This window comes from Paenibacillus sp. FSL M7-0802 (assembly GCF_038004945.1).
Lineage (GTDB): Bacteria > Bacillota > Bacilli > Paenibacillales > Paenibacillaceae > Paenibacillus > Paenibacillus polymyxa_B.
The window spans coordinates 2,367,501-2,425,171 of record NZ_JBBOSD010000001.1 but is presented as its reverse complement, the minus strand read 5'-3'; the positions used below and the strand labels follow the sequence as shown (position 1 = coordinate 2,425,171).

At 47.0% G+C, this 57,671-nt stretch carries 47 protein-coding genes (2 of these 47 cut by a window edge); 34 read left to right on the top strand and 13 right to left on the bottom strand.

From position 1 onward, the window contains the following. The 6 genes from MHB54_RS11360 to MHB54_RS11335 form a co-directional block, all read left to right on the top strand. Positions 1–333 carry the 3' portion of a GntR family transcriptional regulator gene (locus MHB54_RS11360; RefSeq protein WP_258297472.1) on the top strand. The gene continues 81 nt to the left of window position 1, outside the view, so only the last 333 of its 414 coding nucleotides appear in the window; its start codon lies beyond the left edge, outside the window; the stop codon is at positions 331–333. Further along, positions 330–1,043, top strand: a complete 714-nt coding sequence (locus tag MHB54_RS11355) for an ABC transporter ATP-binding protein (RefSeq protein WP_264454281.1) — start codon at positions 330–332, stop codon at positions 1,041–1,043. The genes MHB54_RS11360 and MHB54_RS11355 overlap by 4 nt, the downstream gene beginning before the upstream one ends. Beyond that, on the top strand, positions 1,040–1,807 hold the full coding sequence (locus MHB54_RS11350) for an ABC-2 transporter permease (protein WP_023986612.1): 768 nt from the start codon (positions 1,040–1,042) through the stop codon (positions 1,805–1,807). Before MHB54_RS11355 ends, MHB54_RS11350 begins: the two co-directional genes overlap by 4 nt. A gap of 40 nt (positions 1,808–1,847) precedes the next feature. After that, on the top strand, positions 1,848–2,333 hold the full coding sequence (locus tag MHB54_RS11345) for a cytochrome c biogenesis protein CcdC (RefSeq protein WP_264454280.1): 486 nt from the start codon (positions 1,848–1,850) through the stop codon (positions 2,331–2,333). A 334-nt stretch (positions 2,334–2,667) separates the two neighbouring features. Further along, a complete protein-coding gene (locus tag MHB54_RS11340; RefSeq protein WP_264454279.1) occupies positions 2,668–3,888 on the top strand; it encodes a stalk domain-containing protein in 1,221 nt (406 codons plus the stop codon). Between the two features lie 93 nt (positions 3,889–3,981). Beyond that, the gene (locus tag MHB54_RS11335) at positions 3,982–4,659 is read left to right on the top strand and encodes a hypothetical protein (protein ID WP_209940822.1); all 678 of its coding nucleotides are present in this window, start codon (positions 3,982–3,984) and stop codon (positions 4,657–4,659) included. A 93-nt stretch (positions 4,660–4,752) separates the two neighbouring features. On the opposite strand, the gene MHB54_RS11330 is transcribed toward MHB54_RS11335, so the two are convergent. The 3 genes from MHB54_RS11330 to bglX form a co-directional block, all read right to left on the bottom strand. Next, positions 4,753–5,757 (bottom strand): LacI family DNA-binding transcriptional regulator, encoded by a 1,005-nt coding sequence (locus MHB54_RS11330; RefSeq protein ID WP_264454278.1) that lies wholly within the window; start codon positions 5,755–5,757, stop codon positions 4,753–4,755. A gap of 162 nt (positions 5,758–5,919) precedes the next feature. After that, positions 5,920–9,360, bottom strand: a complete 3,441-nt coding sequence (locus MHB54_RS11325; RefSeq protein ID WP_264454788.1) for a GH36-type glycosyl hydrolase domain-containing protein — start codon at positions 9,358–9,360, stop codon at positions 5,920–5,922. A 25-nt stretch (positions 9,361–9,385) separates the two neighbouring features. Then, positions 9,386–11,548: a beta-glucosidase BglX gene (gene bglX / locus MHB54_RS11320; RefSeq protein ID WP_103744744.1), complete on the bottom strand. Its 2,163-nt coding sequence runs from the start codon at positions 11,546–11,548 to the stop codon at positions 9,386–9,388. Between the two features lie 603 nt (positions 11,549–12,151). Here bglX and MHB54_RS11315 point away from each other — a divergent pair. From MHB54_RS11315 to MHB54_RS11305, 3 genes are read left to right on the top strand one after another with little or no spacing between them, the layout of a single operon-like run. Beyond that, entirely contained in the window at positions 12,152–13,405 is a 1,254-nt protein-coding gene (locus MHB54_RS11315) for a sugar ABC transporter substrate-binding protein (protein WP_034094959.1), read from the top strand. Between the two features lie 36 nt (positions 13,406–13,441). Next, positions 13,442–14,326, top strand: a complete 885-nt coding sequence (locus MHB54_RS11310; protein WP_023986621.1) for a carbohydrate ABC transporter permease — start codon at positions 13,442–13,444, stop codon at positions 14,324–14,326. A gap of 18 nt (positions 14,327–14,344) precedes the next feature. Then, a complete protein-coding gene (locus tag MHB54_RS11305) occupies positions 14,345–15,199 on the top strand; it encodes a carbohydrate ABC transporter permease (RefSeq protein WP_023986622.1) in 855 nt (284 codons plus the stop codon). A 96-nt stretch (positions 15,200–15,295) separates the two neighbouring features. On the opposite strand, the gene MHB54_RS11300 is transcribed toward MHB54_RS11305, so the two are convergent. Further along, on the bottom strand, positions 15,296–15,871 hold the full coding sequence (locus MHB54_RS11300; RefSeq protein WP_264454787.1) for an RNA polymerase sigma factor: 576 nt from the start codon (positions 15,869–15,871) through the stop codon (positions 15,296–15,298). Positions 15,872–16,100: 229 nt separating this feature from the next. On the opposite strand from MHB54_RS11300, the gene MHB54_RS11295 reads away from it, so the two are divergent. The 11 genes from MHB54_RS11295 to MHB54_RS11245 all read left to right on the top strand — a co-directional run bounded on the left by MHB54_RS11295 (position 16,101) and on the right by MHB54_RS11245 (position 29,783). Beyond that, positions 16,101–17,843, top strand: a complete 1,743-nt coding sequence (locus tag MHB54_RS11295; RefSeq protein ID WP_023986624.1) for an ABC transporter ATP-binding protein — start codon at positions 16,101–16,103, stop codon at positions 17,841–17,843. A gap of 104 nt (positions 17,844–17,947) precedes the next feature. Next, on the top strand, positions 17,948–18,133 hold the full coding sequence (locus MHB54_RS11290) for a CLI_3235 family bacteriocin precursor (protein WP_080751585.1): 186 nt from the start codon (positions 17,948–17,950) through the stop codon (positions 18,131–18,133). A gap of 71 nt (positions 18,134–18,204) precedes the next feature. Further along, on the top strand, positions 18,205–19,659 hold the full coding sequence (gene ccpM, locus MHB54_RS11285) for a Cys-rich peptide radical SAM maturase CcpM (RefSeq protein ID WP_023986625.1): 1,455 nt from the start codon (positions 18,205–18,207) through the stop codon (positions 19,657–19,659). 11 nt (positions 19,660–19,670) lie between these two features. Next, positions 19,671–20,795: a TIGR04066 family peptide maturation system protein gene (locus tag MHB54_RS11280; protein WP_023986626.1), complete on the top strand. Its 1,125-nt coding sequence runs from the start codon at positions 19,671–19,673 to the stop codon at positions 20,793–20,795. Positions 20,796–20,808: 13 nt separating this feature from the next. Next, the gene (locus MHB54_RS11275; protein ID WP_023986627.1) at positions 20,809–21,084 is read left to right on the top strand and encodes a peptide maturation system acyl carrier-related protein; all 276 of its coding nucleotides are present in this window, start codon (positions 20,809–20,811) and stop codon (positions 21,082–21,084) included. A gap of 123 nt (positions 21,085–21,207) precedes the next feature. After that, positions 21,208–21,990, top strand: coding sequence for a hypothetical protein (locus tag MHB54_RS11270; RefSeq protein WP_023986628.1), 783 nt, complete (start codon positions 21,208–21,210; stop codon positions 21,988–21,990). Positions 21,991–22,138: 148 nt separating this feature from the next. Beyond that, positions 22,139–23,725, top strand: coding sequence for a S8 family serine peptidase (locus MHB54_RS11265; protein WP_264454277.1), 1,587 nt, complete (start codon positions 22,139–22,141; stop codon positions 23,723–23,725). Positions 23,726–24,031: 306 nt separating this feature from the next. Beyond that, the gene (gene arfA / locus MHB54_RS11260; RefSeq protein WP_023986630.1) at positions 24,032–25,546 is read left to right on the top strand and encodes an arabinosylfuranosidase ArfA; all 1,515 of its coding nucleotides are present in this window, start codon (positions 24,032–24,034) and stop codon (positions 25,544–25,546) included. 420 nt (positions 25,547–25,966) lie between these two features. Continuing rightward, complete coding sequence (locus tag MHB54_RS11255; RefSeq protein WP_023986632.1) at positions 25,967–27,862, top strand: HSP90 family protein; 1,896 nt, start codon at positions 25,967–25,969, stop codon at positions 27,860–27,862. A 24-nt stretch (positions 27,863–27,886) separates the two neighbouring features. Further along, the gene (locus MHB54_RS11250) at positions 27,887–28,948 is read left to right on the top strand and encodes a hypothetical protein (RefSeq protein WP_023986633.1); all 1,062 of its coding nucleotides are present in this window, start codon (positions 27,887–27,889) and stop codon (positions 28,946–28,948) included. A gap of 88 nt (positions 28,949–29,036) precedes the next feature. Then, a complete protein-coding gene (locus MHB54_RS11245) occupies positions 29,037–29,783 on the top strand; it encodes a glycerophosphodiester phosphodiesterase (protein WP_023986634.1) in 747 nt (248 codons plus the stop codon). Positions 29,784–29,950: 167 nt separating this feature from the next. Here the strand turns inward: MHB54_RS11245 and MHB54_RS11240 are convergent, their stop codons facing one another. From MHB54_RS11240 to MHB54_RS11220, 5 genes are all read right to left on the bottom strand, one after another. Further along, a complete protein-coding gene (locus MHB54_RS11240; protein ID WP_023986635.1) occupies positions 29,951–30,778 on the bottom strand; it encodes a class I SAM-dependent methyltransferase in 828 nt (275 codons plus the stop codon). A gap of 144 nt (positions 30,779–30,922) precedes the next feature. Then, a complete protein-coding gene (galU, locus tag MHB54_RS11235; protein WP_023986636.1) occupies positions 30,923–31,804 on the bottom strand; it encodes a UTP--glucose-1-phosphate uridylyltransferase GalU in 882 nt (293 codons plus the stop codon). Beyond that, positions 31,801–32,223, bottom strand: coding sequence for a GtrA family protein (locus MHB54_RS11230; RefSeq protein WP_023986637.1), 423 nt, complete (start codon positions 32,221–32,223; stop codon positions 31,801–31,803). Before MHB54_RS11230 ends, galU begins: the two co-directional genes overlap by 4 nt. Next, a complete protein-coding gene (locus tag MHB54_RS11225; RefSeq protein ID WP_023986638.1) occupies positions 32,220–33,317 on the bottom strand; it encodes a glycosyltransferase family 2 protein in 1,098 nt (365 codons plus the stop codon). Before MHB54_RS11225 ends, MHB54_RS11230 begins: the two co-directional genes overlap by 4 nt. Positions 33,318–33,334: 17 nt before the next feature. Then, on the bottom strand, positions 33,335–35,686 hold the full coding sequence (locus MHB54_RS11220; protein ID WP_264454276.1) for a glycosyltransferase family 39 protein: 2,352 nt from the start codon (positions 35,684–35,686) through the stop codon (positions 33,335–33,337). A gap of 287 nt (positions 35,687–35,973) precedes the next feature. Between MHB54_RS11220 and MHB54_RS11215 the strand changes: the two genes are divergently transcribed. Both MHB54_RS11215 and MHB54_RS11210 read left to right on the top strand, forming a co-directional pair. Continuing rightward, a complete protein-coding gene (locus MHB54_RS11215; protein WP_013308395.1) occupies positions 35,974–36,660 on the top strand; it encodes a response regulator transcription factor in 687 nt (228 codons plus the stop codon). Then, the gene (locus MHB54_RS11210) at positions 36,657–38,147 is read left to right on the top strand and encodes a sensor histidine kinase (RefSeq protein WP_264454275.1); all 1,491 of its coding nucleotides are present in this window, start codon (positions 36,657–36,659) and stop codon (positions 38,145–38,147) included. Before MHB54_RS11215 ends, MHB54_RS11210 begins: the two co-directional genes overlap by 4 nt. A gap of 83 nt (positions 38,148–38,230) precedes the next feature. Here MHB54_RS11210 and MHB54_RS11205 read toward each other — a convergent pair whose 3' ends face one another. Further along, the gene (locus MHB54_RS11205; RefSeq protein WP_340981604.1) at positions 38,231–42,520 is read right to left on the bottom strand and encodes a S8 family serine peptidase; all 4,290 of its coding nucleotides are present in this window, start codon (positions 42,518–42,520) and stop codon (positions 38,231–38,233) included. 362 nt (positions 42,521–42,882) lie between these two features. Here MHB54_RS11205 and MHB54_RS11200 point away from each other — a divergent pair, with 362 nt between their 5' ends. Continuing rightward, complete coding sequence (locus MHB54_RS11200; RefSeq protein WP_269321404.1) at positions 42,883–43,818, top strand: manganese-dependent inorganic pyrophosphatase; 936 nt, start codon at positions 42,883–42,885, stop codon at positions 43,816–43,818. 60 nt (positions 43,819–43,878) lie between these two features. Here MHB54_RS11200 and MHB54_RS11195 read toward each other — a convergent pair whose 3' ends face one another. The 3 genes from MHB54_RS11195 to MHB54_RS11185 form a co-directional block, all read right to left on the bottom strand. Continuing rightward, positions 43,879–44,802, bottom strand: coding sequence for an alpha/beta hydrolase (locus tag MHB54_RS11195; protein WP_023986643.1), 924 nt, complete (start codon positions 44,800–44,802; stop codon positions 43,879–43,881). Then, the gene (locus MHB54_RS11190; RefSeq protein ID WP_023986644.1) at positions 44,787–45,329 is read right to left on the bottom strand and encodes a MarR family winged helix-turn-helix transcriptional regulator; all 543 of its coding nucleotides are present in this window, start codon (positions 45,327–45,329) and stop codon (positions 44,787–44,789) included. Before MHB54_RS11190 ends, MHB54_RS11195 begins: the two co-directional genes overlap by 16 nt. Positions 45,330–45,440: 111 nt before the next feature. Beyond that, positions 45,441–46,403, bottom strand: coding sequence for an ATP-dependent DNA ligase (locus MHB54_RS11185; protein ID WP_068938321.1), 963 nt, complete (start codon positions 46,401–46,403; stop codon positions 45,441–45,443). 315 nt (positions 46,404–46,718) lie between these two features. Between MHB54_RS11185 and MHB54_RS11180 the strand changes: the two genes are divergently transcribed. From MHB54_RS11180 to MHB54_RS11130, 11 genes are all read left to right on the top strand, one after another. Beyond that, positions 46,719–46,994, top strand: a complete 276-nt coding sequence (locus tag MHB54_RS11180) for a GNAT family N-acetyltransferase (protein WP_013308402.1) — start codon at positions 46,719–46,721, stop codon at positions 46,992–46,994. 290 nt (positions 46,995–47,284) lie between these two features. Then, positions 47,285–47,851 (top strand): DUF420 domain-containing protein, encoded by a 567-nt coding sequence (locus MHB54_RS11175; RefSeq protein ID WP_013308403.1) that lies wholly within the window; start codon positions 47,285–47,287, stop codon positions 47,849–47,851. Between the two features lie 183 nt (positions 47,852–48,034). Continuing rightward, the gene (locus MHB54_RS11170; protein WP_023986647.1) at positions 48,035–49,309 is read left to right on the top strand and encodes an ABC transporter substrate-binding protein; all 1,275 of its coding nucleotides are present in this window, start codon (positions 48,035–48,037) and stop codon (positions 49,307–49,309) included. Positions 49,310–49,372: 63 nt separating this feature from the next. Next, complete coding sequence (locus MHB54_RS11165; protein WP_013308405.1) at positions 49,373–50,254, top strand: carbohydrate ABC transporter permease; 882 nt, start codon at positions 49,373–49,375, stop codon at positions 50,252–50,254. After that, positions 50,254–51,144: a carbohydrate ABC transporter permease gene (locus MHB54_RS11160; RefSeq protein ID WP_023986649.1), complete on the top strand. Its 891-nt coding sequence runs from the start codon at positions 50,254–50,256 to the stop codon at positions 51,142–51,144. The genes MHB54_RS11165 and MHB54_RS11160 overlap by 1 nt, the downstream gene beginning before the upstream one ends. A 50-nt stretch (positions 51,145–51,194) precedes the next feature. Beyond that, a complete protein-coding gene (locus tag MHB54_RS11155; protein ID WP_264454273.1) occupies positions 51,195–53,021 on the top strand; it encodes a protein O-GlcNAcase in 1,827 nt (608 codons plus the stop codon). Between the two features lie 100 nt (positions 53,022–53,121). Then, complete coding sequence (locus tag MHB54_RS11150) at positions 53,122–54,660, top strand: DUF4127 family protein (protein WP_264454272.1); 1,539 nt, start codon at positions 53,122–53,124, stop codon at positions 54,658–54,660. Between the two features lie 5 nt (positions 54,661–54,665). Then, positions 54,666–55,385, top strand: coding sequence for an N-acetylmannosamine-6-phosphate 2-epimerase (locus tag MHB54_RS11145; RefSeq protein ID WP_264454271.1), 720 nt, complete (start codon positions 54,666–54,668; stop codon positions 55,383–55,385). Beyond that, positions 55,363–56,202, top strand: coding sequence for a MurR/RpiR family transcriptional regulator (locus MHB54_RS11140; RefSeq protein WP_023986653.1), 840 nt, complete (start codon positions 55,363–55,365; stop codon positions 56,200–56,202). The genes MHB54_RS11145 and MHB54_RS11140 overlap by 23 nt, the downstream gene beginning before the upstream one ends. A 130-nt stretch (positions 56,203–56,332) precedes the next feature. After that, positions 56,333–57,295, top strand: coding sequence for an ROK family protein (locus MHB54_RS11135; RefSeq protein WP_264454270.1), 963 nt, complete (start codon positions 56,333–56,335; stop codon positions 57,293–57,295). Between the two features lie 25 nt (positions 57,296–57,320). Continuing rightward, positions 57,321–57,671 carry the 5' portion of an FAD-dependent oxidoreductase gene (locus MHB54_RS11130; protein ID WP_254349109.1) on the top strand. Its footprint extends 1,260 nt past the window's final position, so the window shows 351 of its 1,611 coding nt (coding positions 1–351); it begins with the start codon at positions 57,321–57,323; its stop codon lies beyond the right edge, outside the window.

The following is a 57,671-nucleotide window of genomic DNA, read 5'->3' as shown; positions in this document are numbered from 1 at the left end:
CGAAGCTCCATTGCTAAAGGGGAGATCGAAATGGGAAGTAAAATGCCATCTGTTCGTGATCTGGCGCAGGAATTACGCATGAATCCAAATACTGTGATGCGGGCGTATCAGGAGCTGGAGCGGGACGGATTGACTGAGAAGCGGCGCGGGTTAGGCACTTATGTTACTTCGTCCAGTGAACGGATTGCCAGCTTTAGGGAACAATTGGCCATAACATATATAGAGCAGTTTCTCGGACAGATGAGCAGCCTGGGGTTATCGTGGGAAGATGTACAGCAGTATATAAGAAGCAAACAGGACGGAAATGACGAGGGAGGAGGCGAAGGGGCATGAGGGAATCTATTGTGGTTGCGAGTCATCTGACGAAGCAATATGAAAGTAAAAAAGCGCTGGACCACTTGGATGTCGTCATTCCGGCGGGACGCATTGTAGGGGTGCTTGGACCCAATGGCTGTGGGAAGTCCAGCTTTTTTCGAGCAATCACCGGATTAATTCGGCCAGATGGGGGCGAGCTTCAGGTGTTGGGGCAAAAGCCGGGTTGGGAAACCAATCGTGGTATATCCTACCTGCCTGACCGGGCTCGCTGGTACCCCAATCATACGGTGCAGCAGACACTGGAGTGGGGGGAATCCTTCTTGCCTGGCTTCAATATAAAAGATGCTTATAAACTTGCTGATCATATGGACGTGGAGTTGGAGTTGAAAATGGCCGGGTTGAGTCGCGGACAGGAGGCACGTGTGCTACTGATTTTATGTCTGGCGCGTGAGGTTCCGCTCATGATCCTGGATGAACCGTTTGCGGGCATTGATGTCCTCTCCAGAGAGGCGATTGTGGCTGGGATTATTGATTATTTGGAGGGTCGCCAGCAGTCTATACTCATTAGCACGCATGATATTCAGGAAGTGGAAGGCTTGTTTGACTACACGGTCATGATGGACCGCGGACGGGTTATATGGTCTGGTGATTCGGACGATCTGCGTGCAGAGCATGGCTCGCTGAATCAGGTGTTCCGCAATTTGTACAAAAAGGAGTGGAAGGCGTGAATTCATCAGGGCTGTTCAAAGATTTGATACGCCATGAATTTCGAAATAAAGGAAGCTGGAGAAAGCAGAGCCGCAATCGACTACCGAGATCGTGGAGACTTGTGTATTTCTCATTATTTCTAATTGCGGCGTTCGTTATTTCCTTGTATTTCGCGCTTCATAACCAACTCGAATTGACAAGGCTGTGGTATGTCACCCTGGGTTTGCCGTACATGATCATTTTCATGGGTGTGGGAAGTCTGAGAAGAGAATGGGAGAATGACACCTACGGATGGTGGCTGACTCTGCCCTATCCGCGTATGTGGCTGATTAGCGCCAAATGGATTGCTGCTATTTTACAAGCCGTGGTCGTGACCTTGTCCCTGTTTGTGGTAGGTTCTCTGTACGCGCTGTTCATCTCATCCACCATCCAGCCTTATACGTTTGCGGATGCAGCGTCCTTTATTATAGCTGGATTGAACTGGTTTGTGATGATTATCGCCTTCACACCGTTGGTTATTGCGCTGGGTCTGCTGACGGCCAGTACCAAATACAGCACCTTGCGGCCGATTAGCCCGATACTCTGGATTCTTTTAATGGGTGGCGGGAGTGTCTTTTATTGGTCAGGCGATCAGGGGCTTTATGAGCAGTTTGACCATGTTCAAACAGGACAATGGTTTTCTTTTACCTGGCATTTCCCGATTGCGGTGTTGATCAGTTGGGTTGCTGCATATGTATTAATCCGCTTGAGCGCTTATCTATTGGAGAAAAAACTGTCGATTTAGGCTAGCATATCTATAGGATCTATGAGGAAGGAGTTTCACCATGACGACGATATTTATATATACATTGTTGGCTGTTTTGGTGGGGCTGATGATCTGGTTGAGAACCAAAAGACGAGGGGGGCCGGTAAAAGGAAACGGAATCCGGATTCTGCTCCCCTTGTTTATCGCGTTCCCGCTTATGATGATGTCTGTGTACCAATTAATGCATATTCCCGGTCAAACGTATGCGCCCCCCGCCTTTTGGGAACTGCTGGTTGCCGGGCTATTAGGGGCTCTGTTTGGCTATGTTATTTTGCTGCATACGGCGTATGAAAGACGGGATGACGGTCTTATTTATCCGAAGCCAAACCAATATTTTAAATATATTATTATCGCTATTATCTTGATTCGCGTTGTTCTGACCCAGTACCTCAGTAGTTTGGGTACGTCTGAAGTTAGTATGCTGGCGATTACGATGGCGCTGGTGTATATTTCAATCTGGCGAATTGGGAGCTTTATCAAGTTTCGGAGAACGTTATCCGTATAACAATAGCAATGGGGTTAACAGCGGCTTACTATTCAAAAAGCGTTTATTCGCTTGGCGATAGGAGCCGCTTTTTTTGAGTTTCGGCATTAGCAATTTATCACACATTGTTATTGCTCCCCATATCCTTTATTCTAAGGCTTGTGGCTTGCATTGTAGCAGTATAAGTATAAATTTTTGAAAGGAGGGTTATTGAGGTTTCAAAACATTTAAATGGGGTTTAAAGTTAGATAGGCGGGGAAAAGTTGCTTTTTGCGATTAGGTGTAACTATATAAGTTACATAAAAGGAAATTGTCTTCCATATTCTATTTTATAGGTTGAGAGGGGTTCACATTCATGAAAAAACATACGGTTACTGCTGCACTCGCTGGTTTGCTTGTTCTGTCTTCTGCTGTACCGGCTTTAGCAGCCGAGGTAAAACCTACTACGGGTATTCAGGTTTGGGTAGATGGCAAGAAGGAGGCTTACAAAATTGCGCCTATCGTGAGAAATAAGCAGGTCTTAATTCCCTTGAGACAATTGGCCTCCAGTTTGGGAATTCCAATGGATGCCAAGCATATTACGTTCAATACGGCGCGACAAAGCACGACTATCCGATATGATCAGGCGACGGTTGTATTGGTGTCAGGCAGTCCGGAAGCGCAAATCAACGGGATTAAGGTACCGCTATCCACCTCGACCCTATTGACCAAGCAAGGGGTAACCTATGTGCCGGTTGATGTCGTCAAAGAAGCATGGGGCAAGCAAGTGATTTGGGACCCGGCCAGCCAAACGGTGCAAATTGGGGTGAGTAATAAGGATAAGGTCGTTGAAATCGTGAAAAGCTTTGAAACCGGAGATACGAAAGCGGCCGAGACCTGGATCAGCAAAGATCAGTACATTCAGCACAATCTGAGCTTTGCCAGCGGAAGAGATGCCTTGCTGCAAGGAATTAGCCAGTCGAAGGGAGCCAATGTACAGGTTGAAATCCAACGTGTAATTCAGGATGGCAATTATGTAGCGGTTCATTATAAAGAGTCCATTGCAGGAAAAACGAGCATTGTTTTTGATATTTTCCGCTTCGATAGCAATGGTAAAATTGTTGAGCATTGGGACAATATTCAGGACTCGGCTCCAGCTAATCCAAGCGGACGTACAATGATTGACGGAACAACACAGATCACAGATCGCAACCAAACCGAGACGAACAAAACGTTAATCCGCAAGTTTGTGGATGATATCCTGGTTGGCAAGAACCGCGCCGCACTGGAAAGCTACTATAACGGTGATCATTACATCCAGCATAATCCTCTTTTTGGTGACGGTGTATCCAATTTGAAGCAAGCATTTTCCGCAGCGGGAAGCCAAGGAGCTTCTTTTGGATATGGTCAGGTTCACATGGTTATTGGAGAAGGCAACTTCGTGCTGGTTGTGAGTGAATTGACATCATCTAAGGGAACTTCAGCCGCTGTCTATGATCTGTTCCGGGTAGAGAACGGTAAGGTAGCAGAACATTGGGACGTAGTTCAGGAGGTTCCAGCTAAAACAGAGTGGAAAAATACAAACGGTAAGTTTTAAAAAAAGTGAGTTTGGGGTATGGCCTGATTGCACGCTTTCCCAACCGTCCTGTTCCTGTTAAAATGATGCAAACATATAACAGGGGGTTGAACGATGGAAGGCTTGAAGCAGCGTGTGGGCTGCCTGCATGCACATCACTCGAACATAGCCTATGTGGAAAGAGCTTTTGCTTCTTATGAGGTGGAGCTGATACATTTTGTGGACCCTGGGCTTATGCGCCGGATCTCGTCAGACCCGCATTTTTCTGCGGACGATGCCAGTCGCAAGGTAGAAGAGCAACTAAGCTGGATTGCCCAAAGCGACATAGACGTTATTTTGATAACGTGCACGAATTATATCGTTTTGGCAGAAAAGGCTCAATTGACCATGTCTACACCAGTAATTGCGCTGGATGAGCCCTTTTTTCATGAGATATGCGATGATTTGCTGCCACGGACCTTGGTATTCACGAATCCGGCTACTGTAGAGGGAACGATGAAGCGTCTTTATCATACGGCTGCTCTGTTAGGCAAACCAGATATCTCTTCTTGGATAGAGGTTAAGGTGGTGGAGGACGCTTTTCAACTGATTATGCAGGGACGTGAAGACGAGTATAAGGAATTGCTGGTCCGTTCGCTGTATGAGCTGAGGAAGGCTGATCCAAGCAGAGGTCTGGCTGTAGCACAGTTGTCTATGGTTGATGCTGCGTTACAGGTGGAGCTGGAGACGGGGGAAATGATTGGCAATCCCTTACGGTCGTTGACGAATTTAATTGAGGATTTGTTAGGTTAAAAAAGTATAACTAAAAGAACTTCCAACCCGTGTTCTGGGACTATGGAAGTTCTTTTTTTGAGGCTGGCGAGCAGGTTACTTCTGCGTTGTTCATCACAGATTCTGTTGATCTGGGGTGATGAATGCTGCGCCTGCCGATTCTCTTTGGACAAGCGTAACGTATAAACGTTCATGCTCCACGTCTTCCCCCGCAATGATTTTGAGAACTTGTTCGGCAGCTACAGCGCCCCATTTACGTTTGGAATAGTCAATCGTTGTCAGACGGGGCTGAATATATTGCGCCAGCTCGATATTATCAAAGCCGACGATATGAATATCCTTGCCAATTGTCAGTTCTGATTGAGCCATTCGATTGTAAAAGCCCACTGCCATTTCATCATTGAGACAAAATACGGCTACAGGTTCCGAACCCGGGCCATCTTGTTGCCGCAAAATGATTTCAGCCGCCTGTTCGCCACCCGATTTCTCAAAATCGCCGTCAATTTCGATCATTTCAGCGACGCCGCTACGCTCAATGGTCTGCTTGACCGCCTGCATCCGTTGCCATGAATCGTAAGAACCTTCTGGTCCGGTAACCACATATAGCTTACGGTGTCCCAATTCCAATAAATGTTCGATTGCGAGAGCGGCGCCCGCTTTGTTATCCAACAGCACCTGGTTAATGTTAGGATGATTCAGTTCACGGTCCAACACGACAATTTTATGTCCTCGCTCGGCGTAGTTCAGTAGCTCCTGACTATCAAACGTCTGATCCAGCACAATGGCGCCGTCGATCATGCGTTCCGGCAGCATTCGGTGAGATTGCTTACCGCTGCATACGATGAGATCATAGCCCTTGCGGTTTAAAATTTCCTTGATGCCATACAGTAAATCTCCATAAACGTCTCCACGAAAATCAGTCAGGAAAACGCCAATAATTTTGGTCTGCCTTTTCTTGAGATTACGTGCGGCGGCATTGGGCACATAGTTAAGCTCTTTGGCAATCGCTAAAATACGTGCGCAAGTTTCTTCTGTTACCTTATCGCTACCATTTAAGGCATATGAAACGGTAGATATGGAAACGCCCGCCTGTTTGGCGATATCTTTAATGCTGACCACATCGTGACCTCCTTGTCGTCCGTCTTATAATTGCTATTGTATATTCATTATTAACCACATATCTATTCCAAATGTCGTAGTCCTACACATAAGCAGCAAAGGGCGATCCCGCAAGATCGCCATCCCTTTGTTGCCTATACCAGATTTAGCATCAGAAACTCTTTATAAAATAATTTCCAGACGGTGTACACCGTCATGTTCTGCTAAGGCCTGCTCGAAAATCTCACGTTTGATGCGCAAGGCACCAGAGCGGTAGCGATTATCATCGGCTGGCACGCTTTCCAGTGGTGTCCCGTTCAATACTGCACGGCCTTGCTCACTACCAGTACGCTCTTGCAGCATGCGGTAGACGAAGGTAATTGGTTTTCCTGCAAAGGAAAATTCAAATTCCAATCCGTCGAGATGATCCGGCAGCACAGGGTCCAGGATCAGGTCTTCGCCCGATTGACGAATACCAAGGACATTCGATATGAGCTGATTCATGTAGATTCCCGGACCGCTGGAATAGATTCTCCAGCCGCCTTTGACGGGTATGGCTCCTTCACGCAGTTCACCAAACCGTTCCTGGGCTTCATAGCGGGTGTTAAATTTACCGTCCGAGCTACTGAAATAGGCGTTGCTTTGGCGCCATTCGGCATTCGGTACGGACGCACGGATGCCGACCGGATTGATGAGCTTCAAGCTGTGCCAAGCGTCATCCTTGCGTCCCAACTTGGCCATCGCTTCCGCAAAGCGGATATGGGCATGCACATATTGCAGCCCGACCTCACGTCCAAAGTTGGCCGCTTGCTCTGCACGCTTGAAGTGCGAGCTCACACCGCCATCATACTGTGCAGGGCGGTTCATCAGACGCACACCATCCGGGCAGAGGAACTGCTCACGGATGAGCTGCTCATGAGCCAATGCTTGTTCAGGCGTGAGCAGCTGGCTGATCATGCTGCGTGTCATTGGCAGCAACCGATAATGGATTCCTGTCTCGGTGTCAGACGGATGGAGCATCAGCTTAGGTTGGCCGGGCTCTTCCATATACACGAAGCCCGGAATAATTCCGCTCTCCAGCATGTAGCGGTTAAAGTCTTTACGGATGCCATTGGCCATTTGATGTAGATCTTGTGCAATCTTGTCGGCTTCGCTTACTACACCCGTGGGGGCCTGCTCCAAAGCAGCAGCAAAGTTACTAATAACTTGGTAGGTGAGTGCAACCGTCCAGCTGCTCGCCATGTATTGCTTCAGCTGAGCATTGGCTGGCTGGAGGGTATCATCCCAATCGCCGTCGCCATAGGCCGACAAATACGTATCATGAAGGAAATTCTCCCGAATATATTCGATTTCCTTCAGGGCATGTTCCATGAGAGTCGCGGTCTGCTTGGTATAATCGAAAGTATGCCGATGGGTGTAAGGTACATTTTCTCCCAGAATACTGTAATCACGGGTAGCGGTCAAATAGTCGCCCAGTACCTTGAGCGGCCAGACGATAATATCCCCATGGCTTTCTTCTTGCTGCACGTGAGTATAGTTGTCAAACATAAACCATTGCGGCCAGTTTCCGCTGTCCTCGTACTGATGGCTGAAAACAGTCAGCAGAATGGAACGAACCTCGTCGAACTTTTGCGTAGCTGAGAAATATTCCACAGGCCCCTGACACACATCACGTGTTCCCCAGGCTGCACCGCCGTATTGCTCCAGACCGTGAGGCACAGAGTAGTGAACGAGCATATTGTGGGTGTACCACCAAGCCACTGCGTTCACACGGAATAGCTCGCTCGTTTCGTGTTGACCCAGCGACAGATGGAAACCGTTCATAAGCTCGGCAAAATATTCCCGATAGCGCTCGCGCTCATCTTCAAAGGAAGCGTGACGCTCTTTGTGCGTTGATTCTTGCCCGGCTGAAGGCCCATTCAGCCAACCCTGCACGGTGCAGGTCCATTCGCTGCTGTCACCCAGCTCCAGCACAACTAGGGACGCATCAGCGGAAGCTGTACCCTGTAGCAGTACGTGAGCGTCGCTCACCTGCTGTAATGGAGCACCCTCGACGTGCATTCGGTACAGCAGGTCTGGATAGGCTTCGGCACTCAGGGAAGCAGAGTCTGCCCGGAAGAGCAGGGCGTCACCTTCACGTTCCATATGAAACGGAAGCTCATATTCGTTCACATGCATAGACATTTGCTGGGTGATGAGGAACGGATAGGTTTTGCCGCTTGCCGCACGCATATGAAGCCGTACTTCTGGGCTATCGGCATTTGTATGGTTTGTAATAATGAATGTATCGTCAGCCGTTTTGTAGTACCAGCGCACATAATTAAAGCCAATCTCGAACAGGGAAGGCATCGTGAGCAGGCGGTATTTCCCTTGGACTCCGACATAGATACGCTGGCCGGATGTCTTGGGAATATTGAGCGCATTACGCGCGTTGGTGATCATTTTGTTGAAGTTTGTATTGCCGATCACGAGCTGGGAGTTGAACACCCCGTACATATAGGAGGTGGTTGTAATGGTTTCTTCCTTGCCTCCTGCGTAATGCCCGCCCATTAAAATGTGCCCATGGGGACGCTCTACACGAAGCTCTTTGGATTTGAGTACGACATGCTCATAGCTGTCCGTGAAAAAGGAAAGTAGTTCATCTCCATCCCGTTCTTCTTCCTGCCGTTTCGGGAAAAGTTGATTCACTTCGGCAGCGGTTAAGTCCAGCGTGCGCAGCGGCTCACCGATGGTTTGAGCTGGAGCCACACGCCCTGCCTGAAGATCACTTGTCGCGTGTGCCGGTATGCTGGTCTCGGAAGTGTCCGCTAGAACGGCAGCTACTTCGTCACGTGCCTTTGTCACCAGCTCCTGATACTCCAGCTTTGTCACTGCGGCTGGATGATTGGGCTGGAACAGACCGTAAAAAGTAAAGCGAGCTTCCCCTGCAAGTTTCACCCGCTCAGATTGCAACGCGGTATAGGCGAATTCGTATTGGTACACTTCATTGGCGAGCGAGTCACGATGGAGTGCTTCCGGCTCATTCGTTTCTTTGTACGAAAGTCCAAAGAACTGAAATCCGTCAGTCGAGTAACCAACAGTGCGGGTTAACGAGCCTTGTTGAATGTATGGGAACGCCTGACTTTGAGGCTGGTTTTGACGTGAGCAAACGGTATAGCCTCTTTGTTCATCATGGTAGACGGTGTGGTCAATATATTGAGACAAATAAGCTTCATTACTGCGCACAGCAGCGGTATCGGCAATGCCGATATCCTGACCGTACACGACATCTGCTTCCACGTCATCGCCCTGTAGGGTTACATCCCAGAACCATACTCCCAGGCGGCTTAGCGTGAAGGTCACCTGATAGCCTACACCAGCGGTGAAACCCTCCCAAATAATCTGCTGATCCGTTTGTCGGATGACTCCCGGTGAGCGAACTCCAAGCAGGGGAGTGATACTTACACCGGACGGACGGTACAATCTCAAGTACAGATTGTTCAAGGAACCGTCGACTGAATTGGTCAACAGTTGGTTGATCATCGTTGAGCCGTGAGCGATCTTATACACATCACCGCTGCTCAAGAAGGTAAAAGACAGGTCGCCGGCTCGTAGCAAAATATTTTGATCCAGACTTGTATTCATCAAAGGGAACGCCTCACTTTCCTGTTTATTTCACTAACCGAAAACGGCTTTCACTAGTATCTCGGCTGTTAGGTCCTGTAAAGACGGCAAATTCACCGCTGTCACTACTGAAGCTCAAATCTGCATGATGATAGCGCAGCTGAGGCTCGGTCAATGCAAATTCCACTTCCCGGCTTTCGCCTGGGGCAAGAAGGACTTTGCAGAAATCTTTCAGTTCTTTCATTGGACGAACCGTATCACCGCTGATATCACGAACATAGAACTGGACGGTTTCCTCGACCGGACGTGTTCCTGTGTTCGTTACCTGCACTTTAACGGTCAGTTCCTGACCGGGTATAAGGGTATCGCCGGAAAGCTGTACGCTGTCATAGGCTACATCGGTGTAGCTCAGTCCATAGCCGAACGGGAATAAAGGTTCGTTTGGTACGTCTAGATATTGGGACACGTAGCGTTCTTTTGTATTCGGATCTAACTGCGGGCGTCCCGTATTAAAATGATTGTAGTACACGGGCACCTGTCCGACCGATTGCGGGAATGACATGGTCAGGCGACCCGTAGGTTCGGCATCACCGTACAACAAATCGGCAATCGCCGCGCCGCCTTCACCACCAGGGAACCAGGCTTCCAATACGGCGTCTGCTTCTTCAATGACACCGTGCAGATCCAACGGACGACCATTAAATAATACGGCTACCATAGGCTTGTTCAGCGTCTTCAGGCGCTTCACCAGTTCCAACTGGGCTTGTGGCAGGCGAATATTGGAACGACTGCCTGCTTCACCACTCATATCGGAGCGCTCACCAAGCGCCAACACGATAACCTCTGCTTGGCTGGCTGCTTGCAGAGCTTCCGCATATTGCTCCTCAGTTATATCGTCGATAGAGCAACCTGTCGCAATCGTGAGCAGCGAGGAGGATATTTTCGATTGGAATCCGTCGACAACGCGAATAGCTTCCTCCTGCGAACCACTCCACGACCAAGAGCCCAGGATATCACCGCTCTCTGCAAAAGGTCCGATCAACGCAATATGCTGATTGCGATTCAATGGAAGAACGGAATCATTTTTGAGCAACACGCAAGATTTAATAGCTAATTCTTTGGCAACCGTACGGTGAGCTTCGCAGAACACAACTTCACGTTCACGCTCAGGGTCTGCGCCGCGTAGCGGATTTTCGAACAAGCCCAGCTTTTGCTTGAGCTTCAATATACGCATCACGGCTTCATCAATGAGCGCTTCATCCAGTTGTCCGCTGCGAACCAGCTCAGGCAGATGCCCGTTATAGCAGGAGGTCATCATTTCAATATCTACGCCAGCCAGCAGTGCTTTCTTCGCTGCCTCGCGCTCATCCTCGGCGATGCCGTGAGGGATAAGCTCCTTGATGGCGGCCCAATCCGAGATGAGTACACCATCAAAGCCCCATTCATCACGAAGCAAATCACGCATCAGGCGCTTATTGCCCGTTGCGGCTACGCCTTCTACGGTATTGAAGGACGTCATCACCATTTCGCAGCCTTCATCTAAAGCAGCTTTGTAGGAGGGGAGATAATACTCTCGCAGCTGCCAGGCGGATACATCTACAGTGTTGTAATCCCGTCCGCCTTCGCCAGCTCCATATGCGGCAAAATGCTTCACGCATGCGGCCACCCGGTCGGTATCGTTCGTCAGATCTTTACCCTGAAACCCGCGCACAAACGCACGAGCAAATTCGCTGTTGAGGTAAGGGTCTTCCCCTGTAGATTCCATCACACGGCCCCAGCGCGGGTCACGCACCAGATCGACCATAGGAGCGAATGTGACGTGAACACCGGATACAGCTGCCTCGCGGGCTGCAATGGTAGCGCTCTCTTCTGCAAGTTGCATATCCCATGAGCAACCAATGGCCAGCGGTATAGGGAAAATCGTTTTGAAGCCGTGTACAATATCTGCCATAATTAAAAGCGGAATACCCAGACGATTTTTACTCAAATGAGCCTGCTGAACACGAATCGCTTCCTTGGCCCCTGCGATACCAAGCACGGAACCGACGTTATGGACATTTTTCTCTGTGATGCCGAGAGAAGCCATAGGGCCGGTAATTTGACTATCCGTTCCCGCTTCTTCAAAGAAGGCACCCACAAGCTGTAGCAGTTGATCGACTTTTTCTTCAAGCGTCATGTTTTCTAAATAGGAATTCAGGTGTTGTTCCATCATAATCCTCCATAAGCTGTATTGTTGGTGGACAGCTCTTTTTTTTCAGATTCATGAGATTTTTTGGATAAAATTGATTCAAAAAAGTGCTGAACAGGCTAATAGCTAGTATAAAAGCATAATATTCTGTCGTATTATTAATCGAAACGTTTCTATTGTTGAACTCAGTTGGATTATATACGCTTTCAAATGGAGAGTCAAATCCAATTCAGGGGGTTTTTATAGGCTAAATAACGTAATAAAGATGATATAAACGAAAAAAAAGTCGGGATTCTGAGCGAATAAAATATAATATTCCTATTGAATACGGTTTCAATTTGTTCTATAATGACTATCGAAACGTTTCTATTGACGGGTATGGTCCTTGTGCTTTGAACATAAGTGTTATAGCGGTATGCTTTAATCGCTATGTATTTACATGCATCAGGATTTTGCAAGATTCGATTCCAGTCGCTCCAAAATGCAATATATAGATGAACGAGACCATTTCGTTCTATATATTGTTCATTGGAAGTCGCTAATTGTATTTTCGCAAAATCCTCGTATTTGAATCCGTTATCATATTGCATGATCGGTAAACCGATCATCTCGGGAGGAATTCGTATGATGAAAAGAACGTTGGGGATCATTTTGGCAAGCACCTTATTACTGGGGGGCGCGCTGGTAGGTTGTTCGTCCAAGGATGATTCGTCCGGTAAAGATGCGAACGGCAAGACGACCATCACCATGTGGGGCATGGGAGCAGAAGGGAAACTGCTGCCTGAAATTGTAAAAGATTTTGAGAAAGAAAATCCAGATATTCACGTTGATGTACAGGCGTTGCCTTGGGATAACGCTCACGATAAGCTGCTGACAGCAGTTGCTTCAAAATCCGGTCCGGACGTGGTTCAGTTAGGTACATCATGGGTTCCCGAACTTGCGTCTGCGGGTGCATTGACGGATATTACCCCTTATATCAGCAAGTATCCTGAACTGGAATCGAAGAATTTCTTCGAGGGTGCTGTAGGTACGACAAAATTTGAAGGGAAACCGGTCGGTGTGCCTTGGTACACTGAAACGAGAGTTTTGTTCTATCGTTCCGACCTACTGAAACAAGTCGGATATAATGAAGCACCTAAAACGTGGGAAGAGCTTTCCGATGCTGCCCAAAAGCTGGCGGCTCGGGGCAAAGGCAAATATGGTATCTCCTTTAGTGCAAAGGAGCAGTCTATGGGCTTTATGTTTGCTCTCCAGAACGGTTCCAAACTGGTTGACGAGCAGGGCAATCCGTTGTTCAACCAACCACCGTTTGTAGATGCTGTGAAGTATTTGAATACTTTTTTCCAAAACGGCTCTAACGCAGTGGATATTGGAATTGACTCTGTTCAAGGTTTACAAGGTGATGGTATCGTTCCAATGTTTATCAGCGGTCCTTTTATGATTAAAGAAATCAAGAGCAAGGCACCAGAACTGGAAGGTAAATGGAATATAGCGGAGCTTCCTGGCAAAGTAAACAACCTGTCCGTTTTGGGTGGAGCGAACCTTTCAATTATGCAATTCAGCAAGCACCCAGAGGAGTCGGCCAAATTCATGGCTTACATGAGTAAACCAGAAACGCAGCTGAAATGGATGGAACTGTCCAGTAACTTGCCTGCGGCTACTAAATCGTGGGAAGATGCCAAGCTTAAGAGTGATCCGATGCTTCAAACGATTCGTAAACAGCTGGATCATTCCGCAGCATTGCCGCAACTGGCAGCATGGGAAGAGGTTTCTCAACAATTCATCAAGAGCTTTGAGCGTGTTTACCGTGGTCAAGCGGACGTACAGAAGGAAATGGATGACTTTAATCAGCAGGCTGCAAGTATTATGAAAAAATAATGATCCATATCCGCCATTGTCAAAGGGAGTGAAGGCATGAAAGGAAGCTCGCAGAAGCTTGCGCCATACTTGTTTATCGGTCCCTCCATCATCCTGTTGACGCTGTTTTCGCTGTTGCCGATTCTACTGGCGCTCGTGATCAGCTTCACGGATATGGATCTGTCCGGACTCGTTAATTATGAAAGTATTCGCTTTATAGGATTGGAAAATTACACGAACGTGCTTTTGGACCCTTCCTTTATAAAGTCTCTTGGTAATACGCTGTTCTTCGTCATCATCGGTGTTCCGTTGGTGCTGATATTTTCGCTTAGCATCGCGATTCTGATTAACATGGGGAAATCACGTGCTTTCAAAGTATTCCGCGTCGTGTTCTATCTGCCGTCCGTAACGAATGTGGTTGCGGTCGCAGTGGTTTGGAGTTATCTGTATAATCCGACGCTTGGATTATTCAACTATGTACTTGGTTTAATGAATTTAGGTCCCGTCCCATGGCTGACCGATCCAACAGTAGCGAAGGTTTCGTTGATTGTGTTGGCAGTTTGGCGGGGCATAGGCTTAAACATGATTATTTTTATTGCGGCTATTAAAGGGATTCCGGGTTCTTATTATGAAGCGGCTCAGCTTGACGGTGCCAATACATGGCAGCAAATTCGTTATATTACGCTTCCGCAGCTTCGTTACGCTATTTTCTTCGTGTCCATCACGACGATGATTGGCTGGCTGCAATTTTTCGAGGAACCGTTTGTCATGACTAAAGGGAAACCGCTCGATGGCACGCTGACAGCATCCCTGTTCATTTACAATAACGGCTTCCAATTTAGTAAATTCGGGTATGCCGCGGCGGGATCGTTCATTCTGTTCTTCGCGATCATCGCGGTGACGCTGATTCAGTTCCGTTTGCAGAATAAAGCGGAGTCCTGATAGAGAGAGGTGATGAACGTGAAAACAGCTGTTCAGCAAGCCCGCGCCAATACGCGCAGTGGTGAAAAAACATTTCAATGGTTCGTGGCGATTCTCCTGACCGTGGGAGGTCTGTTGATGGTGCTGCCTTTTGCGTGGATGATTCTATCCTCCTTTAAGACAGAGGGTGAGGTAACCAAAATTCCTCCGACCATCTGGCCGCAGCATTTTACACTGGATAATTTTAAATTACTATTCGATAGCATGGCTTTTGGAACCTATCTGACGAATACGCTGATCATTGTTTTAGCTTCCTTCTTCGGATTATTCCTGAATGCCATGGCGGGTTATGGCTTTGCCAAATTCCAATTTAAAGGCAAAGGGTTTCTGTTCTACCTGGTACTGGCAACGATGATGATTCCAGGTCAAGTGACGATGATTCCCGTCTATTTGATCCTGAACCAGATGGGATTGACCAATTCCATGCTAGGGATTGTCCTTCCTGGATTGGTAGGTGCGTTCGCGATCTTCCTGTTCCGGCAGTTCATGTCCGATATCCCGGAAGAACTGCTGGAGGCGACACGTCTTGATGGAGCAGGGGAGTTCCGTACTTTTCTGCAAATCGTATTGCCTATCTCGACACCAATTCTGGCAGTACAGGCCATTTTAACCTTTATCGGTGGATGGAATAGCTTCCTGTGGCCGCTCATTATTGCGAACGATGAGAAGCTGTACACCTTGTCCGTCGGGCTGTCACTGCTCAAGGGGCAGAACGAAAGTCAATTTGCTCTTCAAATGGCAGGCTCGACCTTCATGGTCGTTCCGATCATGATTATCTTCATTGTTTTCCAAAAGTATATTATTGAGAACTATACGATTTCGGGGATTAAGTAATAGTGTAGTGTGAATACAAGTCATAGTCACAAGAACGAACAGCGAAGCTTCTCTTTGGGAGAGGGGCTCCGCTGTTTTTGCTGTACATAGATATATTTATATATGAGTTAGACAATATTGATGGGACAATGTACGAAGCTTTCTTTTCAGTCTATAGATTCGAGTCGTTGTAGCCGTAACCGAAATATTATATTTGGTAGCGAGCAAGGGCACAGACAGTTGTCGACAAAAGTAGTCTTCATAGAGTGTATATTCATTGTTGGAAAGCTGCATTAGAATATTAACGATAACCGTATCCACATCTCCCAATCTACGATTTTCCCACTCCTCCTCTACCGAATTTGAAAAACTACAGATTTTCTCACATTCAAGCGTAGTTTCATGCTTTTTTTGTGTATAGTAGCACCTAAATGATTTATATATAAGATTTTTAGCCGTAAGGTACAGCCAACCCTTTACATTGGGGTGATGTTTGAGCTTGACCAATTGCTGTCTTGCCGCTACAAAAGTATCTTGTGTACATTCTTCTGCCATAAATGTAAAGCAAGACTGATTCTTGATTAAATGCATACAGAAACGATATACCTCACTCAGATAAAGTTCACAAATTTTTCTGTAAAAGCATCTGGAACTACCTCTGCACTGATCCTCTTTGCAACAGTCGATAACCATCGTAGTCGGCATTTGTTCAAGCCCCCTTTGGACGGATAAAAAAATAAATGATTTTTGTATGTGCCAATCATATACATTAATTCCAATTTTCAAGAATGACATAAATCATATTTAATCTCGTAAATGTGGAATTACTAGAACAGTTAAAAGATATTTTAGGGTGATTTTGATTCTGATACGGAATTAGTTAATAGGGGGAGAGGGTGCACCTGGTGAAAGGGGGAAAAGGATGAAAGAATCCATAGTATATAAACGTTTGGCAGCAACATTTAGACCTTATCTGAAGACGGTCACTATCATTTTGATATGTCTTATCCTATCAGCGGGCTTGAATATATTATTGCCTTTAACAAGCAAGGTTATTGTGGATCAAGGTCTTCTGAAAGGGAATATGCAGGCTGTAATCCTGTACACTTCTGCTGCGTTTTTAATCGTTTGCTTGGACAAGCTGCTGAATGTGTGTAAAGAAACCTTTCGGGCAGGCTTAAGCGCACAGGTTACCTTTTCATTATTTGAAAAGGCGTATCTGCATCTGACAAGAGTACGAATGAGTTATTTTAACCGAACCAATGAAGCGGAGCTGCTGAACCAAATTGGCACGGATGTAGGCAATGTATCGAGGATCACAGATAGTGGAGTATTTTTTGTCATTATGCAGGCTTTCAGCATGATTGGTGGTTTATGTGGTTTGCTGCTCATTAACTGGAAAATGACTGTAATCGTGCTGTGCTTTTTACCCATCAAATATGTTGTGGTGAAGTATTTTGTGAAGCGTAGAAAAAAACTGGTGGGGGATTTAATTGAAGGCAGTAGTGATTTTGCCCAGTGGTTTGGGGAATCTGTCGGGGGCATGAAGGAGCAGCGAATGTTTGGTCTTATTCCACATAAGCATCAGCAGTTCTCATCCAAGCAGCGTCGAATTGTAGAATCAGAACGGAAATTATCACTTCTGGACGCCTGGAATATCGCTTCGGAATCTATTTTAATTCAGCTTCTAATGATGTTTTTGTACGTTGTGGGTGCTAATCTTATTTTTCGTTTACAGCTTACTGTAGGTGGGATTTTTGCCTTTATTTCTTACAGTGCTTATGTTACCACTCCTGTTTTCGCTATTTTAAACATTGGCTACATGCTGGCTGAAGTCGTTCCCTCCGCCATTCGATATTATCAGTTCTTGGATTGGGCAGAGGAAGAAACATCTAATTCAGTCACTCCAGCGTCTATACTAACTGAGCCGCCATTCGAAGATCACATTGCATTTCATAATGTTTCTTTTTCCTATACGAAGGATGAACCCGTACTGCCCCACGTGAGCTTTAGGATTGCCCGAGGTGAAAAAGTAGCTATCATTGGAGCAAATGGGGCAGGGAAGTCTACGTTGCTGGATCTGATTATGAGATTCAGCCAGCCTGATCAAGGGATAATCACTTATGACGGCATTGACATCCAAAGCTATGAAATAGATGAGTATCGAAGTCAAATAGCTTTGGTCAGTCAGCAGGTGTATTTATTTGATACTACTATTTTTGGCAATATCCGCATAGGCACAGAAGTCACTAATGATGCAATAGAGGCCATTATCGCGGAGGTTGGTCTGGAAGAATTGGTTCAGAACTCGGCAGATGACTTCCCTATAGGCTCGAATGGCTCCAGATTGTCGGGTGGGCAAAGACAGAAAATTGCTATGGCCCGGGCATTGATCAGGGAAGCGCCATTGTTTATTCTCGACGAGGTGACCTCCAATCTAGACACAGCAGCTAGGCTAAATGTTCAGCAATTGTTGAAGACCCGGTTGCGTGAAAAGACCGTAATCATCGTTACACATCGCAGCGAGATACTAGCGCATGTTGATAGAGTTATTTTGTTGGAGAACGGCGAACCAGCCCAAATAGGATCACACTCCCATTTTATGACCTGTCATGCAGAATACAGAGGATGGGTATTAGGGGAAGAAGAGGTCCCCATAAAATGATGAAAAAAACAAACGCTTTCATAGTGTGATTTAACACCATGTACGGAATTAGTATAGGTGAACACCTTTTTAAATCATATCATGAATGGGAGGAGTAGTTTAACATGCGTAAGCTTGTGAAAAGAAGCGCGAATGTAGGCGACACGATTGAGGCATTTGGCTGTGGTTGTTCCTGTTATTGTCCTTGCTCCTGTTATTGCGCAGGCAGTTTGACTCGAAGCTCCAATACTCAGCGTGAAAGTGACGGTTCTTATCGCAGAGATAACGGAACTGGAATTGGTAATTATTAAGCTTGTATCTGTATGGAGGAGCCTGGGCATTCCAGGCTTCTGTCCACATCAAAACAGAGTAGGTGTGAATCATGAACATGTGCCAACCCTTTATATACACATTTCAGACGAGACTCCACCATTATGCATATGATGTAAATACCAACTTGATCTTGCGGATTAAAGAGGAGGCTTACCATTTCCTGAATTCGCATTCCAGCTTCGACCTGGATCAGATGGAGGCTACACCGGAATTGCAGCAGTATATCCGTGACTTGTTGGATAACGGATTTTTATCTTCACAGCGTCCGCAGATTATGAATCATCCCAAGACAAAGCACCTGGAGCATATGCTTCAGCATCAGCTGAAGACCCTCACCTTACAGGTAACTCAAAATTGCAATCTTAGATGCTCTTACTGCGTTTATTCAGGAGGATATGACAATCGAGGTCATACCAGTCTGATGATGGATTTTGAGACAGCGCGCAAGTGTATTGATTTTGTCATTGATAGGTCAGTAGACAGTGACCGTTTGGATTTTGGTTTTTATGGGGGAGAGCCGCTTATTAATTTTCCGTTGGTCAAGAAGTGTGTGGAATATATCAAGGAGCAGGTAGCGTATAGAGATGTAGGCTTTCATTTGACGACCAATGGTACGCTGCTTAATGACGATATTTTGGCCTTTCTGGATGAACATCGTTTTGTGCTTACGATCAGTCTGGACGGAGATCAAGAGAATCATGACAGAAACAGACGATTTGCTGTTAACGGGCGGGGCACCTTCGATACGATTATTGCCAATGTGGATAAAATTAAGAGAAATTACCCGGACCTCTTTGAATGGATTAATTTTAATGTGGTGCTGGATACCCGTAATGATTTTGGATGTATCAATGATTTTTATACGAATTATGAAACCTTCGAAAGTCTGTACAGTGTAAGGTCGTCCTACATTAACGATGCTTATGTGAAGGATGAAATTTTGTACAGAAATGAATTTATTGAGCAGAGAGGCTATGAGGTAGTTAAAATGATGCTTTCCAAGTTTGGAAGAGTAGATGAAAATCATGTCTCCAAGCTGATTAAGGACTATTATATTCAGATGTATTTCCGAATGTTTCATTATAGAAAGCCTTCTGCGGGGATGCCGATAGAAGCGCATCATGGTGGACCCTGTGTGCCTGGTGTACAGCGATTGTTTGCGGATGTGCATGGAAATCTCTATCCATGTGAACGGGTCAGTGAGCAGTCGGAGGTGGTGGAGATTGGAAAAGTGGACACAGGCTTTGAAGTGGATAAAATCAGCCAGATTTTGAATGTAGGGACAATCACGGAGGATGCATGTAAAAACTGTTGGAATTTCCGTTTTTGTACGCTGTGTGTTGCTGTAGCAGATGATTTGCATACCTTGTCCAAAGAAAAGAAGCTAAGTCATTGTTCGGTAGTCAAAAATGATATTAGGCATACCTTACTTGATTATTGCATGATGAATGAGCTGGGCTATGATTTCTCCGAGGATACGATTCTCGATTTTGAAAAAGCATGAGGGGTGTCTCCATGACCAATAAATTAATCATTTTTCCGTTTGATTATGAAACGATAGCCCTGGTTAGGAACTTGAATCTATTAGGAAGTTATGAGGAAGTTGTACTTATTTCTTTTCAAGGGTCGGGTATGATCGGGAAAGATGCCTGTGTAACGGACAAGGGGGAAGTGACAGGCTTCATAGTGAAGCCAGAGTCTTGTTTGGAGCAAGAAATGGAGCGTTGTGATGCCATATTACTGGTGAAATCCAATTTCAAGCTGGATGTAGCTGAGGTGTATCTTCCCGTGATCAAGAAGGCTGGACAACTTGGCAAAAAAGTCATGTGTAATTTCACTTTGCCAGACTCATGTATGGAATTCATCGAACCCTGTGAGGAGCAAGATGACAAGCTGATTTTAAAAAATACATTTGATGTACGCACGAAAGATATTTTACCGCCTGACCCGGGCTCTGTTATTCATGATTTTTTTACACCGGTTCTGTTTGTATTAGGGCTGAACGAGCGAACGCATAAGCTTAATTTGCAGCTTAACCTTCGGCAGAAGCTTGAAGCACAAGGATATCGGGTGTCGCAAATCACATCTAATGGATGCGGGGAGCTGATTGGTGCACATTCTTTTCCACAGTTTATGTTTGAGAGCGGTATGACGGAAACCCAGAAGATTATCATGTTTAATCGGTATTTGAAAAAAATAGAGCAGAGCGAAAAGCCTGATCTAATACTCGTGGGCATTCCAGGTGGGATTGTTCCCTTTAACAATACGTTCACGAATTATTTTGGAGTAACCTCATTTTTGGTATCCCGCGCTGTTAGAGCGGATGGCCTAATCTGTTGTCTTCACTATGATGAATACAATATAAAATATTTGGAGCATGTGAAACAGTACATGGAAAACCGTTTTTCCTCTTCATTATTAGGATATGCCATATGTAACAATGTATTCGACAGTTACTCTTCTTCCACAGTCAATATGCAATATGCATCTGTTGATCATCGTTTCGTGGAAGAGAAAAAGCAGGAGTTTTCCAATTATTCCGTGCCTGTACTCCATCTGTCCAACGATGAAGATATGAATAGGCTGACGAAGGATATTTTACATTATTTTTCGGTTGATCATCACGTAGTTCAGTTGTAATGGAGGGAAGAACATGAACTTTACTCAGGATGTAACGGGAACAGGAATGAAACTGGAAAATATATTTTGGAAGCTTTTTAAAATAAAAGCGGGTGAGATAAATAAAGAGGCTACATTACTGGGTCCTGATATGGGGTTGTTCCCCAGAGATCTGGTATATCTATTATTTGAAGTGGAAAAAAGCTTCGCTATCCTAATTCCGGAAGAGCGTATAGTGGGAGGGGGGTTGCTTACATATAACAGCTTGTATGAGACGATAAAGGACTGCTTAACAGTGGAAAAGGAATGAAGGATTTGTGAAAATGATGATAAAACATACAAAAACATACAAAAAAATCCGATATACCTCTAGAATCACTTATTTCAGGATTTTTGAAAAATCCTCATTTAGAAGAGAATTGGAGGTTTTAGGATGAATGTATCATTTACATCATCTCACCAATCGCCGTTCCGCACCGCAGATAACAACCGACTTGAACTACGGCATTCCCTTTCCGCTCAGGCTGAAAGGAAGGGTATAGGCAAGCCACAAAACAAGGTTATTCAACAATTGACAGAGCGAAAGCAAAGTTTGATGGAGAGGCGTTCGGACTATTTAAGTAATGCTCTCAAGCGTGGTCTCGGTCCGGAAGCTGTAAAAGCTGAAATGGAAGAGATAGATAAGCAGATTCAGCAAATTGACGAGAACATTCAAAAGCAGTCACTGGAAGAGCAAAAAAAGGCTTTAGGCATGGATGAGGAAAGTAAAAAAGAAGCTCAGAAAGGCAAAAAGGAAGAATATACGCCTAAGACTGCTGAGGAGCAGCAGCAAAGATTGATCACCTATACAATGCATAGTGTTGTATCTGCAAACAATGAGTTGAAGAGTGCCAAAATAGCCAAAACGGCACAAATCACATTGGGAAGCGAGGCTAAGGGGTGGGAAAACGCTAACCCTGCAAAATCAGCGGCTTTGCGTGAAAAGGCAGAAGGACTTAATGGAAAGATCATGGAAATCGCTGCGAATATTAATGAGCGTATCAGCGAAGCGGTGAATAACGAACCGATGATTACAGATCGGGTTGAACCTAAGGATGAGCAGGAGGCGAATGCAGAGGCAGACAGGGTGTGGACTGAACAAGAGCTCAATGCCTATCTAGACTCGGCTAAAGACGGGGCGAAGACTGCAGGCACGAAGGTAAATATTGCAATCTGATCCGGCTATCATGTACATGGTTCGCTAAATTAGGAGGGTGCTTTCAGACGAACGCTATCGTTCGCAGAGGCACCCTCCGCTTACTCTAATGGAACGGAACAGAGCCGTGAGATTCATTTCACAATCCGAAGAGACAGGGGGAGAAAAAATGAATGGCAAGATCCATGTAGCCATTATTGACGACGGGGTTAATGCTGGCTTTTTAAACACCCAATTATTATATAACGTCGAAATAGCTCATGGAGACGTAGAAGATGGACGCACCTTAAATCACGGTACGCTATGTGCAGCTATTGTACAAACGTATTTTCCAGATGCGATCATCAGTAGTGTAAAAATAATGAACCATAGAAAAGGAAATGCAGCTCAGCTTTGTGCTGCGCTGGATTGGTGTGTAAAGCATGGTGTACAGGTAGCCAATATCAGCCTGGGAAGTATAAATTATCGAGATCGAGGCATGCTGCGGGAAGCTGTAAATAATGCAGCTATGGCGGGATTAATTATGGTATGTGCAGCACAAAATGGAGGACTTCTTACTTATCCGGCTTCCTTTGCCAATGTGATTGGTGTGCGCTGCGATCATAGCGGTATACTCACAGCAGGACAATATACATATGATGCTGAGAAAGCATTCTCAAGTGGTATCGATTTTACCGCTTTTGCCAAGCATGAGCTGATAGGTGCAGCTGGAGAGGCTGTACAATGTCCCAACAGCAATAGCTATGCCACTCCATTCGTTACAGCACAGGTATGTAAAGTTTTGCAGAAGTCCAAGCGTGTTCCTTCCATAGAAAAGCTAAAACATATTTTACATAAGTATAGTTATCATCCGCTACAGGATACCATATTACCCGTAATGCGTTACGGACATCCGGATTGGATACGGCGCGCCTATGTGTTTATAGAGGATTGTGCAATTAGTTCGAAAGCACCCTATTATTTTCAGACCCAATGTGAAGCTCAACTCCCTGGCGACAAAATTGCTGCGATCTTCGAACAAGCCATCCTGCGGGAGCGAGAACAACAGGACACAGCGCTCGAAGGTGGACAACGGGTATACGACCTTACAGATACGATTGTCTTGCTAGGGGAAATGGAGCTAGTGAGTTTGCAGGAAGTGGAGCAATTGGCTTCACGTTATGGAAAAAATGTCGTCTATATTTCTAAAAATCAACGACATATCCCCGCACTGAATTTTTCATCTTGCTATTTGCGCTGGTGGCAGCAAGAGGGGGGGCTCTTTATGACGCGGGAGAAGGCAATCGCAATAGAGGATTCTCGCATTCCGCTTATTTGTATTTATTATGACAAGGGCATTGACATTATTTATTTTTTGCATGAGTTGAGAGGGGAATTTGCCCGGGATGGATATCAAAGCTGGATCGCGGTGGACCAGTCCGCGGCAGTGTTGCATGATATGGAGTATACGCTCCCTTCGGATGCAAGCAATGGATTACAGGAACTGTTATATAATGCGGGTACAATGGCATATAACGCTTATACGGATATTGCTATTTTGTGTGTAGAGGCTACGAATATTACGCATTGCACCAAAGAACGAGTTTTATTAGACGTTGATATTGAGCTTTCTATCCTGGTGAAAGCGGAAACTGAACGTATTTATATATCTATACGGACAGAGCAGGGATATTTGAAAGAAGGGGTCCTCTCGAATTTAAACGTGGGTGATATAGGTGGTATTTATACATATTTAGAACAACTGTTGGTAGACTGATATTCACTATTTAAAACAGACTGCAAGATATGGCAGTAGGCACTACTTTGAACGCATCAGTAATCCGTTATTACTATTTAGCAAAGTGGTTATTCACTCAATAAGTTTGTTTATAAAACGAAATATTTTGAAGTACGTAACCAATTGCTTATCGTTTATCATTAATGTTAATAAATATATTAAGTATTTAATAATAATGTTGACTATAATAAATATGGTGTGTTATATTAAAACCGTAAATAAAACGGCTTCTTAGTCTTGGTGGTACAACGGATTTTATTTTCGCATTCAGAGAGGATGGTTTAGGTGGCAGCAGCTGTAAAAGCAAAGATGATTGTAGACAAATCTTTTCGTATTGCTGAAGTCGATAAACGCATTTATGGCTCTTTTGTAGAGCATCTCGGGCGTGCCGTATATGGCGGCATTTACGAGCCTACTCATTCAACTAGTGATGAAAGCGGTTTCCGAAATGATGTTAAAGAGTTGGTAAAACAGCTTGATGTTCCTATTATACGCTATCCGGGAGGCAACTTTGTATCCGGTTACAATTGGGAGGACGGTGTCGGCCCTGTCGCGTCCAGACCTAGACAGTTGGAGCTGGCTTGGAGAACGGTCGAGCCGAATGAAGTGGGTACGAATGAATTTTTCAAGTGGGCCAAGGATGTAGGTTCCGAAGTCATGATGGCGGTTAATCTGGGTACGCGCGGAATTGATGCTGCGCGTAATCTGGTGGAATATTGCAACCACACAGGTGGCTCCTATTGGAGTGATCTACGTCGTAGTCACGGTGTAGAGCAACCACATAAGATTAAAACCTGGTGTCTTGGTAACGAGATGGATGGCCCATGGCAAATTGGCCACAAGACAGCAGAAGAATATGGTCGTCTGGCTGTAGAATCTGCAAAAGCCATGAAGCTGATCGATCCTGACATTGAGCTTGTATCCTGTGGCAGCTCCAGTTCTACGATGCCAACGTTCCCGGAATGGGAAGCAACCACGCTGGATCATACCTATGAGGTAGCCGACTATATTTCCTTGCACCAATACTACGGAAATCATGACAATGATACGGCTAATTATCTGGCACGCTCTATGGATATGGATCATTTTATTCATACGGTCATTTCGACTTGTGACTATATCAAAGCAAAGAAACGCAGCAAGAAAAAAATGATGCTCAGCTTTGACGAATGGAACGTGTGGTATCACTCCAATGATGCGGACAAAAAAATTGATCCGTGGTCTGTGGCACCACCGCAGCTTGAGGATATCTATAACTTTGAGGATGCATTGTTGGTAGGCAGCATGTTGATTACGTTCCTGCGCCACGCGGATCGTGTGAAAATGGCTTGCCTCGCCCAACTGGTCAATGTTATTGCGCCAATCATGACCGAGAATAACGGAAAGGCGTGGAAACAAACGATTTTCTATCCGTATTTGCATGCCTCCCGTTATGGTCGTGGGATATCGTTGATGCCTGTGGTGGATTCGGAAAAATACGATTCCAAGGACTTCACAGACATTCCTTATCTGGATAGCGCTGTGGTTTATGATGAAGAGGGAGACGCACTGACTGTCTTTGCAGTGAACCGTCACTTGTCTGAATCGCTGGAGCTGACAGTAGATGTACGCAGTTTCGAAGGCTACCGCATTGTCGAGCATACTGTATTGGAGCACGATGATCTCAAAGCGACCAACAGTCCAGCCGGTGAAAAGGTTACGCCTCACAACGGCGGCAATGCCAAGCTTGAAGACGGAATTGTAAAAGCTCATTTGGGCAAAGCATCGTGGAACGTTATCCGTCTCGCTAAGTCTCATTAATTCCTTTCTGTAAAAGGTACAGCTTCGACTGTATCTAAATAAGCTCGCATTCTCTCTTGTAAGAGTATTACAAGAGCGGCAATGCGAGCTTTTTGCGTAAAATGAGCCATTTGTCCCTCCATAGATATAGGTTTCTAAGAGAAGGGTGGATTTTAAATAAATATTATGTTTATTACTAAATTTAACTAGACAAAGATGACCTTTATTCACTAAGTGCTCGTACTCCGTACATTTTTATGAAGTTAATTAGACCCAGTTCCAGACTTCCTAGGTGAAAAAAGACCCTGTTATATCGTTGTCAACGTATTGATATCTGAAATGCAGGGTGTGTAATCCGACTTAAATCCACGTTATACTTTAAAAGATAGTCTATTTAAATCCAAATGGTGGTTGTAGCATTTCGAGAAAGGAATGATCTGTATGAGTCAGACAGACCAATATCGTTTTCAAGTGAACTTGGGCGGTATGATTGATATTTTGGCCAATCATTTATATAGCAGTCCACGAGTGTTTATACGTGAGGTTCTGCAAAATGCAACAGATGCGATCACGGCTCGCAAGGAACTGCGGAAGGCTGCTGCTGAAAGTAAAGTATTGAAAGAAGACAAGGCCCTTGGAGATACAGCTTCTGAGAGTAACGATTATGAAGGTAAAGTCATCGTGGAGTTATCTGGTTCTGGGGAGCATCAGGTATTGATGATTCAGGATAACGGCATTGGATTGTCAGAAGAAGACATTCACCGTTTTTTGTCGATTATCGGTCAGTCTTCCAAGAAGGGAGCCGATTTGCTGGCTTCTGAGACTTCATTTATCGGACGCTTTGGGATTGGGTTACTATCCTGCTTTATGGTGAGCGATGAAATTGTAGTGCTGACCCGCTCGGTGAAGGAAGGCATCTCCATGGAATGGAGAGGGAAGCCGGATGGGACGTATACGATTCGTCGATTGGAGACCGAGCTGCCTGTAGGGACGCAAATTTATTTGCGCTGCAAGCCGGGAAGTGAGTTTTATTATGAGCCAGCGCATGTAGAGGAGTCTTTAATCTATTATGGTGCGTTGCTGCCGTATCCGGTCATGCTGTCTGTAGACGGGGAGACCAAGCGCGTCAATCTTCCATCGACGAGCTGGATGCAGGACCCAGAGCAATTACGGAGTCGCCGTAGTGAGGTGCTGGATTTAGGCTATCGCCTGATGGGGGAGCGCTTCAGTGATTTTATACCGTTGCGGACAGCATCGGGCAGAACAGGCGGGATTGCATTCATTTTGCCTCGTAGTGTTAATCTGAACAGCAAGCGGCTGCATCGGGTGTATCTGAAGCATATGCTGGTGTCGGACAAGGCGGAAAATGTTTTGCCGGAATGGGCATTCTTCATTAAAAGCCTAATTTGGACAGATGAATTGCAACCAACGGCATCACGTGAGTATTTTTATGAAAATGAGCAGCTTGACGATGTTCGTTCTGAACTGGGTACCTGTATTCGGGAAGAACTGCTACGCATGGCGCAGTATGAGCCAGACCGCTTGCAGCACTGGATTCGTTTGCATGAGCTGTCCATGAAGGCGCTCGCCGTGGAGGATGATGAATTTTTGCGGATAATGTACCGTTGGTTTTCCTTCGAAAGTACATTTGGGCGGCGTGAGCTGAGTGAACTGATCCGAGAGGCGGACGGACGTCCACTGCATTACACATCGACAGTAGATGAGTATCGTCAGATTACGCATGTGGCGGCGGCGCAATCCATGTTGGTGATCAATGGCGGCTATATTTATGATTCAGACATTTTGGAAAAGCTGCATTGGATTGACTCTAACCTACAAACAGAGCGTCTTAGCCCTGAGGAAGTATCTCTTTCATTTACCGGGCTAACACAGAAAGAGCGCGAGAATTATTACGGTGTGCTACGTGTCATGGATGCTGCTTTGCAGCCGATGCGTTGCCGCGCTGAGTTGAAGCGTTTTGAGCCTGCGAGTTTGCCAGTGTTGTATACCATTTCTCAGGATGCACTGACCTTGCGCTCCATGGAAAACACGGTTGAGGAGACAACCTCACTTTTTTCCAATGTGCTTGATAGTCTGAAAGCAGGAGTCCAGCAGAATTCGGGTTATTCCACCTTATACTTTAATCTGAACAACCCAGTGGTGGCGCGGATTCTTGAAGCTACCGATACGCAGATGGTCACGGCTGCTACAGAAATGATGTATGTGAATGCGCTTATGATGGGGCACTACCCGATGAACCGCAGTGAGTTGGGACTGATGAATCGGAGTGTACTACATTTTATCAATTGGGGATTAGGGAACGGACAAAATTCGTAATTGCGTAATTATAGGGGGAGCCAAATGGAAGATACGATATATGATTTGATGGAGCAGGCGCAGGATCTGCCCGGAGGGGCGGCAAAGCTGGCGATTCTGGAAGAAGCAGTTCGCTTGGCAGATACTTCCGGATTGAAGGAACTCGCTTATGAAATCCGGGGAGAGATTGTAGACTGCGCTATTTTTAACGGATATCCATTGAAGTCGCTGATTGCTTTTTCGTGGCAGTTGGGCCAATTTGATCAAAATCCAGAGGAATACGACGCAGATGAGCTGTTGTGGAATTACAAATGGATACTCGGGAAGGTGTGCAGCTTTTCCAATATATCGAAGACTCAAATAGAAGATCTGGCGGAGGATATGCGCAGACGTTATGCCGAATACGGGTATAATGAGCGTCCATATTACTATTATAAGTTCCGCATCGCGATGGACATGGGTGAACTGGATGAAGCACGGCGGTATCTGGATACCTTCCGCTTGATTGAGTCGGACAGTATGAGTGATTGTGAGGCCTGTGAGCAGAGCCAGATGGTACGGTTCTATTACTTGACTGGAGAAAACGAGCAGGCGCTTGCCGTGGCAAAACCGATTTTGTCGGGACGGATGAAATGTGCAGAAGTACCACATGTGACGCTCTCGCAGGTGCTGTTGCCGCTTTATCGTCAAGGCGAGGTTGATCAGGCAAAGGACAATCATCGCAAAGGCTATCGCCTAATTCGGGATGACCGCGACTTCCTGAAAACGATAGCGGAGCATATCGAATATCTGGCGGTTGCTGATCCGATTCAAGGAATCGAAGTGGTAGAGCGTCATCTACATATGGCGCTAGACTATGAGAGCGGGCTGGAGCAGATGTATTTTTACGCGACGATGGTGAGTCTGCTACAAAAGTTGGATACTTCGGGAGAAAAACGATTGATCCGGTTGCCGGCTTCCTTGGAATGGGGTAAAGAGGATCGCACATTGACAGAAATCATTGCGTATTTTAGGCCACTGGCAGAGTCAGCGGCGGCTGATTTTGATCGACGGAACGGGAATACGTTTTATTCCGATTGGATCGGGAAAATTGTTCAAACGGCATAGAAGAAGTGGTAGCTGTGACGAATATTTTATACAGCCCAAACAATGAGCAGGTATAATGTTCCTGTGAAATGACAGGAGGGGTTATGTTGTGACTGTAACCGAAAAGGTGATTAATTTCGCACACCGCGGAGCTTCAGGTGTATGTCCTGAGAATACGATGGCGGCATTCCGCCACGCCCTGGAACTGGGAGCAACAGGTATAGAAACGGATGTGCAGCGTACCCAAGATGGGCATCTGGTGCTGATTCACGATGAGTCGCTGGAGCGTACGACAGGTTGCTCACTGGATGTAAGGGATATTACGCTGGAAGAATTAAATAAACTGGATGCGGGCAGTTGGTTTGATGAGAAATTCCGAGGTGAGCGGGTTCCGATGCTGGATGAGCTACTGGAACTAGCCCAGTCCTCGAATACAATTATTAATTTAGAGTTGAAAAACAGCATTTATCTCTATCCGGGTATGGAGGAAGAGGTCATTGCAGCCGTGAAGCGTTTTGGGTTGGAACAGAGGGTAATCATATCCAGCTTCAATCACGAATCGCTGGCGCTCTGTGCGCAGCTTGCTCCTGAAATCAAGACGGGGGCGCTGTATATCGAAATTATGGTTCGTCCATCCGAGTATGCAACCCAATTCGGGGTAACAGCACTCCATGCCTACAAACAAGTTGTTACGCCAGAAGCTGTATCAGAGGCTTTGGCATTAGGCGTCGTATACCACCCATGGACGGTGAATGAGCCAGAAGAAATGAAGCGTCTGCTGGAGGCCGGGGTGAACGGCATCATCACGGACTATCCTGACCGGTTGGCGCACTTATTGGCTGTTCGCTCTTCCTAAGTCGAAGACACATTGGAACTGTGACTAAGGGTTTGCAAGGATATGACTGTGGCTATTTATTGAAGCAAAAGAGACTCTCCTGTACGCACTCGTTTTTACGAGGCGAGGGAGAGTCTTTTTTGCCCTAAGCCGAAGAGCGTATCATCCACGATGACCTTGATTCCTTTCTACTTGATGCCGAGCCGCATACGATAGCTGAACAGGATGTCTAGTGTTCTGCTCTGAAAATGATTCTCTACCAGCTTCACGAAGCGGGCTATATCGACGTCAAGCGCTCGATTGCCAAGTTTGAAGAGACTTTGAATACCCCCTTGGCTGAGAGCGAGCCCTGTATAACGAGCTGCGTCACACTGCTCACGGTTATGGAAGACAATCTCCCGGGTATATCGGAATTGTCCGCTGCGGTGCAGATTAGCCAAATGCTGATTCTTGCTCCATTTATGAGCTTGTTGCTCTACTGGGGCTTCCTGCTCCAAAAGGGTATCCGCTTTGGTGATAAGCTCTGTATAAGCTTGCTCTATCTGCCATTGCAGCACCGGAGGCCAGTCACAGTCAAAGGCCGCGAACACGCCGCCCTGAGCCAAGACCCTGCCCGCTTCCTGAAGCGTGCTCTCGGGGTCCATCCAGTGAAAGGATTGAGAGCAGGTGATGACGTCTACAGTTCCGTCCTCAAAGGGCAGGTTGTTGGAGAACCCGCTTTTGAAGGAAATGGTTCCTGCCCTTGTCGTTCCTGCCGTCTCCAGCTTGTGCTGCGCTTTTCCTCTCATGTCCGGGTTAGGCTCGATACCGACGATTTGCCGAGCGGCGTTTTCCCATATGAAAGTTGAAAGTCCTGTACCGCAGCCAATATCGGCAACTAGCTCTACGTTTCGCTCCAGATAGCGGCTGATGATTTCCACGACGAGTGACGGTGCTTCCGGGCGGTGCTGATCGTAGTTGTCGGCAAAACCGTTGAAACGATCCACATTACTTTGCAGATTTCCTTCAGGGATCATAGGTTCTTTTCCTCCTTAGTATCGACCGGGCGGCCGTATAGACTCAAATGCTGCTGTACTCCTATAGTGTACAATTTTACATGTTCATCCATCTACTCTCGTGATTTCACAGCACCCGTCGGATTTCGGAGGGAGTAAATCCCCCTATTTTATCATTGAAGCAAGCGCCCACTCGCGCATCATGGAGTCAAGCATTGGACGCAAATCTTCGCGTTGCATACCCATGTGGAGCACGGCTTCCAGATATCCAGCTTTATCTCCAATATCATAACGTGTGCCTTCCAGTTCTAATGCGAGCAGTTGGTTCTGCAACGCTACTTGATGAAGAGCATCCGTCAATTGGTATTCACCGCCCGCTCCAGTGGACAGGTTTTCCAATATAGAGAAAATGGAAGGCTCTAATACATACCGACCAATGACTGCCTGCCGCGAAGGGGCATCTGCCGGAGATGGTTTTTCAACAAGTCCGCCGACTTCGTGAATGAGACCGTTCTGGTGAGTGGAGTCAATAATGCCGTATTTACTCACATCTTGTTCTTCCACTGTGCGCACGCCGACCACTTGCTTGCCAGTCGCTTCGTAAACATCCATCATTTGACGAATCGCCGGGGTGGAGGAATTCATAATATCATCGCCCAGCAACACGGCAAAGGGCTCATCGCCAATGAACTGACGAGCGCAGCTTACCGCGTGTCCCAAGCCGAGGGGTTCTTTTTGACGGATATAGTGAATGACTGCTTTACCCCCGATGCTTTGAACTTCACGTAGGAGATCATATTTACCCTTGCTCTCCAGTACCTGCTCCAACTCCACAGACTTGTCAAAATGATCCTCGATGGCTTTTTTATTACGCCCCGTTACAATAATGATGCTCTCAATTCCGGACTTGATGGCTTCTTCTACGATATATTGAATAGCCGGCTTGTCTACGATGGGAAGCATCTCTTTCGGTAAAGCTTTCGTAGCTGGTAGAAAACGGGTTCCTAATCCGGCGGCTGGAATAACAGCTTTTGTAATTTTTCTCATAGAAACTCACTTTCCTTTCGGGATGGGGAACCGAATACCCAGTATCGGCTCCCGATATAATTGATGATCATTCCGGCTGCGGTCGCGATCAGCTTGCCTAAAGCAAGCGGCAACTCGGTTCCAGTGTGAAGCACTTGCAGTAATAAGGAGGTTATCCCCAATACGATGAGGTTAATGATGATGAATTTAGGTAATTGACCCTTATTAGTGTTGTTTGATAGTTGTTTGTTGAATGTCCATTTGCTGTTCAAAATATAACTGTTGGCTGTGCCGCAGCTGTACGAAATGACCTGCGCTACAATGACCGGCACTCCGCCCCAAGCCAGCAGCATAAAAATGATATAATCTACACCCGTATTCACCAGACCTACGATGCCAAATCGGATCATAGGAAGCAGTTGGGCCATGCGACTTTTCATGGGTTAGGCTCCATGACCGGATTTGGGTCCGGTATATACCGCACTGTTGCCGCGCACTGTGCGTCTGTCGAAATCAGGCTCTCACGGGCTCCTTGCATGTACAGGGAGTCACGGGATTCAGGGACTTTCATAGCATGCGTCGGACCGTTTTCGTATTGTCCACCCAGATGCTCACGGACAATGTAAAGCGGACGTGCTTTGGTTTCGTCATAAATGCGTCCAACATATTCACCCATAATACCGAGAATGATCAGGATCACCCCGTCGAAGATCAGGCTGATGCTAATCATAGACGACCAGCCCTTCATCACATAGGAGTCGGTGAAAAAGTTGAGAAACAGTACGTACATCAGATACAGGAAGCCGGACATGGATAGAAGTGCACCGATATACCCTGCCAGCTTGAGCGGTTTAATCGAAAAGGATGTGATCCCGTCCAGACTGAGCTTGATCATTCGTTTCAACGGATACTTGGTTTCGCCTGCGAGCCGCTCGTCGCGCTCATATTCTACAGCAGTTTGTTTGAAACCGATCCAGCTGACCAGTCCACGAACGAATCGGTTATTTTCCGGCAGCCGTTTCAATTCTTCTATGACCTTGCGATCCATTAGGCGGAAGTCCCCGGTGTCGACCGGGATATTAATATCCGTTGATGCTTTAAGTACACGGTAGAAGAGGCTGGCAGACCATTTCTTGAAGCGAGTCTCGCCATTGCGTTTGAGTCGTTTGGCGTAGACCACTTCATAGCCTTCCTTCCACTTGTTAGCCATCTCAACAATCAGTTCCGGCGGGTCCTGGAGGTCGGCGTCAATGACGACGACCGCCTCCCCCACCGCATAATCCATCCCGGCAGTAATCGCTAGCTGATGACCAAAATTGCGAGAGAAATCAATCAATACAATGGTGTCATCTCTGAGACTGAATTCCTTGATCAATTGGACGCTGCGGTCCGAACTTCCATCATTTACGAAGATCAGCTCGTAGGGCTCACCCATCGAGCCCATAACTTGTTTCAGCCTCCGGTAGGTTTCCGTAATAACGGCTTCCTCGTTGTACATCGGAATAACAATGGAATAACGGATGGGTTCACTCATTCGTAGTTCCTCCTCATTTATAATGTGATTTCGTATAAAGTACCGCTTCCGCCACGTTCGTCTCCGCCAGGGCCACCTTGACCATCCTGGGCGTTCGCATTGCTGTTCGTGGTGTCTCTTCCGCTCTCGGTTGCTTTAACGTCTGTACTTGTTTCGCCTGTTGTTGTTTTCCATTCATCTGTAGGAATCACTTTGCCGTGTTCTTTGATCCATGCAGTGACTTCAGAGTTACCGCCGTCTGGTCCGCCACCTCCACCAGAAATCATGAAGTACTTCACTTGGCCGCTTTCGACCAGCGCCTTGATTTTATCGACGGTATAGACTGGATCGGAAGATACAAAACCGTTCATAATAATTACTTTTTGTCCGGCCTCGACCAGGTAAGGAGCAGCCGTTGAATAATTACTTGCTGCGAAAAGGTAGGTTTCACCTGTGTTATTTTTTTGCAAGTAGCTCAACGTTTTTTGATCTAAACTTTGGCTACCGTTGGGTCCCCCCATTCCTCTGGAACGGGTAGAAGATTTTTGTTCCGTGTCTGTACTTGTTTGTGTGCTTGAAGTATTTCCATCAGGACTGGAATTCTCTGCATTATTGGTCTGGTTATTCGTTTGAGTTCCTTCGGCTTGTTGTCCATTGGCGCTCTGACCTCTATTGCGATCATTGCCGCCCGGCATTCCGCCACCACCACCGCCAAATTGAGTGGGTCCGGCTTGTGGAATCATGCTGTTCCCCCCGTAGATGATCGGTGTCAATGCCCAGTATGCAGGACCGATAAACATAGCGAGTACACTTGCAATGATGGCGAATCTTGTGAACTTCTCAGATTTCATTCGTGCTACTATCAGCAGCACCGTGCCGATGATCCCTAGGATCAATACCGCGATGGACCAGCCGCTGCCAATGGTATCGTTGTAATTTTGCAAAACAAACCAGCTAAATACCGAGGTTGCCAATACTGCTGCGGGTAACAGCCAGGAGAGCCAGTTGGAACGCTCACGATACTGCTTCCACAATTCTACGAATCCTGCTCCAAAGAGCGCTGCAATTGGTGGCGCGAGCATAATCAGGTAATAATGATGAAAGAATCCTGCTACGCTGAAAAACGCAGCTACGGGAATCAACCAGGCCAGCCAGAAGATGACCTCTTTGTGTTTTTGTGTGATATTACGACGTCGAATGCTTGCAAGCAGACCGATGGAAGCAATCAATGCGAATGGAAGCAGCCAGCTGGCTTGACCTGACAGGGAAGATTGGAACAACCGCAAAGGTCCTTTTTCGCCAGTGCCGAACATGCCGCCACCGGAATTTCCTCCCGGTCCACCGCCTGGACCACCCTGGCCACCTTGCTCGTCTCCAGGACCACCTTGTCCGTTGCCGCCAAATCCACCCGGTGGCATTTGACCACCTGCACCGAATCCGCCTGCTGCCATGTTGTTGGCACCAGAGTCATCCGTAGTGGTAGTGCTGTCCGATGTTGTAGTCGTCTGAGCTTGATCTGTGTTCGTATTGCTGCTATTCGTTGTAGCGTTATTGTTCCGATCCGTGCGTTCACCGCCACGATTGCCACCTGTACCCTGATCTCCTGTCAGACGGGACAGGCCGTTATAACCAAAGGCCAAATTCAGCACAGAGTTCGTACCGCTACTTCCCATATAAGGGCGTTCATCTGCCGGAGTGGAGTCCACTACGACTGCCCAGGAGAGCGATACGATCAGGAGGACAACTGCTGATCCTACCAGTGTTACTGCTTTTCGCTTCCAGTTAAACTTGGAGGCCAGCAGATAGAACAGACCCAATGCCGGAACGATCATATAGGCTTGCAACATTTTTTCGTTAAAGGCGATGCCTACGACTGCGAAAGCAGCAAGGATCAGCCCGGTTTTGCTATTTCTAATGCCTCTGAACAATAGCCATGTTGCGAGCAACAGTGTGAAAACCAACATAGCATCGATGTTATTCGTGCGGCTAACCGCTACGGCTATCGGTGTCGTTGCCATAGCGAAGGCGGCCAATCGTGCGGCCATCGTACCAAAGCTCGGTTTGACGAGTAAGTAAACGAGCAAGACTGATCCGACCTGAGCCAGCGCCTGTGGCAAGATAACGCTCCATCCGTGAAGCCCGAATATATAGGCGCTCAGTGTCTGAATCCAGAAAACCACAGGCGGTTTGTCTACCGTTACCGATCCAGCAGAATCAAGTGAGGCGAAAAAGAAGTTGTGAAAGCTCTGTAGCATGCTTGCTACGGCCGTCGTGTAATAGGTGTTTACATATTTGTCTTGCCAGATGTTGTATCCGTTCAAAAATGCGGATATCAGCATAATGATGATCAGGGGGATGTCCGCCCTGGTCTTAAACCATTTCTTAATCATGTTCATTCCACTCCCTGTGAAAATTCTTTGTATTTATTCCGTTGTTCTAGCCGCTATCTTCAGGACTGCGGAATGACCAGTCGCTTCTGATCTTGGCCCGGTGAACTACCGGCTTGCTATTATCATGCCATACGTACCTTAATGGGTTCTGAGCGCTCCCTGAACGTTAGCTGAAAGCTGAGCAGAGGTACTTTTTTTGCGACAGGATTCAGGTATATTAGATACAGGTAAAAATGAACTGACTTTTTTATGAGAAAAATGCGGCAACATGAAAGGGAAGATTAATAATGAATCCAATACACGGAGTTAAAATTATGCTGGCAGATGATGAGCCTCATATTTTGCAATTTTTAGAGCTTGGACTGATTAATGAAGGATATGAAGTCAGAACCGCCGAGAACGGGAGTAAAGCGCTCGATTTGGCAAGAGAGTTTCGTCCGCATGTAGCGGTGCTGGATGTGATGATGCCGGAAATGAACGGTTTTGAGGTGTGCCAAAGTCTCAAGGAGACGGAGGATAACATCGCGGTCATTATGCTGACCGCCAAGGATGATGTAGACGATCGGGTAAAGGGATTAAAACTCGGCGCGGATGATTATGTCGTAAAGCCCTTCAGTTTTAATGAGCTGCTGGCTCGCATTGAAGCACGCTTGCGCAATCAGTTCCCCGATCTGCTGGGGGAGGTTGTTCACGGCCCCTTTCAAGTGGATGATCGACGCAAGGAAATTCGTTATCAGAGTCAGGTGCTGGAGCTGTCGCCTACCGAATATGAACTATTGAAGTTTCTGGTGCTTAATCACGGGATTGTGCTGAGTAAAAGTCGTATTCTGGACCGGGTATGGGGGTACGATTTTGGGGGCGAGGATAATATTGTTGAGGTGTACATTCGCTCCTTACGTGAAAAACTCAAAGACAAGGAGCACCGGGTCATTCGTACGCTGCGCGGTGTGGGCTACCGGGTGGATCTGCTATGAAGGCGGGCGGGAAAAGTCGGAGAAAATATGCACTTCGTTCTCTCCGGTCCCAGCTTTTGGCCAGAACGTTACTCATTTTGGCTTTGCTGCTCGTATTGATTGGTTTTCTACAATATTTTCTGATGAAAGATTTTCTGTATCGCAGTCGGACAGAAGCTATGGATACGCAGTTGAATTCAATTCCTGCCGATTTATTGATTAAGGATTCGCAGGAGCAGAGTGGGGTAACCGCTCCCCAAGAACAAACCAATCGGAGGAATAATCGACCGGGGCCGTTTTTGTTTTGGCCGGATATGTCGCTCGCTTCTATAGATACAGACGGCACTTTCCAGAGCTTGTCCAACGAAAACGGACTTAAGCCGCCACGTCTCACCACTGAGCAATATCATGCAATGCAGCAGAGCAAACGCATGCGCCACGGCTATCAATTAATCACGGATGCTCAGGGGAAAGAGCAACTGGTTGTATTCCGTCCGCTCGGTCCACCTGACCGTTCGTCCGGTTTACTTCAAATGGGCGTATCCACGACTTCTATGCAAGAGCAATTGATTAACCAGCTCCGCACCTTTATTTTATTGTCTCTGATTGCGCTTGCGATTGGGTTGGCGCTTATGCTTCCTGTGCTGCGCCGCACGTTGGTGCCCCTTTCCAGGATGGTCGAGGCAGTCAAACGTATTGATGCGGGCAATCTGGCCGAACGCTTTGACGCAGAGCAAGGGCAGTATGAGGTGGATCGTTTGGCGGTTTCATTTAACGGGATGCTGGAACGGCTGGAGCATTCTTTTGCTGCCGAACGAGAATTGCAGATGCAGATGAGACGATTTATTGCGGATGCTTCCCATGAACTGCGCACCCCGCTCACGTCTATTCACGGCTTCTTGGAAGTGCTGCTTCGTGGGGCAGCATCTAATCCGAAGCAGCTTCAGTCGGCACTAGAAAGTATGTATGGTGAATCCAAGCGGATGAATAAACTTGTCTCTGATTTACTATTGTTGGCTAAGCTGGATCGAACACCGGAGTTGAAGCTGGAAGACATATCACTAGATGCGTTGCTGCTGGAAATGAAACCGCAGCTCCTTATGCTGGCAGGTACACGTAAAGTGGTTTTTGATATGACGGCAGGTATACGGATATTGGCAGAGGGGGATAAAATCAAGCAGGTAGTGCTCAACTTGTTTCACAATGCTGTTCAGCATACCGATTTGGAAAGAGGTGTGATCCAGGTAAACCTGTCTGCAGGTAAGAAGTTGGTGGATATCCAAATTCGTGATAACGGACCAGGCATGAGTAAAGAACAGCTGGAGCGGATATTTGAGCGTTTTTATCGTGGAGATGAATCGCGTACACGTAGCTCAGGCGGGGCGGGCCTTGGTCTGGCCATTACACAGTCTATCGTAGAAGCACACGGCGGGAACATTACAGCCGAAAGCACACCGGGAACGGGAAGTGTATTCAAAGTAACGTTACCTTTAGCGGGAACAGTATAGTATTTAAGATTATGGCGTAACATAAAAATAGCCCCCCGAACCGCAGCTTTGGTTATAACACGGCTCGGGAGGCTTTTCTATTGTTAGTTAATCAGCGAAGCTTTCTGTAAAAGCACATGCAGCACCTTGGCAGATGCCTCACGGGTTGTAGGTGCATTCGGCTGGAAGTAGGAGGAGCCTTTAATCGCTTCTCCGTTGATGATACCTGCTGCACTTACTTTTTCAATACTGTCCTTGGCATAGCCTGCAAAGGATGAAGCATCATGGTACGGTGTACGTGCAGGGCCATCGACTGCTGCTTTGATTTGAAGCAGATCTACAGCTTTACCCAGCACGACAGCAATTTCTTGACGACTGATATTAGCGTTCGGATCAAACTTGTCGCTGCTGCGACCCGTAATCAAACCAGCTTCATAAGCGGCTGCTACATCGCCGGAGTACCAACTACCTGCCGGGATATCACTGAATGGTGCAGCAGTACCCGGTATCAGGCCGAGTGCCCGAGTTACCAGGGCTGCAAATTCTGCACGTGTCACTTTCTTCTTCGGTGAGAAAGTCGTGTCGGTCGTGCCATTGATCAGCAACTTGTTCGCCAGCGATTGAATTTCGGATTGGGCATACGACGATGAAATATCTTCAAAGCTAACGGGACGTGTCGCCGCTGCATACGTCGAGAAGCCCGGTCGGCTTACCTTGACGACGGTAGATCCATCAGCCTGCTTGGTGAAGACGGATGGAACGGGATAGACATTTCCGTTTGCCGTATAAAGTACACCGGCTGTATTGGAATCAATTTGACCAGGTACGGTAAAGGATCTGCTTATGAACTGTCCTGGAGCAACTTTGAGCGATTGACTCTTGCCACCAGTGACAACATTAGCTTCAAACCCTACCGGGATGCCGATCACATTGGAGCCTTTCAGCTTACTTGTAAAAGTGCCACTCGCCTCTGTCTGGCTGCTGATTATCACTTCAATGCCTGCACCAGCAGGAACATTTTTTAGAGCGGATACTGGCAAAGCCAAAGAAGAACCTGTATTGCTTACAATCAAGCTGCTTCCTGCTGCAGCCTTGCCCAACGTTACCAGTTGTGTGGAAGTGAGCGATGCTTTTGTCGTTTGGCCTGCTTGGCTAGTAGCCGACAGTACAATAGCTGTCGGGCTGGAACCTGCTGCTATCACGGCACCCTGTAAATCTGCATCGGTTACTGTCAGCGACTGTACATTATTGTTCAATGCAACGGCTGTAGTGACAGTTTTAACAGCCTGCCCTTGTTTCACAACGCTTTGAAGTGAAGGTGCAGATGTAGAGACAGGAGTGGATGTGTTCGTTGCAGCAGAAGGTGTAGTATTACTTCTGCCACCTCCACCACCGCCGCCTCCAACACTACCGCTGGATGCGGCGCTATTATCCACACGGATAGCTTTAGTGGCGGTGAAGAGTTTAGGACCGTCGGTATTGCGTACGACTTCGCCGTCTTTATTCAGTTCTGGAGAACTGACTTCCAGCTTGTATACGCCATCCTTCAAATGCTGAATCACGGGCTGACCATTAGCATCCAGAACAGGTTTTCCATTGTCATCTAATTCGACGTAACTTCCGTCAATATCCTTGAAGGAATATGCGCCTTGTTTGAGGCGAGCGTTGGCTCCTTGTTCTTTTGAAGTCGTAATGCCGTCAATAAGACCAATTAATTTATCATCAACGCCGTATACATAAAGCGCGATCTGGTTGGTTTTATCTGTGGTCAGGCGGAATGCCAAATCTGTTGAGCGTTGAGCACCTGTACGACTCGGATAAATAATCGGGTTGGTGACACTCAAGTCCTGCAAGCCGAAGCCAGTTGTTGGATTTTCTTTGCCTACATGAACGACGAACGGCAGATGAAGTGTTGGCAGTCCGGCGCTTTTCAGAATAACTTCCCCTTCATATATACCTGTGGTTGCACCTGAATTTGGTTGTACAGACAGGAAGAACGGTTGCGATTTACCCGGTTCTGCCGAGATTGCTCCATTCGCGCCCACACCTTGCAACTGAACGGCAATGTTGCTCACGTCAGGTGTAGCAATCGGCTTAGTTGGATCAGAAGTTACATTATCATGTAAAACGGTGCTGGCTTCATATTGCACAGTGTTAGCCGACAAGTTTTTGAGTTGAAGCTGAATCTGCTTCGCATCACTACCAGGTCGTAACACCCCGAAGCTGGCGGAAGGATTGTAATTCACAACCTCCTGCCGATTAAAGTTTTTGTCGAGAATCGTAATCTTTTCGACGGTTTCCAGCAGGGCTGGCGTCTGAATCGCATTAGCGATGTTTACAAGGCCTGCACCTTGGGAATACACATCATATTGGATTTTATCCTCATCAAAGAGTGTAACCGAAGTGTTTGCCAGAGCAGCGCGGATATCAAACGGTGTCCAGTTTGGATGCTGTTGTTTCAGCAGCACAGCAAGTCCAGCCACATGCGGAGACGCCATACTTGTACCGTTGCTGCGTTTGTAGGCTTGCTCATAAGATGCATCCGGATAGAACTTGGCGAAGGCAGGGTAGGTTGATAAAATGCCCACACCCGGTGCGCTCACATCCGGCTTGATGCTGAGCAGTTCATCTCCGTTCGGTCCACGAGAGCTGAATCCGGCCATCGTATCGCCTGCATTATCTGTACGAATATAATCTGCCCCAAAGGAGACGGAGAACTTCTCTCCAGCATTGTCCACAAGTTGTTTAGCCAGCGCGCGCCCTTCCTTACCTTTCATGTCAAAGGTCGGAATAAAGTCAAAGCTGTCACCCAAATTGGAATTTACGTAGTCATTACGACCTGAAATACTTTCCCCTAAATCAGCTTTGGTGATGTCGCCCGCTTTCGTATTCCCATTAAAAACGATAACAGCCTTCGCACCGTTTTTTTTCGCATTTGCGATTTTATCCACGAATGCCAAGTTGCCGCGTGAAACGAGGACGATTTTTCCTGCTACGTCTTTCCCTTCAAAATCATCAGGTTGCCCCAGATTCGCATATACGAGCTCATAAGGGGCAGTTCCCAAAATGGAGGCAAAGTCTTCTCTGCCTGTCTCCCAGCCCATCAAATTAAAATCATAATGTGCATAAGCATCATCAGTTACGGTCTTTTTCAATTCACCGTTAGCCTCCCAATAGGAGTCACGGGTGACCGAAGCTGTACCCGAGAAGCTTTTGCTCGGCGAAGTGGCTGCACCGACGGAAATCGCCAACTGTGATGTTGCGGGAGAACCCATGGAATAAAAATAGGGGCCTTCCTGTGCCGCATTACCATTCGCTATGACCGCGACTACGCCGGAAAGTACAGCATTATTAATAGCAATGGAGTCGGGGGAGTTCGGATCCTTTTCGGAATCCGAGCCCAGCGACAGGTTAATGACGTTCATACCATCTTTGACAGCGCGTTCAATACCATCAATGACCTGTGCGGAGGAACCGGAGGAGCGTCCCGTCTTGGTATTGCGTCCAAGCACTTTATACACGTATAAGTCCGATTTATAGGCAATACCCTTTTGCACAATATCCGAGGATTTATTTGCGGCTTTACCGGCAATTGTGCCGGAGACGTGAGTACCATGTGTCGTTCCGCTAAAACCTGTGCCGTAAGGGTCATTTTCTTTTTCAAGGAACGGTTCCTCGTAAGGGTCGTTGTCTTGTTCAAAAGAGTCATATCCGCCTTTATAGGCTTCTTTCAAATCCGGATGCTCATAATCGATACCGGTATCAATAACCCCGACCTTGATTCCCTCGCCATTCAGTCCTTTGGCCCAGGCTTCAGGAACACCAATCTGGTCCAGCGGTGCGTTATCATAAGTGGCTTCACTGGCTGTAAGTGTTGGCGGGTCCTGTACTGGGATGGAATAATACGTTTTGTTTTCATGAATGGATTTTACACCTGGCAGTTTAGCCAGTTCTGGAATCTTATTGGCTGGTAGTGTGATCTCCAAGCCGTTAAGCACTGTGTTGTACTGGTAATTCACCTGAAGAGAAATACCATGCTCAGCGGCTTGGTCTACGAACGTAGTTTGCTCGGTGGCAATCGCGGATTCCGCTTTTTGCTCAGATTGAGCTGTGAAAGCTTGGAAGCCTGAACGTGCCGCATATTTGTCCACGGCTAGGGGCTCACCATCAAGCTGTACGATAACTCTGACTTGGCGGGAAGAATCTGTGCTTAGCTCTGGCGAAATGAAGGCCGGAGCCGCCTCAATAGTCAATGCTTGCTGAGCTTCCAAAAATGAGTTGATTTGCAGATCTGCGGTAGCAGCAGAACTGACAGACGGCAGAGACAAGCTTACCGTCAAGGCAAGAGCGAGTGATACGACAGGTATTTTTTGCAAAATGATCGGCTTTTTCAAAGATTTCCCTCTTTTCAATCAAAATATGATATGTCTACATACTAGGATTTGAAGCCACTGCCGTTGTTCTCACGCCTCCCTTAATATCTAAAATAATAGAATTGACCACTGGTGACTAACTTGCCAGTTTTGAGGCATATCTTACCATATTGGTGGGATATATTACTATATGTTTTTTATATTTTTAGAAAAAATAAGGGTAACATCACATATAGATTCCATGGAAATGTTATGAATTTACTAGATTATTTTTGAAAACAATCGAAGGGGAATGGGAGAATGCGAGATTTAATGATATAATCTGCATTGGAATTGTTGAGGTTTCACAATCATGTAAAATGCCTAAGGCAAAGGAGTCGATTATGTTGGCAAAAACATTGATTTTTGGGCATAAAAATCCGGATACGGATACCATTTGCTCAGCTATTGCTTATGCAGACTTAAAAACCAAACTGGGTGCGGACGTAGAGCCGGTTCGTCTGGGCGAGGTGAACGGGGAAACGCAGTATGCACTGGATTATTTCAAAGTGAGCGCGCCACGTCTAGTTGAGCAGGTTGCTGCTGAAACGGACAACGTCATTCTGGTCGATCATAATGAGCGCCAGCAAAGCGCCGCTGATATTGACAAAGTACGTGTAACTGAAGTCATCGACCATCACCGGATCGCTAACTTTGAAACAAGCCAGCCGTTATACTTCCGCGCTGAGCCAGTGGGTTGCACAGCCACCATTTTGAACAAGCTCTACAAGGAAAATGGTGTAGCGATTCCGAAAGAAATCGCAGGTCTAATGTTGTCCGCGATTATTTCCGATTCCCTGTTGTTCAAATCCCCAACCTGCACGGATCAAGACGTGGCTGCTGCTCGTGAACTGGCTGAAATTGCTGGTGTGGATGCAGATCGTTACGGATTTGACTTGCTTAAAGCGGGGGCTGATTTGAGTGGTCACACCATTGAACAGTTAGTGAGTCTGGATGCCAAAGAATTTCAGATGAATGGTCGCAAAGTGGAAATTGCTCAAGTGAACGCGGTAGACGTCAACGATGTGCTATCGCGTCAAGCTGACCTAGAAGTTGCATTATCCCAAACCATTGAGGCCAAAAATCTCGATCTGTTCCTGTTCGTTGTAACAGACATTGTGAACAGTGATTCCATTGGTATTGCCCTGGGAAGCCAAGCACAAGCGGTTGAGAAAGCCTATAATGTACAGTTGGATGACAACAAGGCTGTTCTAAAAGGCGTTGTATCGCGAAAATCGCAAATTGTGCCTGTATTGACTGACGCTTTTAACAGTTTGTAAGGATAAATAATAAGCCTCCTGAACCCCTGCATAATGGCAGTGGAAGCAGGAGGCTTATTTTTATTTCTTCAGTTCTGCCAGGACGTCTCCGATGCGGAATTCAAATGCCAATTTCAACTGATCGCTCATCAGGTGCCAGGCGTTTTCAGCTACAGCGAGATCGCCGCTATGGGTAAATGCATGTGCGGCACCCATGTATTTTTTATACGTCACGGACACATCTGCTTCAATCAGCCGTTTGGCGTACAACTCGGCTTCGTCAGCCAAGGAGTCCAACTCCGCGGTTATGATCAGAGCAGGAGGGAGATTATGTAGTGATTCTGCAAAAATGGGGGAAACTAACGGATTCCGCGCCTCCTCTGGTGAGTGCAGGTAGCTTTCATTAAAGATCTTTGCTACTCGTGGCGGAATGGCTTTCTCGAATTGGGGCTTCAATTTGGGATCTGTAGCAATATCTAATGGTGGGTAATCCAGTACCTGATATATAATCGGAAATTCCTTGCGATCCCGGGCCATAAGACACAGCGCTGCCGCTAGATTACCACCTGCACTGTGTCCCCCGACCGCAATGCGTTGAGGATCTACGTTGAGCACATCAGGATGCTCGTACAACCATTGGGTTACATCATAGCTTTCCTGTAGCGGGATAGGGAATTTATACTCCGGGGCCAAGCGATAATCGACATTAACGACAACGCAATTCGCACGTTCAGTAATGACCGGACACCAGGGATCATCCATTTCGGCGCTGCCCATTACAAAGCCGCTGCCATGGAAATTTACAAATACAGGGAGTGGATCAGCAGACCGGTGAGAAGGTTCATATACAATCACCCTGGAGTCACCAACAGAGGTGGGAATGATCCTTTCTTTCCGATGTACTTTGGGAGAATGCGAAGGTTTGAAATCGGACGCAGCTACCATTCTGCCAGCCGATATGCGGGCAAGTTTGACGAACAGTTTTTGTCTCAGTCTTCGCACCATTTTTCTCTCTCCTCTCTGGAGTCGGTTAGACGCGAACCTTTGACATCTTCAAACGCAGAACGTACGCGTGACAAATAGGTTTGGAACTGACAGATTTCCGACTCACTAAAGTCTGACATCAGACGTGAAGCCAGCCCTACGAAAAAGGGGTCCATCTGTTGAATTTTACTTCTTCCTTTATCGTTCAGGGACACGAACACTCCCCGCTTGTCATTGGGATCGTCATATTTATTAATGAATCCCTCTTGTTCGAGAGAAATAACCATAGAACTGATTGCTGCCCGGCTTACCCCCATCTTTTCAGCCAAAGCAGAAGGAGATGACATTTCATCTCTTTGCGCTGAAAGTACACAAAGGGCGATATATTGCCCGTAGGACAGACCAAATTCACGCGAACGTTTTTCCATGTTTTTACGTATTTCATACGTTATGGAAAATAAATCTACCAAAACACCAATCGGTTTATTGCCACCTGGAAAGAGATTATAGGCCAGTTGACGAATTTCGGAGTCCAAAAAAAAGAACATGCGATCCACCTCGATGTAGTTAATTAGTTAACTGTAATTTAATTAACCACTGGTTGCAATGATTTATACAAACTTTGTTCCGCATTTTTTTGAAAATATATCTGTAAAACGTCACATCCAGGGGCCGATACACTGATCGGGGCCCTGATTCACAAAGGCTTGTATGGAGGGCTGACGCAGGGTACGTCCTTCTTGCCACCGCCATTCACTATATTGAACCTTGGCGGTATACATGGGTTTCACCCAAAATGCGTCCTGATGCCGATCCGGTTTATTGCTAAAAGGTCGCTCCGATATGGTATGTGGTAGCAGGCGCTCGGTAAGCTGACGCCAATCTTCCCGAGTCAGCTTACCCGTCCCCACATGCCCGATATAGCGCAGCATTCCTTGTTTATCATATTGGCCCAGCAACACAGCATTGATAATGCCTCCGTTTAGGGTATAGCCACCGATAACGGCAATGATATCGCCATAATTTTTGACCTTGAGCCATCGTCCGTCCTTTCCGCCCAATGTGTACGGACTATCCAGCTTTTTACACACAATGCCTTCCATTCCTTGGCTGCACATGACCTGAAATAGAGCTTGTCCATCAGGATGAGCGGGAGCCAGTTGAATCCGTTCATTCGGTATGATGATCTGATGCAGCAGTTCAAGCCTTTCCTGTAACGGTTTAAGATGAACCCACTCCCCGTTCAGATAAACAATATCAAACAACATGTAAGTAGCGGGTACAGCTTCATAGGCTGACTGAACTCGATCCGTCCGACGAATCAGATCCCGTCGCATAATTTCATGGAACGATGGCTTACCGTCGGCACCGAGTGCGATCATTTCCCCGTCCAATATGACCGAATCAGCCTTACAGTAGGAGGGGAAGAGAGCAAGCTCCGGGTATAAAAGCGTTCGCTCATGCTGCTTGCGGTTGAACAGACGCGTACCGCCCTGGTCGTGATACGTCATAATTCTCGTACCGTCCCATTTTATTTCGTAACGCCAAAGGCCCGGATCTACAGGTACTTTTTCGCTCAGTTCCGGTTCAAACGGGATGACAGGTTTTAATTCCGTACGCAACGCAGCACCTCCCTTGCCTTAATTGGAATAAATATAGTGTCGACGATAGATCCTATTTTATGTATCAGGATTTTGAAAAATTCGATTCCAGTCGCTCCGAAGTGCAAGATATAGACGAACTAAACCATTTCGATCTATATCTTGTTCATTGGAAGTCGCTTATGGGATTTTTGCAAAATCCTCGTATGTAATGTTTCGCTGATTCCTAAATAGGGGAATGATAAGGATATCTAGCGTCGGCATGAAGTGATTGCAGTAATACGTTAGCATGGAGTTGTAACGGGATTTTCTTCAGTCAGAAAGGAGATTGGTTTCATGAGACAAATTCGCGAGGAGGACCATGCAGTAGTCATGGTGGATGATGGACAGGTAGTTGCAGAAGTAGGCTATAAATCCATAGATGACCACTCATTGGTCATTGACCATACATTTGTATCCGAGCAGTTACGGGGTCAAAAAATCGGCAAGGAGCTCATCGACCGAGTGGTTGATATGGCAAGGAATCAGCATAAAAAGGTTATTCCTGCTTGCTCGTACGCGCTTGCTCTGTTCAAGCGCCATCAGGAATACAGTGACGTATGGCAGCAATGAATATGGATCATCAAGGCTGTTTAATTGCATAACCGACACAACACCGGAGCGGGTAATCAGACCTTCCCGGTGTTTTTTTGTGTGCATAAAGCTTGTAAAATCAATGCATTCTACCGTTGATATAGGGAAGTAAAGGGCTATTTTCAAATGTTGAAGCATATTTTCTGACAGATGGCTGTGAAATTGTTCATACTGTTGTCACTTCACAGGCTGTCCATGAGTTCTATATAATATATTATGGTTATGACTACAACAGTAACGAAAACCTGAATTTAACGAAGGAGACGCTCATGATGAATAAAGCGAGTGAGGACAAGCAGTACGTTCCAACGAGCAATCGTAATTTTACAGCCTTGATTATCACCGTTTCCATTATAGCCAACGTGATTATTTTGCTGCTGTTCTTTTCGCCGATCGGATACCAGGGTAGTGTGAGTTTTGATCTCACTATTTTCCCAAGGCTGAATGCGATTTTTAACAGCTTCACATTTATTTTTCTGGTGGCTGCACTGGTTGCTATTTTCAAAAAGAACATTAAGCTTCATAAAACCTTTGTTTTGCTGGCCTTCGCCAGTACCGTTTTATTTTTATTTTCCTATCTGACCTTTCACTACATTTCGCCGGAAACTGCAAAATATGGTGGGGTGGGTATCCTTCGGCCGATCTACTTTACGCTGTTGATTTCGCATAGCATACTGGCTGCGATTATTGTACCGCTGGCACTGTTCACGGTTGTATGGGGATGGACGATGCAGGTAGCAAAACATCGTAAGATTGCGCGCTGGACGATGCCAATTTGGCTATATGTGAGCTTGACCGGGGTACTGGTGTACGTGTTCATGGCCCCATACTATTAATAGATGTGAACCCTTTGCGGGTTGATTTAGGAAAATGGCGTCTCTGCTGAAGAGGCGTCTTTTTTGTATCCAATAAAAGAAAAATTATTCCTTCTAAATTTATTTTATTGAAAAAACGTTCCTTCTTTAGCGGTATTTCTGCTATAATTTGCCTTAATCAACTAAGAACAAGGGGGTCACCATGTGACAAAGAAAGCGAAAGGCAGGTTACGGTTGCTTGTATCTATGCTGGCGCTGGTTGTACTGCTGAGCAGCTGCGGTGGTGGAGGATCAAAGTCGGAAAAGGTTGACGGAGGGAAAGTAACACTGCAATTTTGGACCATTGCACTACAACCTACATTTACCCCGTATTTCAATCGGGTGATTGCCGATTATGAGCAGAAGAACCCCAATGTCAAAATTGACTGGAAGGATTACCCTTATGATGCAGTGACCAACAAGCTGTTGACAAGTATCGCTAGCAACAGCAGTCCGGATGTAGTCAATCTCAATACAGAATTTGCTAGCCAAATGGGCTCCAAGGGTGCTGTTGTTGATATGAATGAGCATTTGTCGCCCGAGGAAAAGGCTGCTTATTTCGAGGGTATTTATAATTCCACAGTCATTAACGGTAAAGCTTATGCGCTACCCTGGTATACCGGTACAGAAGTGCTTTACATGAATACAAAGCTGGTCAAAGCCGCCGGATTGGACCCTGCTCATCCGCCCAAAACCCGGGAAGAATTGTCTGATTGGGGCCGTCAAATCAATAGAAAAATTGGCAAAGCAGGCTATGCTCAGCAACTTGTATCCAAGCTTTTCGCTGTGGACGGCATTCCTATTCTAAATAAAGAAAAGACAGCAGCGGCGTTCAATACACCAGAAGCAGTCACTATGATTGATAATCTAAAAAAACAGATGGAAGATGGCGTTGTACTCAAGGAAGACGCTGACTTCTCACAACAAGTGAAATATTATGCCGGCGAGCAGGTTGCTTTCGAGCTGGCAGGCCCAACGTTCATCAATTTTATCAAAACGGCAGCGCCGGATGTTTATAAGAACACAATTGCTGTTCCTGTCCCAACCGGTAAAGCTGATGTGCGGCTCTCCAACTCCATGGACCTGGTCGTACCTGCTAAGTCTGCACATGTGGACGAAGCAGTGAAATTTGCTGTTTTCTTGACAAACGCAGAGAGTCAAACAGCTTTTTCTAAAGCGGCGAATACACTACCTTCCACGAAAGACTCCATTAAAGATCCATATTTTACTCAGTCTGACAAATCATTAGAAGCACAAGCCAAGGTAGTATCCGCGCAAAGCTTGGATAAGGCGACAGATTATATGGTCGGTGTGCCTAATGCCAAAGATGTGAACAGTGCCATCGCGCGAGCTTTGCAAAATATTGTATTGAACGGTACGGATACGAAGCAGACGCTTACTGCCCTGGAGCAGGAAGTGAACGATATTTTAAAGCAATAGGTTTGACAGGGGAGTAAATGAATACTCCCCTGTTCATTTATCAAAATCAGGTGGTGATGCAGCATGATCAAATGGTTAAGGTCGGAGTCCTTTACGGCCTGGGCCTTTATGACGCCAGGACTGTTATTGCTTGCCGTCTTTGTATTTTGGCCTATTATTTACAGCATCCCGCTGGCATTGACAGACTACTCTGTCATATCAGATACCCATTTTGTCGGCTTGGATAATTTTGAAGCGGCGTTTAAGGACCGTAACTTTCTTATTTCAATTTGGAACTCATTGTTGTACGTGCTCATTGTCCCCTTTCTCCAAATTTTCTCTATCCTGATGGCTGTGCTTGTGAACAGCCGTATCCCGGGAATTAAAATATTTCGTACGTCCTACTACATCCCTGTTGTGACTTCGATGGTAGCTGTAGCCTTAATTTGGAGCTGGCTATTGGGCAATAACAGCGTAGTGAACTACTTGCTCATGCAGGTCGGCTTGATTAGCAAAGACATACACTGGTTATCGGACAGCAACTTGGCCTTGTATGTACTGATGTTCATCACAATGTGGAAGGGACTCGGGTATTATATGATGCTCTATCTGGCTGGATTACAAAATATTCCTCAAGATCTGTACGAAGCCGCTAGAGTCGACGGAGCAAGCCGATGGCGTCTGATTGTTCATATTACTCTTCCACTGTTAAGACCTTACGTTTTGTTCTGTACCCTTATATCACTCATGTCAGCTATTCGTGTATTTGATGAAGTATATGTACTAACCAAGGGTGGACCGGGAACGGCCACGTTGACATCCAGCTTGTATATTTTTCAAAAGGGCATGGAGCAGTTCAATTTTGGATATGCTTCTGCGCTTGGCTTAATTGTCGGTGCAATGATTGCCGTACTTAGTATTATCGTATTCCGATTCAATAGGAAAGGCGGTGTCAATCCCTATTGATGAATCTAAAGGATGACAAAATGCTACGCTCATCTCTTCCTAAAAAGGAAAGCAGCCGCATCATGCGCAGTCTTGCTCGAATGCTGAGAATGACGGTCATCTACGTGCTTCTAGTGCTACTCGCCCTCTTTTTAATGGGACCGTTCCTATGGCTGCTCAGCGTATCCCTCATGCCAGGTCGTAACATTTTTTCAACGCCGCCCGCTATTTTTCCGACCTTTATCGATTTCGACAACTATGTTCAGGTGTGGCAGTTCATGAATTTTCCAAAGTATATGCTGAATACGGTCATCATTACGGTGTTGGGCGTTGTGCTCAATGTGGTACTCGCCAGTCTGACGGGATATCCCTTGGCTGTATTTCGTTTTAAGGGTAAAAATCTGGTGTTTACGCTGCTGATTGCCACGATGATTATTCCTTCCTACACCGCATTTATTGTGCATTATCTGACCATTCAAGGGCTCCATCTGGGCAATACATATTTGGGTGTGGTGTTGCCCGGGGCAGTCTCCGTGTTCAACATTTTTCTAATGCGACAGACGTTTATTCATATTCCCACCGATGTGCGTGATTCCGGTAAAATGGACGGCGCTTCGGAGTTTCGAATTTGGTGGCAGCTGGTGCTTCCGCTGGTCAAGCCGGCGCTCGCTGTAATTTCTCTGTTGGAGGCGATGTCGTTCTGGAACAGCTTTCTGTGGCCTATCGTTATTTTAAACGATACGGAGCTATATCCGCTGGCAGCTGCGCTCACGTATCTCAACGGTCAATTTGCCTATAACTTCGGTTGGATTGCTGCAGGCACAATGATTTCGGTACTGCCGATCATTATATTGTTCCTGTTTACACAGCGCTACTATATGGAAGGTTTGGCGGGAGCGGTAAAAGGATAAGCCAGTAGTCATGGCTACGAAGAGCCTGTGAATGGAAGGAGATGATTGCGATGAAATTGTCCAAAGGAATGGGGCCTCATTCGGGTGTAGGGTTATCACCGCAGGAGATACAATATTATTTTCGTGATGTGTATGACAGCGGGGAAAGGCTGGTTATCTCCGAACCGCGTCTGATCTGTGAACTGTCCTCTCGCTTTGCAATGAATCAGGAGTATGAAGGTGTGCTGGACCCCGAGGGACCGATCAAGCTTATTGTGCCTCCAGGACCGGGTGTACCGACTGAAACACGGGGAAGCGTGCAGTTGGTGCTCGAATATGACGGAACGCTTGCTGCAGACGGATATCGGTTGGACATTCAGAAGGACGGGCGGATTGAAATCCATGCTTCCAATAAAAGAGGGCTCAAATACGGCATGGATGCCCTGCATCTCCTGCTTCAAGTGGAACAGGAGCGATGTACTCTGCCGGTGATGTCTATTCGGGATGAGCCTTCATTCCCGGTCAGAGGAATTATTGAGGGCTTCTATGGGAAACCGTGGAGTTTCGCGGATCGGATGGATGCTGTCCGTTTTATGGCTGCGCATCGGATGAACACGTTCATGTATGCCCCCAAGGATGATCCATATCATCGTGAGCTATGGAGAGAGTCGTACCCTGAGGATACGTTTGACCAGATCCGCGAATTAAAGGAAGCCTGCGAACGGCATGAGATTGATTTTCATTACTGTATCAGTCCAGGGAACGACCTAAGCTTTGGCAGCGATGAAGATTTCCTTAAATTGACGGAAAAGCTAGCGGACGTGATTGCGATTGGCGTACGTCATTTTTCTGTATTAATGGATGATATTGATTATGTACTCAAAGGGGAAAATCGACATTTGCTGGGCCGCTCGGGTCACGCTCATGTCTTTTTGACGAACAAGGTTCACACATGGCTGGCTGAACGGCTGCCTGAGTTTACACTGACAGTCTGTCCTTCGGAATATTGGTCGTATTGGGATACCGAATACAAAAAGGACTTCCGTGAGCGGCTGCATCCGGAGATTAAGGTGTTCTGGACGGGGTACTTTGTTTTTGCCCCACAGATTAGTCGCGAGCACGCCGCTGATAATCATGCGTTCTTCGGACATGAGCTGTGGCTGTGGGATAACATCCCGGTGAATGATTGTGACCATGATCGGTTATTCCTTGATCCGCTGCGCGGACGGTATTCCGGGCTACCAGACTGTGGACATACCGGTATGGTGGCCAACCCGATGAATCAGTGGGAATGCTCCAAAGTAACGCTCATTACGATGTCCCACTATATGTGGAACAGTGAACGGTATATGCCTGAGCTATCTTGGCAATGGGCTGCGCGGGAGTTAGCGGGAGAGCGTGCGGATGAACTGATGTTTTTCTGTCGTCAAAACAGAAACAGCCGACTGGGCGGCAGCGCGTATGAGGACGTGGATCTTGCTTTGCAAATGCGCGATATCCCTGCGCTGGATATGTACTTTGAGCGGCTGCTTCAGACCGTGAGCGTCCTACGGAACGTGCCTGCCGATGATCTAGCGGCAGGGTTCGTGTCCCAGGCCGCACCGTGGCTGGAACGTGCCGAGCTGGACGCAGGCCTGTGGCATGTGCTGCGCCAAGCTGCGCTCAGTGGCGAGCGACAGGACGATGCACATTCAAGGGGAAGCAGCATGCCGAGCGAAGTAGTTGACGGGCAAGATCCGTCGCCTCTGACGGACGAAATCGCAGGAGAACTGCGATGCGGTATCACTGCTTGCTTAGAAGCGGAGGCTCGGCTGGGTAGCAATCCGGCGATCCGTGCTGCCGCGCAGTGGGGTTATGTCGATCAGGACGAACAAGGCAAATATCGACTGATCTTGTGAGTGTTTGCGATGGATTATGAAACCAAGGCAGCATAGCTGCCCTGAAAATAATCATTTGCCGTTAGGATAACGGTAATTTTCAGGAGAGGTGGAACGTACGGTGAAGTCAAGCACCCGATTACTTTTTATACCGCTGGATGAGCGGCCCTGTAATTATCAATTTCCTTATTTACTGGCACGGGGTACAGACTTGGAAATGGAGCGACCCCCATTAGAATGGATGGGACAAAAGAAAACCCCTGGCGATACGACCCGACTATGGGCATGGCTCGAAGAACGCGCGGCTACTGCTGATGGAGCCATTGTTGCGATGGATACGTTGCTGTACGGAGGAATCGTACCTTCTCGACTACACGGTATGTCGAGCGAGCAGGTCAGAGATAGAGTGAATCGGCTTCGCAGGCTAAAGCAACTATATCCGCAACTGACTCTGTATGCATTTCAACTAATTATGCGTTGTCCGCAATACTCTTTGGCTGATGAAGAACCGGATTACTATGCCGATTGGGGGCGTGAGATATTCCGAAAGGGCTTCATTGAGCATCGTCAGGAGCTGGGGATCGCTACCGCTGAAGAGTTGCTCGAATTAGCTGATATAAACGAGCGTTTGCCAATGGAAATACTGGATGATTACTTGGGGCGTCGCCATGTGAATTTGGAGGCTAATGAAGTTGCACTGGATCTCGTAGCAGAAGGTATCATTGATTTTATGATCATCCCACAGGATGATTCGGCTCCCTACGGCTATACCGCCAAGGATCAGCAGCGGCTAAGAAGTCGTATTTCTGAGCTTGGGCTGGATTTGAATGTATACATGTACCCGGGGGCAGATGAAGTGGGTTGTACGTTGCTGGCTCGTTGGGTTAACAAGATGAATAATGTAGTCCCACTGGTGTATCCCCGATTGTCTGCTTTGCAGGGGGCATTCGTAGTTCCGCTTTTTGAAGATCGATATTTTTACGAAACCTTAAAATATCAGATTATGGCGGCAGGTGGGCTGATAGCTTCCTCTGCAACGGAGGCTGATTTGATTTTGTTGGCTAACACACCCGGTGACACGATGGCAGAGGCTTCATCCCAGCAGCGTGCAATGACCGGATATGATGTACATCGGAATGTAGTAGAGCTGGTTGAGTACGGTTCTTATATGCTGCAATATGCAGGTCAAAATGTTGCAGTTGCTGATGTGGGCTACGCCAACGGCGCAGATCTCAAGCTACTTAGACTATTAAAGCAAAAAGGACTGCTTTTTAAGCTGGCAGGTTATGCAGGCTGGAATACCAGTTCTAACACGCTGGGCACCGTCATTGCTCAGTCCATGCTGTATACCCACTATGGCTCTACGGAGGAACATTTGGATTTTCTGTCGCTGCGCTACGCGGAGGATGCCTGTTATTGCGCTGTGGTACGTACGGCTATGAATAACGGGATTGTGGAGCAGATGGGTTTTACCAAGTTTATGCTCGATGGACCGAGAGGCTCGGTAGCTGCGGTTATTCGCGGACGGCTGGAGCAGGCACTCAATGAATATGTGAACGGGCCGGAAGGCCGCGTGGAAATTACAGATTGCTACATGCCGTGGAACCGCACCTTTGAAGTCGGATTAACCGTACGGCATCATGCCGAGAAGAGAGGGTGATTCCTATGGGAATGGAAGGTGTATTATCCAAAGTTCAGCACGGACTGATCGTATCCTGTCAGGCGCTACCAGGAGAACCGTTACATGGAGCAGATTCTATGGTCAAAATGGCGCGTGCCGCACAGCAGGGTGGAGCTGTAGCGATTCGCGCCAATGGCGCATCGGATGTATGTGCGATTAAACAGGCGATTTCTCTACCAGTGATTGGCTTGATTAAGCGGGATTATGATGATTCTGATATTTACATTACGCCCACCCTTCGTGAAATGGAGGAACTGGTGGAGGCAGGGGCGGATATCATTGCGCTGGATGCCACATTACGACCGCGCCCAGCGGGATGTAAGCTGAAGAGGCTCCTAGATTATGCCCATGAGCAGGGAGTCACTTCCATGGCAGACATATCGACACTGGAGGAGGCGCTTCATGCGGCCTCCCTTGGCGCAGACTGCGTATCCACCACGTTATCCGGGTATACGCCGTACTCTACTCAGATTGAGGGTCCTGATCTGGAGCTGGTTCGGAGAGCGTCGGAACTGGTTCCTGTTCCTTTAATTGCAGAGGGCAAAATCTATGATCCAGCGCAGGTTGAGGAAGCATTCCGAATGGGAGCACATGCAGTGGTTGTAGGCTCGGCGATTACCAGACCCCAATTGATTACGCAGCGGTTTGCCGATGCCGCAAGGAAGGCAGTGAAATGCATCTATGGAGATGAACGACCGAATTAACACGTATTATCCTTCATTAACGAAATCGGAGCAGAAAGTCGCCTTATGCGTACTGGAGCATCCCGCAGATATCATATATTTCTCCGTGACGGAGCTGGCGGATTTTGCAGGTACAGGCGAAACGACGGTGATGCGCTTTTGTCGGAAAATTGGGTTCAAAGGTTATCAGGATTTCCGACTGTCCCTGGCACAAAACCAGACTTATCGTAAAACCGATATGGGCGAGGAGAACATCGACCCAGATAACGAACAAGATATTACGCGTACGGTGTATCACAACATGCTCGATATTTTGCACTCCAGTATGGGACTGCTGGACCATTCAGAGCTTGGTCGTGCGATTGCGTGTCTCGATCAAGCGGGCTATGTTCAATTTTTCGGCGTAGGCGCTTCGGGAATTTCCGCGCAGGATGCTAAAAATCGTTTCTTACGGATTGGGCGCCGCGCCGAGGCTGTGGCAGACGGACATATTCAGTCGATGATGGCGGTGTCCATGAACCCGGGTGATGTGGCTATCGGCATTAGTGTATCAGGAAGTACGCTGGATACGAACGATATGCTGCATAAAGCCAAGCAAAACGGTGCAACTGTTATCGCAATTACGAATTATGCCAAATCACCCATTACCTCCATTGCAGATATCGTGTTGCTGACCGCGGGCAAGGAAGCGCCGATAGAAGGTGGCTCAATCGGCGCTAAAATCTCACAACTATTCGTGATTGACCTCATCTGCGAAGGGCTTGCTCGCAAGCACACGAGTCACACCAAACGGATGAAGGAAAAAACAGCGAGGGCCGTTATTGAACGAAGCTATTGAGATTTTTCAGTTGTGAATTGAAAACTGTGCGCTCTGACAGTTCAATGACTTGTGTTTGTGGTGCATATGAATGGCTATTTCATGTATTGCTACTAAATAGAAGGTTTGTAAAAAGAGCTAGTAAGCTTTTATGTGGGGCAACAAGGAGGTTGGTGTGGTGGCAGCTGCTGTGAACAGAGTCATTGGAATCGACATTGGGGGCACATCGGTGAAGGCCGCCATAGTGGCACGGGACGGATCGGTGCTTGATGAAATCCGGCTGGATACGGACGCTTCCCGTGGACGTGAATGGGTGTTGTCGCGGGTGTCAGAATCTGTGCTCGGACTGTTGCGTTCTTTTGGAGATACCAGCATCGGTGCCCATATAGATGTAGGCGCTCTAGGCATTGCTACTGCTGGCCGAGTAAATGTGGAGAGCGGCGAAGTTGTGTATGCCACAGATAACCTACCTGGCTGGCAAGGTACATCCTTGGTAACGTGGGCTAGAGAAAAACTGGCTTTACGAGCGGTTGCTGATAATGATGCGAACGCCGCTTTACTTGGAGAAGCGTGGCAGGGAGCGGGGAAAGGCAAGCGACGCTTGGTGATGCTCACGTTGGGAACAGGTGTCGGAGGTGCATATATGGAAAATGGCCACTTGTGCAGAGGGACTCATTGGAGTGGCGGTGATTGGGGGCACAGTATTCTATTCCCGGGGGGACACCCCTGCAATTGTGGAAAAAAAGGGTGCGCCGAGCAATATGTATCGGGGAGCGCCCTGTTACGTCGAGGTAGGGAACACGTCGGTAAATTGTACCGCTCAGGGAACGAGATTGTGAAAGAGGCTGCTTACGGTAACCAGGAAGCAATCCAAGTGCTGGATGATTACACCGCAGATTTAGCTGTGCTTCTATCTAATATCTCGGTGCCTCTTGATCCTGAGGCGATCATTGTAGGCGGAGGAGTAGCGGACGCGGGAGAGGTCTGGTGGCCCATGCTGGAAAAGCATCTGCACCAACTTGGAGTTCAAACGGAAGTAAGTCGGGCATTGTTGGGCAATCGCGCTGGAATCATCGGCGCTGCACGGCTTGCATTCGAAATGACCGGGTCCTAGTACAAGAATGAAAGGGGAACGAACCATGACGCAAAAACGGCTTGATACCGACATTGTTGTGATTGGCGGAGGTCTGGGGGGGACATCGGCAGCTCTCGCGGCGGCGAAGGCTGGCATGAGAGTCATCGTGACAGAGGAGACGGACTGGTTAGGGGGGCAGTTAACTTCACAGGCGGTTCCCCCAGATGAGCATCGATGGATCGAACAATTTGGATGCACAGCAACATACCGTGAGTTCCGTAATCGTGTGCGTGACTATTACCGTCAGAACTATCCGTTAACCGAAGAAGCAAGGAATAATCCCATTCTCAACCCTGGGAACGGTTGGGTAAGCCGTCTGGCCCATGAACCACGGGTAGCGCTGCGGGTGCTTGAA

Excerpts from the sequence above, each read along its gene's own strand:
- MHB54_RS11310 (WP_023986621.1), top strand. The coding sequence starts at position 13,442 with ATGAAAGGAAGCTCGCAGAAGCTTGCGCCATACTTGTTTATCGGTCCC.
- MHB54_RS11355 (WP_264454281.1), top strand. The coding sequence starts at position 330 with ATGAGGGAATCTATTGTGGTTGCGAGTCATCTGACGAAGCAATATGAA.
- MHB54_RS11180 (WP_013308402.1), top strand. The coding sequence starts at position 46,719 with ATGAGACAAATTCGCGAGGAGGACCATGCAGTAGTCATGGTGGATGAT.
- MHB54_RS11210 (WP_264454275.1), top strand. The coding sequence starts at position 36,657 with ATGAAGGCGGGCGGGAAAAGTCGGAGAAAATATGCACTTCGTTCTCTC.
- ccpM (WP_023986625.1), top strand. The coding sequence starts at position 18,205 with ATGAACATGTGCCAACCCTTTATATACACATTTCAGACGAGACTCCAC.
- MHB54_RS11220 (WP_264454276.1), bottom strand. The coding sequence starts at position 35,686 with ATGATTAAGAAATGGTTTAAGACCAGGGCGGACATCCCCCTGATCATC.
- MHB54_RS11270 (WP_023986628.1), top strand. The coding sequence starts at position 21,208 with ATGAATGTATCATTTACATCATCTCACCAATCGCCGTTCCGCACCGCA.
- MHB54_RS11340 (WP_264454279.1), top strand. The coding sequence starts at position 2,668 with ATGAAAAAACATACGGTTACTGCTGCACTCGCTGGTTTGCTTGTTCTG.
- MHB54_RS11295 (WP_023986624.1), top strand. The coding sequence starts at position 16,101 with ATGAAAGAATCCATAGTATATAAACGTTTGGCAGCAACATTTAGACCT.
- MHB54_RS11175 (WP_013308403.1), top strand. The coding sequence starts at position 47,285 with ATGATGAATAAAGCGAGTGAGGACAAGCAGTACGTTCCAACGAGCAAT.
- MHB54_RS11195 (WP_023986643.1), bottom strand. The coding sequence starts at position 44,802 with ATGGTGCGAAGACTGAGACAAAAACTGTTCGTCAAACTTGCCCGCATA.
- MHB54_RS11280 (WP_023986626.1), top strand. The coding sequence starts at position 19,671 with ATGACCAATAAATTAATCATTTTTCCGTTTGATTATGAAACGATAGCC.
- MHB54_RS11275 (WP_023986627.1), top strand. The coding sequence starts at position 20,809 with ATGAACTTTACTCAGGATGTAACGGGAACAGGAATGAAACTGGAAAAT.
- MHB54_RS11190 (WP_023986644.1), bottom strand. The coding sequence starts at position 45,329 with ATGTTCTTTTTTTTGGACTCCGAAATTCGTCAACTGGCCTATAATCTC.
- MHB54_RS11225 (WP_023986638.1), bottom strand. The coding sequence starts at position 33,317 with ATGAGTGAACCCATCCGTTATTCCATTGTTATTCCGATGTACAACGAG.
- MHB54_RS11250 (WP_023986633.1), top strand. The coding sequence starts at position 27,887 with ATGGAAGATACGATATATGATTTGATGGAGCAGGCGCAGGATCTGCCC.
- MHB54_RS11140 (WP_023986653.1), top strand. The coding sequence starts at position 55,363 with ATGGAGATGAACGACCGAATTAACACGTATTATCCTTCATTAACGAAA.
- MHB54_RS11230 (WP_023986637.1), bottom strand. The coding sequence starts at position 32,223 with ATGAAAAGTCGCATGGCCCAACTGCTTCCTATGATCCGATTTGGCATC.
- MHB54_RS11135 (WP_264454270.1), top strand. The coding sequence starts at position 56,333 with ATGTGGGGCAACAAGGAGGTTGGTGTGGTGGCAGCTGCTGTGAACAGA.
- MHB54_RS11315 (WP_034094959.1), top strand. The coding sequence starts at position 12,152 with ATGATGAAAAGAACGTTGGGGATCATTTTGGCAAGCACCTTATTACTG.
- MHB54_RS11345 (WP_264454280.1), top strand. The coding sequence starts at position 1,848 with ATGACGACGATATTTATATATACATTGTTGGCTGTTTTGGTGGGGCTG.
- galU (WP_023986636.1), bottom strand. The coding sequence starts at position 31,804 with ATGAGAAAAATTACAAAAGCTGTTATTCCAGCCGCCGGATTAGGAACC.
- MHB54_RS11240 (WP_023986635.1), bottom strand. The coding sequence starts at position 30,778 with ATGATCCCTGAAGGAAATCTGCAAAGTAATGTGGATCGTTTCAACGGT.
- MHB54_RS11325 (WP_264454788.1), bottom strand. The coding sequence starts at position 9,360 with ATGAATACAAGTCTGGATCAAAATATTTTGCTACGAGCCGGCGACCTG.
- MHB54_RS11200 (WP_269321404.1), top strand. The coding sequence starts at position 42,883 with ATGTTGGCAAAAACATTGATTTTTGGGCATAAAAATCCGGATACGGAT.
- MHB54_RS11145 (WP_264454271.1), top strand. The coding sequence starts at position 54,666 with ATGGGAATGGAAGGTGTATTATCCAAAGTTCAGCACGGACTGATCGTA.
- MHB54_RS11290 (WP_080751585.1), top strand. The coding sequence starts at position 17,948 with ATGCGTAAGCTTGTGAAAAGAAGCGCGAATGTAGGCGACACGATTGAG.
- MHB54_RS11255 (WP_023986632.1), top strand. The coding sequence starts at position 25,967 with ATGAGTCAGACAGACCAATATCGTTTTCAAGTGAACTTGGGCGGTATG.
- MHB54_RS11165 (WP_013308405.1), top strand. The coding sequence starts at position 49,373 with ATGATCAAATGGTTAAGGTCGGAGTCCTTTACGGCCTGGGCCTTTATG.
- MHB54_RS11215 (WP_013308395.1), top strand. The coding sequence starts at position 35,974 with ATGAATCCAATACACGGAGTTAAAATTATGCTGGCAGATGATGAGCCT.
- MHB54_RS11335 (WP_209940822.1), top strand. The coding sequence starts at position 3,982 with ATGGAAGGCTTGAAGCAGCGTGTGGGCTGCCTGCATGCACATCACTCG.
- bglX (WP_103744744.1), bottom strand. The coding sequence starts at position 11,548 with ATGGAACAACACCTGAATTCCTATTTAGAAAACATGACGCTTGAAGAA.
- MHB54_RS11160 (WP_023986649.1), top strand. The coding sequence starts at position 50,254 with ATGAATCTAAAGGATGACAAAATGCTACGCTCATCTCTTCCTAAAAAG.
- MHB54_RS11155 (WP_264454273.1), top strand. The coding sequence starts at position 51,195 with ATGAAATTGTCCAAAGGAATGGGGCCTCATTCGGGTGTAGGGTTATCA.
- MHB54_RS11265 (WP_264454277.1), top strand. The coding sequence starts at position 22,139 with ATGAATGGCAAGATCCATGTAGCCATTATTGACGACGGGGTTAATGCT.
- MHB54_RS11300 (WP_264454787.1), bottom strand. The coding sequence starts at position 15,871 with ATGGTTATCGACTGTTGCAAAGAGGATCAGTGCAGAGGTAGTTCCAGA.